Origin of the sequence: Streptomyces sp. NPDC058459 (genome assembly GCF_042721685.1) — a bacterium.
GTDB lineage: Bacteria > Actinomycetota > Actinomycetes > Streptomycetales > Streptomycetaceae > Streptomyces.
Genome location: NZ_JBHXLV010000028.1, coordinates 1 through 44,914, shown reverse-complemented (window position 1 = coordinate 44,914; position 44,914 = coordinate 1). Strand labels below are relative to the sequence as shown.

The 44,914-nt window shown below is 70.2% G+C and carries 39 protein-coding genes; 15 read left to right on the top strand and 24 right to left on the bottom strand.

Annotated elements, in window-relative coordinates; genetic code table 11:
- Nucleotides 1-129 precede the first annotated feature (129 nt).
- From ACFWN1_RS08495 to ACFWN1_RS08465, 7 genes are all read right to left on the bottom strand, one after another.
- On the bottom strand, nt 130-1,152 hold the full coding sequence (locus ACFWN1_RS08495) for a glycoside hydrolase family 3 N-terminal domain-containing protein (protein WP_384359358.1): 1,023 nt from the start codon (nt 1,150-1,152) through the stop codon (nt 130-132).
- 645 nt (nt 1,153-1,797) lie between these two features.
- Entirely contained in the window at nt 1,798-2,667 is an 870-nt protein-coding gene (locus ACFWN1_RS08490) for a MurR/RpiR family transcriptional regulator (RefSeq protein ID WP_384359357.1), read from the bottom strand.
- A 59-nt stretch (nt 2,668-2,726) separates the two neighbouring features.
- On the bottom strand, nt 2,727-4,052 hold the full coding sequence (locus ACFWN1_RS08485) for a cyanophycinase (RefSeq protein WP_384359356.1): 1,326 nt from the start codon (nt 4,050-4,052) through the stop codon (nt 2,727-2,729).
- A 151-nt stretch (nt 4,053-4,203) separates the two neighbouring features.
- Nucleotides 4,204-5,430: a M20/M25/M40 family metallo-hydrolase gene (locus tag ACFWN1_RS08480; protein WP_384359355.1), complete on the bottom strand. Its 1,227-nt coding sequence runs from the start codon at nt 5,428-5,430 to the stop codon at nt 4,204-4,206.
- On the bottom strand, nt 5,427-6,179 hold the full coding sequence (locus tag ACFWN1_RS08475) for an amino acid ABC transporter ATP-binding protein (protein WP_384359359.1): 753 nt from the start codon (nt 6,177-6,179) through the stop codon (nt 5,427-5,429). Before ACFWN1_RS08475 ends, ACFWN1_RS08480 begins: the two co-directional genes overlap by 4 nt.
- Before the next feature lie 50 nt (nt 6,180-6,229).
- The gene (locus ACFWN1_RS08470) at nt 6,230-7,213 is read right to left on the bottom strand and encodes an amino acid ABC transporter permease (RefSeq protein WP_384359354.1); all 984 of its coding nucleotides are present in this window, start codon (nt 7,211-7,213) and stop codon (nt 6,230-6,232) included.
- A 2-nt stretch (nt 7,214-7,215) separates the two neighbouring features.
- Nucleotides 7,216-8,160 (bottom strand): ABC transporter substrate-binding protein, encoded by a 945-nt coding sequence (locus ACFWN1_RS08465; RefSeq protein WP_384359353.1) that lies wholly within the window; start codon nt 8,158-8,160, stop codon nt 7,216-7,218.
- Between the two features lie 301 nt (nt 8,161-8,461).
- Between ACFWN1_RS08465 and ACFWN1_RS08460 the strand changes: the two genes are divergently transcribed.
- Both ACFWN1_RS08460 and ACFWN1_RS08455 read left to right on the top strand, forming a co-directional pair.
- Nucleotides 8,462-9,520, top strand: coding sequence for a hypothetical protein (locus ACFWN1_RS08460; protein ID WP_384359352.1), 1,059 nt, complete (start codon nt 8,462-8,464; stop codon nt 9,518-9,520).
- Nucleotides 9,521-9,815: 295 nt separating this feature from the next.
- Nucleotides 9,816-10,856 carry an LLM class flavin-dependent oxidoreductase gene (locus ACFWN1_RS08455; protein WP_384359351.1) on the top strand — a complete coding sequence of 347 codons (1,041 nt, stop codon included), beginning with the start codon at nt 9,816-9,818 and terminating at the stop codon, nt 10,854-10,856.
- Nucleotides 10,857-11,365: 509 nt separating this feature from the next.
- On the opposite strand, the gene ACFWN1_RS08450 is transcribed toward ACFWN1_RS08455, so the two are convergent.
- The 5 genes from ACFWN1_RS08450 to ACFWN1_RS08430 form a co-directional block, all read right to left on the bottom strand.
- Nucleotides 11,366-12,181 carry an ABC transporter ATP-binding protein gene (locus ACFWN1_RS08450; RefSeq protein WP_384359350.1) on the bottom strand — a complete coding sequence of 272 codons (816 nt, stop codon included), beginning with the start codon at nt 12,179-12,181 and terminating at the stop codon, nt 11,366-11,368.
- Between the two features lie 10 nt (nt 12,182-12,191).
- The gene (locus tag ACFWN1_RS08445; protein ID WP_384359349.1) at nt 12,192-13,271 is read right to left on the bottom strand and encodes a FecCD family ABC transporter permease; all 1,080 of its coding nucleotides are present in this window, start codon (nt 13,269-13,271) and stop codon (nt 12,192-12,194) included.
- 1 nt (nt 13,272) lies between these two features.
- Nucleotides 13,273-14,265, bottom strand: coding sequence for an ABC transporter substrate-binding protein (locus ACFWN1_RS08440; protein WP_384359348.1), 993 nt, complete (start codon nt 14,263-14,265; stop codon nt 13,273-13,275).
- Between the two features lie 263 nt (nt 14,266-14,528).
- Entirely contained in the window at nt 14,529-14,930 is a 402-nt protein-coding gene (locus tag ACFWN1_RS08435) for an ester cyclase (RefSeq protein ID WP_384359347.1), read from the bottom strand.
- Nucleotides 14,931-15,090: 160 nt separating this feature from the next.
- Entirely contained in the window at nt 15,091-16,038 is a 948-nt protein-coding gene (locus ACFWN1_RS08430) for a helix-turn-helix domain-containing protein (RefSeq protein ID WP_384359346.1), read from the bottom strand.
- Nucleotides 16,039-16,167: 129 nt separating this feature from the next.
- Between ACFWN1_RS08430 and ACFWN1_RS08425 the strand changes: the two genes are divergently transcribed.
- The 3 genes from ACFWN1_RS08425 (at nt 16,168) to ACFWN1_RS08415 (ending at nt 20,079) form a co-directional block, all read left to right on the top strand.
- The gene (locus ACFWN1_RS08425) at nt 16,168-17,622 is read left to right on the top strand and encodes an MFS transporter (protein ID WP_384359345.1); all 1,455 of its coding nucleotides are present in this window, start codon (nt 16,168-16,170) and stop codon (nt 17,620-17,622) included.
- A gap of 624 nt (nt 17,623-18,246) precedes the next feature.
- Nucleotides 18,247-18,624 carry a hypothetical protein gene (locus ACFWN1_RS08420; RefSeq protein ID WP_384359344.1) on the top strand — a complete coding sequence of 126 codons (378 nt, stop codon included), beginning with the start codon at nt 18,247-18,249 and terminating at the stop codon, nt 18,622-18,624.
- A gap of 144 nt (nt 18,625-18,768) precedes the next feature.
- Nucleotides 18,769-20,079, top strand: a complete 1,311-nt coding sequence (locus ACFWN1_RS08415) for an MFS transporter (RefSeq protein ID WP_384359343.1) — start codon at nt 18,769-18,771, stop codon at nt 20,077-20,079.
- A 482-nt stretch (nt 20,080-20,561) separates the two neighbouring features.
- Here ACFWN1_RS08415 and ACFWN1_RS08410 read toward each other — a convergent pair whose 3' ends face one another.
- From ACFWN1_RS08410 to ACFWN1_RS08390, 5 genes are all read right to left on the bottom strand, one after another.
- Nucleotides 20,562-21,053: a MarR family winged helix-turn-helix transcriptional regulator gene (locus tag ACFWN1_RS08410; RefSeq protein ID WP_384359342.1), complete on the bottom strand. Its 492-nt coding sequence runs from the start codon at nt 21,051-21,053 to the stop codon at nt 20,562-20,564.
- A gap of 371 nt (nt 21,054-21,424) precedes the next feature.
- Nucleotides 21,425-21,964: a copper chaperone PCu(A)C gene (locus tag ACFWN1_RS08405; protein ID WP_384359341.1), complete on the bottom strand. Its 540-nt coding sequence runs from the start codon at nt 21,962-21,964 to the stop codon at nt 21,425-21,427.
- Nucleotides 21,961-24,240, bottom strand: a complete 2,280-nt coding sequence (locus tag ACFWN1_RS08400) for a heavy metal translocating P-type ATPase (RefSeq protein ID WP_384359340.1) — start codon at nt 24,238-24,240, stop codon at nt 21,961-21,963. The genes ACFWN1_RS08405 and ACFWN1_RS08400 overlap by 4 nt, the downstream gene beginning before the upstream one ends.
- Nucleotides 24,241-25,196: 956 nt before the next feature.
- Entirely contained in the window at nt 25,197-25,796 is a 600-nt protein-coding gene (locus ACFWN1_RS08395) for a sigma-70 family RNA polymerase sigma factor (protein WP_384359339.1), read from the bottom strand.
- Nucleotides 25,797-25,975: 179 nt separating this feature from the next.
- Nucleotides 25,976-26,713 (bottom strand): hypothetical protein, encoded by a 738-nt coding sequence (locus tag ACFWN1_RS08390; RefSeq protein ID WP_384359338.1) that lies wholly within the window; start codon nt 26,711-26,713, stop codon nt 25,976-25,978.
- Between the two features lie 725 nt (nt 26,714-27,438).
- Here ACFWN1_RS08390 and ACFWN1_RS08385 point away from each other — a divergent pair.
- Both ACFWN1_RS08385 and ACFWN1_RS08380 read left to right on the top strand, forming a co-directional pair.
- On the top strand, nt 27,439-28,143 hold the full coding sequence (locus tag ACFWN1_RS08385; RefSeq protein WP_384359337.1) for a DJ-1/PfpI family protein: 705 nt from the start codon (nt 27,439-27,441) through the stop codon (nt 28,141-28,143).
- Between the two features lie 485 nt (nt 28,144-28,628).
- Nucleotides 28,629-29,168, top strand: a complete 540-nt coding sequence (locus ACFWN1_RS08380) for an SDR family NAD(P)-dependent oxidoreductase (protein WP_384359336.1) — start codon at nt 28,629-28,631, stop codon at nt 29,166-29,168.
- 56 nt (nt 29,169-29,224) lie between these two features.
- Here ACFWN1_RS08380 and ACFWN1_RS08375 read toward each other — a convergent pair whose 3' ends face one another.
- From ACFWN1_RS08375 to ACFWN1_RS08345, 7 genes are all read right to left on the bottom strand, one after another.
- Nucleotides 29,225-29,374 (bottom strand): hypothetical protein, encoded by a 150-nt coding sequence (locus ACFWN1_RS08375; protein ID WP_384359335.1) that lies wholly within the window; start codon nt 29,372-29,374, stop codon nt 29,225-29,227.
- Nucleotides 29,375-29,464: 90 nt separating this feature from the next.
- Nucleotides 29,465-30,319 carry a glycosyltransferase family 2 protein gene (locus ACFWN1_RS08370; RefSeq protein WP_384359334.1) on the bottom strand — a complete coding sequence of 285 codons (855 nt, stop codon included), beginning with the start codon at nt 30,317-30,319 and terminating at the stop codon, nt 29,465-29,467.
- Nucleotides 30,304-31,416 (bottom strand): glycosyltransferase, encoded by a 1,113-nt coding sequence (locus ACFWN1_RS08365; RefSeq protein ID WP_384359333.1) that lies wholly within the window; start codon nt 31,414-31,416, stop codon nt 30,304-30,306. The genes ACFWN1_RS08370 and ACFWN1_RS08365 overlap by 16 nt, the downstream gene beginning before the upstream one ends.
- Nucleotides 31,413-32,483, bottom strand: coding sequence for a glycosyltransferase (locus ACFWN1_RS08360; protein ID WP_384359332.1), 1,071 nt, complete (start codon nt 32,481-32,483; stop codon nt 31,413-31,415). Before ACFWN1_RS08360 ends, ACFWN1_RS08365 begins: the two co-directional genes overlap by 4 nt.
- Nucleotides 32,480-33,598, bottom strand: coding sequence for a glycosyltransferase family 1 protein (locus ACFWN1_RS08355; protein WP_384359331.1), 1,119 nt, complete (start codon nt 33,596-33,598; stop codon nt 32,480-32,482). Before ACFWN1_RS08355 ends, ACFWN1_RS08360 begins: the two co-directional genes overlap by 4 nt.
- A 453-nt stretch (nt 33,599-34,051) precedes the next feature.
- The gene (locus ACFWN1_RS08350; RefSeq protein WP_384359330.1) at nt 34,052-35,362 is read right to left on the bottom strand and encodes an MFS transporter; all 1,311 of its coding nucleotides are present in this window, start codon (nt 35,360-35,362) and stop codon (nt 34,052-34,054) included.
- A gap of 86 nt (nt 35,363-35,448) precedes the next feature.
- The gene (locus tag ACFWN1_RS08345; RefSeq protein ID WP_384359329.1) at nt 35,449-36,753 is read right to left on the bottom strand and encodes an ATP-grasp domain-containing protein; all 1,305 of its coding nucleotides are present in this window, start codon (nt 36,751-36,753) and stop codon (nt 35,449-35,451) included.
- 438 nt (nt 36,754-37,191) lie between these two features.
- Between ACFWN1_RS08345 and ACFWN1_RS08340 the strand changes: the two genes are divergently transcribed.
- From ACFWN1_RS08340 to ACFWN1_RS08305, 8 genes are all read left to right on the top strand, one after another.
- Nucleotides 37,192-37,956 (top strand): thioesterase domain-containing protein, encoded by a 765-nt coding sequence (locus ACFWN1_RS08340; protein ID WP_384359328.1) that lies wholly within the window; start codon nt 37,192-37,194, stop codon nt 37,954-37,956.
- A 236-nt stretch (nt 37,957-38,192) separates the two neighbouring features.
- Entirely contained in the window at nt 38,193-38,474 is a 282-nt protein-coding gene (locus tag ACFWN1_RS08335) for an acyl carrier protein (protein WP_384359327.1), read from the top strand.
- On the top strand, nt 38,471-39,901 hold the full coding sequence (locus tag ACFWN1_RS08330) for a TrpB-like pyridoxal phosphate-dependent enzyme (RefSeq protein ID WP_384359326.1): 1,431 nt from the start codon (nt 38,471-38,473) through the stop codon (nt 39,899-39,901). Before ACFWN1_RS08335 ends, ACFWN1_RS08330 begins: the two co-directional genes overlap by 4 nt.
- On the top strand, nt 39,898-41,088 hold the full coding sequence (locus tag ACFWN1_RS08325; protein ID WP_384359325.1) for an acyl carrier protein: 1,191 nt from the start codon (nt 39,898-39,900) through the stop codon (nt 41,086-41,088). Before ACFWN1_RS08330 ends, ACFWN1_RS08325 begins: the two co-directional genes overlap by 4 nt.
- A complete protein-coding gene (locus tag ACFWN1_RS08320) occupies nt 41,085-42,587 on the top strand; it encodes a class I adenylate-forming enzyme family protein (RefSeq protein WP_384359324.1) in 1,503 nt (500 codons plus the stop codon). The genes ACFWN1_RS08325 and ACFWN1_RS08320 overlap by 4 nt, the downstream gene beginning before the upstream one ends.
- On the top strand, nt 42,580-43,866 hold the full coding sequence (locus ACFWN1_RS08315) for a type III PLP-dependent enzyme (protein ID WP_384359323.1): 1,287 nt from the start codon (nt 42,580-42,582) through the stop codon (nt 43,864-43,866). Before ACFWN1_RS08320 ends, ACFWN1_RS08315 begins: the two co-directional genes overlap by 8 nt.
- Before the next feature lie 6 nt (nt 43,867-43,872).
- The gene (locus ACFWN1_RS08310) at nt 43,873-44,121 is read left to right on the top strand and encodes a phosphopantetheine-binding protein (protein ID WP_384359322.1); all 249 of its coding nucleotides are present in this window, start codon (nt 43,873-43,875) and stop codon (nt 44,119-44,121) included.
- On the top strand, nt 44,118-44,914 hold a 797-nt coding region (locus tag ACFWN1_RS08305; protein ID WP_384359321.1), incomplete at its 3' end, for an acyl-CoA dehydrogenase family protein. The genes ACFWN1_RS08310 and ACFWN1_RS08305, both read left to right, overlap by 4 nt.

Here is a 44,914-nt window from a genome sequence, read left to right as displayed (position 1 = left end):
CCCCCACACGACAACAGGCGGTGCCCCGAACCAGGGCACCGCCTGCTGTCGTTCTCCGACAGAAGATCCGTCACCGGAGAGAATCCGAGGCCCGCTTCCAGGCCATCCGCTCCGGAGTGACGCCGAGGGTCAGCCGCAGGTCAGCAGGCCCGCCTTCTCCTTGGCGTTCAGCACGCGGTGGACACCAGCGTCGACCTGCTTGCTGACTGTGGGGCTCTGCCGCGCGCGACTCTGCACCGCCTTGACCATCGCCGGGATCAGGTTCGGTTCGACCGTGAGGACGACGTCGCCACCGGCCGACAGGAACCTCACGGCGCGGTCGCCGGGGGACACCGACTTCACCGCCACCGCGTTGCCGAGATCATCGGATATGACCACGCCCCTGAAGCCCGAGGTCTTCCGGAGCAGATCCTGGATCACCTTCGAGGAGAACGCCGCCCGGTTCTTCGGGTCGATCTTGCTGTAGGTGGCCGAGGAGATCATGACGAACGGTGCCCCGGCCTTGATGCCGGACTGGAACGCTTTGACGCTCGCGCTCCTGCTGGTCGTCACGGTGTCCACGACATTGGCCGTGGTGTCGGTGTTACCGCGTACGTATCCGAGCCCCGGGAAGTGCTTGAGCGTGGCCAGTACTCCGGACCGCGCGGAGCCCGCCAGGAACGCATCACTGTGAGGGGCGACGACCCCGGCGGTGTGCCCGAACTCGCGGTCGTACCTGCCGATGGGAGCGTTGCCCCGGCCCAGACTCGCCGGCACGACATCGGCGACGGGGGCGAGGTTGAGGTTCACGCCGGCCGCCTTCAGCTCCTCGGCCCAGACGGCGGCCTGCCCGGACAGCTTCGACGTCGTCCAGCTTCCCTGCTTCAGTGCGCTCGGGATGGTCGAGAAACCGGGGCCGGACAGCACCTGTACCTGGCCGCCCTCCTGGTCGGTCGACACCAGGAGACCCACGCGGTGCCCGGCCACGGTGTCCGCCTTGGCCTGCAGGCCGCTGACAAGGCTCTTGGTGGCCTTGGTCCCCGCCTTGCTCCGACCGGCGAGGAACACCGATCCGACGTGGTACTGACGCATGATCTGGATGCGCCTGCTGTCAGGGGCGGACGGCTTGACCGAGCCCATGAAGAGCTGACCTGTTCGCTGGGAAGCCGTCATGGTCCTGAAGGTCCTGTCGGCGCACGTGTTCGACGCGGACCTGGCTGAGGTCCCGGGCGGATCGACAACGGCGGCCCGTGACACCGCCACGCTTCCCACCCCCGCCACCGCGAGCGACAACGCGAGGGATGAGGCGAGCCGGACAGGACGCCTGATGCTGGAGCGACGAGCGCGCGATCGGCGTGTTGCCATGAGATACTCCGACTGTGCCTGCTGGCGGCCGTGTACGGACGCCGGGCGGATGACTCGATTGCCATGTCCATGGTATCAACACACGGGCACGCCGTCGGATTCGCAGCTGGCAGAGCCGCGAGGAACCCACGCTGAAGGCGTCGCCGCAATGCTGCCGGCGGCCTGTGCCGGCGCTGGGGGACCACCGCGCCGGGAGGCCGCTGAGGCCGGAGATCAGCCCGGAGTGGAGCGCCGCGCTCGTCCAGCATCCGCTGCTGGTGACGGTGGCCGATCCCCTCGTCCCGATCACGATGGCAAGGGGCGAGCATGACCACGATCAGGCACACCGCGAAGGTCAGTCCCGCCGCCGCAGCCGGCGACGATGACGGCGACGGCGTCGCCTGTCCAGCGCGTGCCGTCCGGGCCCCCGAGATGGGCGCCGGACGAGGCAGCAGTACCGACCTGGGTGTCGCTCTAGGACAGCAGACCCGTGGCTCGCGCGAGCCGTTCGCCTTCTTTGAGGCGGGTGTGGGCCTCCTCGCCGAGGGCGCGCACCAGGCCGGCCACGACCGTCTCGATCACGGCCATGGTCGGCACCAGGCTGTCGTACGGGGAGGGGGTGGTCACCTGGGCGGCAAGCACCACCTCGGAATGGGCGGCGGCGGGCGACAGCCAGGGGTCGGTGAAGAGGACGACCCGGCCGCCCCGCTCGTGGAGCAGCTCGACGAGCGCCGCCTTGTCCGGCTCGTAGCGCCGGTAGTCGAAGACGACCAGGACATCACGGCGTCCCCAGCTCGTCATGGCCGCGGTCCGTTCCACGGTGCGCTCGGACAGCACCGAGACACCGTCGCGCAACTGCATCAGATGAAGCGCCAGATACCCGGCCAGGTGGGCGGTGAAGCGGCCGCCGGTGAGCGTGATCCGTCGCTTAGGGTCGCTCAGCAGCTCGACGGCGCGCTCCAGGTCATGCGGGGACAGTTCGTCGTAGGTCTGCGCGAGCGCCGCCGTGAAGACCCGACGGCCCTGGTTCAGCAGGCTCTCGTCGCCTTCCTGCTCGCTCGCTCCCCGGCCCGCCGCCTCGTACAGGGACAGGGGAGAGGCGCTGCGCTCCTCCAGCTCCGCGCGCAGACCGGACTGGAAGTCGGGAAAGCCCCGGAATCCGAAGCGCCCCACGAACCGCAGCACCGTCGGGGCACTGACCCGGGCCCGTTCGGCCACGACGGCCACCGTCTCGAAACCGGCGGCGGGGTAGTCGGCGAGGAGCACCCTGCCGACCCTGCGCTCCGCGGGGCTGAGTTCCCCCAGCTGCTGGCGGATCTGGTCGGCGAGGGTGCCCTTGGCCATGGAACGTTCCTTTGCGGGGTGAGCGGTGCGTCGAGACTAACGCTGCGGGCGTCGCCGGGTCAGTCGGTGCCGGCGTCGGAGTCGAGGTCCAGGCGCAGGTCCAGCAGCGTCTGCGGCGTGGTTCCGTCCGCGCTGAGCGGTCGGAAGCCGCGGGGTTCGGTCAGGGTGACGGTGAACCGGGGCCCGCTCTCGTACGTCGTCGCGGTGGCGGAGCGACGCGCGGAAGCAGCCAGTGCGCGGGCCGTGGTGCGCAGGCTGTACGGCGTGCCCGCGACGTTGTCGGGGGAGTAGAAGACGTCCGTGTTGGGCGGCACCGGTCCGTACGGGGCCGGGGCCAGCCGGCGCTTGCCCGGCGCGGCCACCTTTCCCGTGCGGGGGTCGTAGCTGTCGCCCGATGTCAGGTAGCTGTAGCGGGCGTTGTGCAGGTGCCAGCCCGCTGGCCCTTCTCCCTCGCGGGCGGCGGACAGGTTCAGGACGCTGACGCCCTGGCTGCCGATGACACCCACCCGCTCGTGCCCGCTGCCCGGACGGTCGACGACGAGGGCCGTGTCCTCGTCGAGGGCGTAGACGATGTCGTGGCCGGTGTCGGCGGCCAGGCGCAGCGCGCGCCCCTCGCGTCCCGTGGTCCCGGTGTGGGTGTCGAGCAGCCCCGAGCGCAGGAAGCCGAAACCGCCCCGGGGCAGATAGCCGAGGACGGTCGGGTCGTCGAAGTACCCGGGTCTGCTGCCGTCCCGCAGCGCCGGGTAGGAATCGCCGCCGGTGACCATGTCGGGGCCGGACGCGATCTGGGCGCCGGCGCTGGAGCCGGAGACCACGGCGCCGCCGGTCAGCTTGGCGCGGATCGCGGCGAGCACCTTGGAGTCGGTGTGCCGTGCGCCGTGCAGCAGCGTGGTGACGTACCGGTACTGATCGCCGCCGCCGAAGAAGAACCCGGTCATCGAGTTGATCTGCGTGACCACCGCGTCGGAGTCGGCGTTGGCGATGTGGTCCAGGTCCACCGGGACCCACTGGGCGTCCGCAGCCCCGTGGCGTCGGAAGAGATCCGCGTAATAGGCGCCGTTGCACTCGGAGTTGCTGCACTTGGCGGGATCGCCGGCGTCCGGGTCCTGACCGGGGGGCACGGACGCGGCGGTCAGAATGCCGATGCGGGCTCGTCCGGGGCCGCCCGCGCGGCGGACGATCTCCCCGTACACCCGGGCGTTGTCGTCCTTGAGGCCGCCGCCCACCAGGACGAGCGAGCCGGGACCGTGGTGCGAGGGCGCCGCACCGTACGGGACGGCGGGGGCCGGGCTCGCGCCGATCAAGCCGAGGCAGACGGCGAGACCGGCCGCGCCGACGGTGCGGCGGACGCCACGCGGCGGACGGTGCTTCGAAGGTGTGCTCATCGCGGAATGCTCCTGGGAAGAGAGGTGGGCCGCGCGCGCCGTACACGCGGGTCGCGCGGGGGCGATGGTGCGGGGGACGGTGCTTTCCCGGGCTGCCGCGCGTCGGCCGGGACGCGGGAGGGTCACGGACACGGGCCGCCGCGCGGGCAGGTCACAGGCGTGGGCCGCCGTGTGTGTCGCCGAACTCGGTGATCAGCGCGGCCAGGAGAGCGACGCGCCCGGGGACCGAAGACACGTCCAACCACTCGTCGGGTCCGTGGTCCCCGCCGCCCACGGGCCCGAGTCCGTCAAGGACCGGGGTACCGGTCCCGGCGATGATGTTCGCGTCCCCGACGCCGCCGGTCGCGGCCGTGCCGACCCGCAGCCCGAGCGCGGCTCCGACCCGGAGGGCCGTCTCGGCGAGCCGGCGGACCGGCGCCGTGTCCTCCATCGGCGGGCACACGTCCGTGACCTCCACCACCGTGCGGGTGCCGGGAACAGACGGTGTCCGGGCCAGGTCCTCGACCGCCCGGCGGCAGTCGTCGAGGCCGTGTGCGCTCGACGACCGGATCTCGACGTGCAGCTCCGCCTCGGCGGGCACGATGTTGGGCCGCGAACCGGCCCGTACCACACCGACGTTGACGCTCACGTCCGGGAACCGGCCGTTCAGGGCCTGGAGCGCGACCACGAGGTGGGCCGCGGCCAGGGCGGCGTGGGCGCCCCGCTCCGGTTCGATCCCGGCGTGCGCGGCGCGGCCGGTGACCGTGACGCGGAGATCGGCCACCCCCTTGCGGGCGATGACCAGGTCACCGTTCTCCCGCGCGCACTCCAGTGCCAGCGCGCAGTCGGCCGCGGCCGCGGCGGCCTCGGTCACCGGCCGGCTCACCGGTGACCCGATCTCCTCGTCGGGCGTCGCCAGCAGGACGAGTTCGGCGTACTGGTCCCAGCCGAGCGCGTCGAGCGCGTCGACGGCATGGATACCGGCGAGGAGGCCGCCCTTGTCGTCGCTCACGCCGGGGCCGTACGCGTGATCGCCCCCCAGGGTGAAGGGACGCGCCGCTGCGGTCCCGTCGTCGAACACGGTGTCCATGTGGCCGGCCAGGAGGATACGGCGCGCGCCGTCCACGTGGGCGAGCGCGCCCGCCCGGCGTGCCACGAGAACGTCTCCGGCGGCCTGCCCCGTGGGCAGCGTTCCCCCGGACAGCCGCTCCACGGTGAAGCCGAGCCCGTGCATGCGGCCCTCGACCCAGTCGGCGACGCGGTTGACGCCGTCGGCGCTGTACGAGCCGGAGTCCACCGCGACCAGCTGCGCCAGTTCGTCGAGATAGCGGGGGAGGGAGGTGCGGGTGTGCGCCAGCAGGCTGTCCGTGGTGGGACGGCCGGCGACCGGGGCGCTCACAGGACCTTCGACAGGAAGGCACGGGTGCGCTCCTGCCGCGGCCGGGTCAGTACGATCCGCGGATCGCCCGCTTCCACCACGACTCCGTCGTCCATGAAGACGGCGGTGTCGGCCACCTCGCGGGCGAAGCCGATCTCGTGGGTGACCACCATCATGGTCATGCCGTCCTCGGCCAGGGACCGCATGACGTCCAGGACATCACCCACCAGCTCCGGATCGAGGGCGGAGGTCGGCTCGTCGAACAGCATGAGCCGCGGCTTCATGGCCAGCGCTCGGGCGATCGCGACGCGCTGTTGCTGGCCGCCGGACAACTGGGCGGGGTGATGCCGCGCCCGGTCGGCGAGGCCGACACGGTCCAGGAGTTCCATCGCCTCCTCGCGGACCTGTGCCCGCTGCCGACGTGCCACCCGCAGGGGCGCCTCGGTCACGTTCTCCAGAGCGGTCAGATGCGGGAAGAGGTTGAAACGCTGGAACACCATGCCGATGGAGCGCCGGTGCTCCGCCACCTCGCGTTCGCGCAACTCGTACAGGCTGCCGCCGCGTTCGCGGTAGCCGACGGGCACTCCGGACACGGTCAGACGGCCGCCGTCGATCTTTTCGAGGTGGTTGACGCAGCGCAGGAAGGTCGACTTGCCTGACCCGGAGGGCCCGAGCAGGCAGCACACCTGACCGGGTTCCACGGTCAGGTCGATGCCCTTGAGCACCTCCAGGCGGCCGAAGCTCTTGCGCACGCCCTCGGCGCGCACCATCGGCTCGGCCCCGGTCGGTGTGGCGCCGTGCGCGGTCGGTGAGGCGGTGGTCATGCCGGACCCTTCGCTGTCTCGTTCGTGTCGGTCTGGGCGGTCGCGGGTCTGCGAGCGAGGACACCGCCGGAGAACAGGCGGGTCAGCGGTGACACACGGCCGGCGGACCGGCCGCGGCCGTAGCGGCGTTCCAGCCACGCCTGCGGCAGGCTCAGCAGAGTGACCAGTGCCAGGTACCAGAGGCTGGCGACCATGAGCATCGGGATGACCTGATAGTTCTGCGCGTACACGTCCTGGATGTTCGACATCAGGTCATGAGCGGCGATCACCGACACCAGCGCGGTCATCTTCAGCATGTTGATGGTCTCGTTGCCCATCGGCGGGATGATCACGCGCATCGCCTGCGGCAGAACGATCCGGCGCATGGTGAGGGCCGGCCGCATGCCGAGTGAGTGGGCGGCCTCGGTCTGTCCCGGATCGACGGACTGGATACCGGCGCGCACGATCTCGCTCGCGTAGGCGGCCTCGTTGAGACCGAGTGCCAGCAGCGCGGCGACCGACGGGGTGAGAAGGGCGTTGGTGTCCCCGCTGAAGAAGGTGATGTCGGTGAACGGGACACCGATCAGCACCTTCTTGTAGAGGGCGGCGGCGTACCCCCAGAAGATGATCTGGACGAGCAGCGGCGTGCCCCGGAAGACCCAGACGAACAGCGTCGACAGGCCGTACAGCACCGGATTCCGCGACAGGCGCAGTACGGCGAGCAACGTGCCCAGGACCAGGCCGAGCGCCATCGCGGCCGCGGTCAGCCACAGTGTGGTGGCCAGGCCGTCGAAGATCAGCCCCTTGAAGAGGTAGTCCCCGACGAGGTCCCAGTGCAGGTTGGCATTGCGTGCGAGTGAGCCGATGAGGCCGCCGACGGCCCACAGCGCGGCGAGCGCCGCGATCCAGCGGCCCCAGTGCCGGACCGGCACGATCCGAGGCTCGCCGGGCGGCGGGGCATCGGTGCGGGATGTGCCCGCGGTGACGGAAGCGGTGGTCATGATCAGTCCACCGCCGCGTTCTTCGTGGCGCTCTTCAGGGCGATCGAGGCGACCCCGTACTTGGCGTAGATCCTCTTCACGGTGCCGTCGTCGATGAGTGACTGCAGCGCCTTCTGTACGGCGCCGGTCAGCCCCGGCAGCTTCTTGGATATCGCGATGCCGTTGGGGGAGGCGTTGTAGCCGCCGGGCGCCCCGGGGTCCTCCACCAGGTCGAAGGCGTGGCCCGCGTCGGCGGTCTTCGCGGTCCAGCCGGCGGCGGGCTTCGTCAGGACCTCGGCGTCCACCTTGCCGGAGCGCAGCGCCAGTTGGGCGTCGGAGTCCTTCGGGTACGTCTGGATCTCCAGCTCCCTGCCACCGCATTCCTTCTGGTGGGCCTTGAGCAGCTTCAGCTGGTTCGTCGCGGCCTGCACGGCGACCTTGCGGCCGCACAGGTCGTCCAGCGTCGCGATCTTCTTCGGGTTGCCCTCGGCGACGAGAATCCCGGAACCCGACTGCGAGTAGTCGACGAAGTCGACGACCTGCTGACGTTCCTTGTTGTCGGTGATCGCCGACATCGCCGCGTCGAACTTGCCGGCCTGGATCGCCGGGACGATGCCGTCGAACTTCTGCGGGGTGAACTTGAGGGTCACGCCGAGCCGGGCTCCCAGCGCCTGCCCCAAGTCGTAGTCCAGACCGGTCAGTTCGCTGCCGCCCTCCTTCACGAACATCTCGAAGGGTGCGTAGGGCACGTCGGTGGCGACGCGCACGGTACCCGCCTTCCTGACGGGGTCCGGCAGCGAGGCGTGCAGCCGGGCGTCCTTCTTGACCGTGACCCCGGCGATCTTCAGTGAGGCGGGGGCTTCGCCGCCCGTGCCGCCGGAGTCGTTGCCGCATGCTCCGAGGAGACAGACGAGCGCTGTGGTGGCAGCGGCCGGAACGAGATGGCGCGATGCGGATCTGGAAGTCACGGAGGTCTCTCTTCGCTTGCGGCGGAGCCGGCGGGCTGTACGAGCACGGAAATTACATCCCGCATGCAGGTCTGCCTAGATGTAACGCTCGTTACGTTCGGATAACGCGCGGCAGCGACCGGCATGAAGCTCCATATGGCAGTCAGAACAAGGGCAACGCGCCGCTTCATCGCGCTGAGGCAAGAGATTTCCTCGATTACATATGGCGTCGACGAAGCCCGACTTGTATGTTCCGAGTTCGCCTCTGGACGTGATCGGCGTACCGACGCCGCGCCAAGAGGTGCGAGCGGAAGGAGACTCCGTGAAATCCCTCTCCGACGGCCGCGGTGCCCTGCGCACGGCGCTGCTGGCCTCCATACTCGCCCTGACCTGCGCGGGACTCGCGGCGCCGCCCGCCCAGGCGCGGGCCGACCGGGTCCGCCTGGGCAGCGCTGCCGACGCGAGCCGCGCCTCCTGGTCCGGCCCCGCCTTCACGATGAACGGCGACGGTGGTGTCGTCGCCGCGTCCATGGGCCGCGCGATCGACGCGGTCCGCGGCGGGAGCGGCAGCCTCGACGTCGTGGTCCTGGCGGGTTCGGCCCCCTCGTCCGGCAGCGCCACCCCCGAGTGCGACACCGTGATGGGTCTCCAGGGCGTCAACTCCTGTACGACCTGGACCCTCACCGCCACGTCGGACGGCAACAACGCACAGGTGAACCAGGACATCCGCAACGCGGAGTTCGTCTACTTCGCCGGCGGCGACCAGTGCCGCTACACGGCGTGGAAGGGCACCGGCCTCCAGGCGTCGGTCAGGTCCGTCGTCGCCAAGGGCGGCGGAGCCGGGGGCGGCAGCGCCGGCACCCACATCAACAGCCCAATCGTGTACGACGCCTGCAGGGGCAGCATCACCAGCAGTGAGGCGCTCGCCGACCCCTACGACTCGTACGCCACCTTCACCACCGGCATGTTCTCCTGGCCCCACTACGCGGACACCATCAACGACTCCCACTTCGTCGCCCGCGACCGGATGGGCCGTCTGATGTCCTTCACCGCGAGAGCGGTCAAGGACCGCCTGACGGCAGGGGGCAAGGCGTGGGGCGTGGGCGTGAACGAAGGCGGTGGCTCGCTCTACCTCGACGCGCAGGGCAGAGCGACGCTCTACGGCGCCGACGCCTACGTCGTCCTCGCCGACCACCAGCCCGAGAGGGCCGTCTCAGGCCAGTCTCTGACGTACAGGAACTTCAAGATCTGGCACCTGGAGCCGGGCGCCACGTTCGACTTCGCCCAGCGCCCCACCTGCGGCTACTACCTGCGCAGCGTCACCAACGGCCGTGCCGACTCCGGGCTGTACGACGGAACACCGCCGGGCTCATGCGGCTGAACGGCTGAGCACGTCGCCACGCCGCGGACCGCGCCTGCCGGCGGGGCACCGGCAGGCCGCGCTCCTCCCGGTGACCCGGAAGCGGGATACTCACCTACGAGTGCGCCGTCGACACCGAGTTCGCGCGGGCGCCGCAGAGCGCGCAGAGTCAGCTCAACCTCGCCCCGGAGCCGTGTTCGACGGCTGCGCCGTCATTCCGATCACGCGGTTGTCACATCCGGCTGCGATAATCGACCTTGTTCCGGCCGAGTGCGGCCGGAGCGCTTCGAGTACCGTCCGAGTGGGGGAGGAGGCCGTGGCGTCCATGTCGCGTCCACTGCGCAAGCTGGGGTTTCTGACGATCGGGCTGTTCGATCCGGCGGAGCCCGCCCGGGGTCACGCCGACACGCTGGAGATCATCGAGCTGGGGGAGCGGCTGGGTTTCGACAGCGCCTGGCTGCGGCACCGGCACCTCCAGTACGGCATCTCGTCGCCTGTCGCCGTGCTCGCGGCCGCCTCGCAGCGCACCCGGCGCATCGAGCTGGGCACGGCGGTGATCCCGCTGGGCTGGGAGAACCCGCTGCGCCTCGCCGAGGACCTGGCCACGGTGGACGTGCTTTCCGGCGGCCGCCTCAATCCCGGGGTCAGCGCCGGACCGCCGATCCACTACGACCAGGTCAAGGAGGCGCTCTACCCGGCCTCCGCCGAGGCGGAGGACTTCGGGTACGGGCGAGTGCGCCGGCTCCTCGACCTCGTCGCGGGTGAGCCGGCCACCAACTTCAAGGGCGCCGAAGGCTTCGAGGAGTACTCCGACACCGTCCAGCCGCATTCTCCCGGCCTCTCCCGACGCATGTGGTACGGCGGTGGCAGCCTGGCCTCGGCGCGCTGGGCCGGTGAGCAGGGCATGAACCTGCTCACCAGCAGTGTGGTCAAGGCCGAGGACCCCGACGCCCCGCTGGACTTCGCGGCGATCCAGGCGGCCCAGATCCGGGAGTTCCGCGCGCGGCACCCCGAGGGGGCGGCGGCCCGGGTCTCCCAGGGTCTGGTGGTGATCCCGACCGACTCCGCGACGGCCGGACAGCGGGCGCGGTACGCCGAGTTCGCCGCCGCCCGGCTGCCCCGCACGGCCTCACCGCAGGGTCCGGCGCGGCTGCTGTTCGCGCCGGATCTGGTGGGCACCAGCGAGGAGATCGCCGAGCGGCTGCACGCGCACGCGGGGTTCCGCGAGGTGGACGAGGTGGCGTTCGCGCTGCCGTTCACCTTCCGGCACGAGGACTACGTACAGATCCTCACCGACATCGCGACGAAGCTCGGCCCCGCGCTGGGGCGCCCTGACGGCGGACACCCCGGCGGCTGATCACCAGCGGCCGGGTCCGCTACCCGTCAGCGCATCGGACGACCTGCCGTCCACCCCGAGCCGGGGCGGTCCCGCAGAGACCTTGCCAGTGCTGTGACCGCCAAGGTTCGCCGGGTCAAGGACTTCCGCCGGTGCTGACGGTCTCGGGGTATCGAGGCGCAGGGTATCGAGGAGTTCCGTCCGAAGCATTTCGGTCTCGACGCGGAGGTCTGGTTCCTGGACGGGCACGAGCCCGTGGTGACGACGCTGGTCGCCCCGGTCGCATGGGACGGCGTGAGGGCCGGGGGAGTATGGCTGGACGAGTCGTACGTCGACACGCGGACCTTGATCATCCGGCGTTCGGTGCGGTCCGGGGGCGGGGTGGGCCTGTTCGAGACGCCTCAGCCGCGACCTGCCTCACCCGTCCACAACCTTCCTGGACATGACACCGGCACCTCCGTGCGCGCAGCCGTCATCGGTGTCGTCCTCGCTCAGGCGGACAAACGTCCCCCAGAGCGGATGAGCGGCTCTCATGAGGACGGCCTCTGGGAAGGCGGGTGCACCGCCGAAGGGGTCGTCATGCCGCGGTGATCGTAGGCGATGAGCGGGGCGCCGGTCAGCGGGTGCTCGATGACGGCGGTCCGCACGTGGAACACCTCGGCGAGAAGCTCGGGGGTGAGTACGGCGTGGGGTGTTCCGGAAGCGACGACGTGGCCCGCATGCAGGACGTGGAGCCGGTCGCAGACGGCAGCGGCCATGTTGAGGTCGTGGAGTGACACGAGGGTGGTCGAGGCGCGGGCTCGCAGGAGGGCGAGCAGTTCGCTCTGGTGGTGGACATCCAGATGGTTGGTGGGTTCGTCGAGAACCAGGACGTCGGGCTGCTGGGCGAAGGCGCGGGCGAGAAGCACGCGCTGGCGCTCGCCTCCGGACAGCTCGGTGAAGCGGCGTGCGGCGTGTTCCTTCATGCCGGTGTCCGCGAGGGCACGGTCGACGATGTCGTTGTCGGCGGCGTTGTCGCCTTCGAAGGCACGCTTGTAGGGCGTACGGCCCATGGCGGTCACTTCGCGTACGGTCAGTTCGGAGTCGTCGCCGCGTTCCTGGGGCAGGGCGGCGATGTGCCGGGCGGCACGGCTGGCGGTAAAGGTGGTCAGGTCGGCGCCGTCCAGCAGGACACGTCCGGCCCGGGGTTGCAGGTGCCGGTACACGCTGCGCAGGAGAGTGGACTTGCCGCTGCCGTTGGGGCCGACAATTCCGGTGATCTCGCCGTCGGCGGCGATCAACTGAGCGCCTGCTACGACGGTACGTCCGGCGTAGGCGACGTGCAGGTTCTGGATGTCGATCCTCACGTGGTGTCCTTCAGCTTTCCTTGGCCAGTCGGCGGTTGAGCAGGTAGAGCAGGGTCGGAGCGCCGATGAGTGAGGTGACGACGCCGACCGGAAGTTCCTGGGTGTCCAGTACGACGCGACAGACCAGGTCCACGGCGACGAGAAGGACAGCCCCGAAAAGGGCGGAGATCGGCAGCAGACGCCGGTGTTCCCCGCCGACGACGAGGCGGCACACATGGGGCACCATCAGTGCGACGAAGCCGATGGCGCCGGACACGGCAACGAGCACGCCGGTCAGCAAACTGGTGAGGGTGAACAGTTCCCGGCGCAGCCGGACGACATCGACCCCGAGGCCGGCGGCGCTCTCATCGCCCATCAGCAGGGCGTTGAGGGCGCGTGCACGGGCCTGAAGCAGCAGGAACACGACGGGAACAGCGACTGCTGGGGCTGCGAGGAGGGGCCAGGAAGCGCCACTGAAGGATCCCATGAGCCAGAACAGGACACTGTGAGTCTGCTGCTCGTCCTCACTCTGCAGGACGAGGTAGCTGGTGATTCCAGACAGGAACTGTCCGATGGCCACACCAGCCAGGACCAAGCGCAGGGGCGCGAAACGTCCGCCGCGCCGCGCGATGGCCCAGACCAGTGCGAAGGTGACGAGGGCTCCGGCGAAGGCGGCACCGGACAGGCCCAGGCCCAGGAATCCTCCGGTTCCCAGACCGAGGACAATGGAGGTGACGGCGGCCAGTGAAGCACCGCTGGACACGCCTAGGAAGTACGGGTCGGCCAGTGGGTTGCGCACCAGGGCCTGCATGGCGGTTCCCACGAGTCCGAGTCCGGCTCCGACGAGGGCAGCCATCAGGGCGCGCGGCAGCCGCAGCTGCCACACGATCAGGTCGTCGGTGCCAGGCCGGGCCGCCTCCCCGGAGAGATGGCGCCAGACGACGGCCCACACTTCGCCGGCCGGGATCGACGTGGAGCCCTGGGCGACGGCGGAGGTAAGAATCGCTATCAACGCCATCGCCAGGAACACCGCGAGCGGCCCCGCCGGCATCCGGCGGAGGGATCGCCACCCCTCAGCGCGGTCTTTCGTCGCACTCCGCTGGTCGAGCACGTCAGCGAACCTTGTCCGGATACAGGGCCTTGGCGATCTCCTCGACCGTGTCGGCGTTTGCCACGCCGGCGATCGTGGAGCGTTCCAGGCCGATGCGCAGCAGGTGTCCCTCCCGCACGGCCTTGAGCTCCTTAGTGGCGGCGTTGGTACGCAACCACGTGTGCGCGTCGTCGAACGCCCTCTTGTTCGCGGACGCGCTGCCGTGGTTGTGCACCGCGATCTGGATCCAGTCAGGGTTCTTGGCAACCACGTCTTCCCAGCCGACCTGACGACGGTCGTCGTCGCAGTCAGCGAAGATGTCGCGGGCTCCGGCCAGCGTGATGACGGCGTGGGCAATCTGCCGATTGCACACGACGGTGGGCTGTTTGGTCCCGGCATCGAAGTCGAACAGGAAGTACGTGGGCCGCCTGCTCATCGGCACGGTGCCGACCGCTTTCCGTACGGCATCGACCTTTGCGCGCATGCCGTCGACCAGGGCGCGGGCACGGTCAGCGGTTGCCGTGACGGCTCCCAGCGATGTGATGTCCTCTTCCACGGCCGCCAGGTCGGTCACGGGCCTGTCCGCTTTTGCGGCGCACGCCGTGGTCTTGAGCTGCAACTGCTTGATGCCTGCTGCGGCGAACTCCTTCTCGCTGGGGACGTCGCCCATCCCGCCGCCACCCATTTTCATGGCACCGAAGGTGTTGATGTAGAGGTCGGCCCCGGAGCCCAGCAGCTTCTCCTTGGGTATGACCGTGCGGCTGAGTACCTTCACCTTCTGCGCCTGTGCGTCCAGAGCGGCAGGCATCGTGCCTCGGCCGGGTGGCCATCCCGTGCCGCTCACTCTCGACCCCGCCCCCAGCCTCAGCAGCAGCTCAAGACTGGAGGCATTGCTTGTGACGATCTTGGCGGGCGCCTTGGCGAACGTCGTCGTGCTGCCGGAGCAGTCGCTGACCGTGACCGGAAAGCCCTCGGCGGCCTGCGTGCTGCCGGCAGTGCCGCTGTCACCGTCCATGCTGCCGGAGCATCCAGTCACAAGTAGGGGACAAAGCAGGGACATACCCGCCATCAGCGGCGCCCTCATACGCATCGGCTCTCCTCAGTGCTCCATGGCAAGCGAACGAACCGTCGCCGTACCTCACGAGTAGTCGCTCCACCGAGGCGGCTGGTTCCCGTCATCGCGGGAGTCCTGCTGCGAGAACCTGCGATACGCCGAATCGGTCGTTTCGAATGTTCCGAGACCCGTGCCGGCCGGGCAGGGGTCTCGGAGAAGGGAGATCAGGCGGCGTCTGTGCCGAGTTGCCGGGCAGCGTCGGCGGCATCGTGCAGCCAGTTCATTTCGACAAATCTGCCGTCGGTGACCCGGTACATCGTGTGCTCGACGATGCGAAACGAACGCCCGGTCGGCTTCACCCCCATCCACTCCTTCTCGGGGGTGCCGGTGTTGGTGACACGTGCTGCGATGCGTTCACCGTCGACGAGGAACTCGTCGAGCTCCCACCGAAAGTCCGGAACCGCCGCAACCGTGGCCTTCACGTTGGCGATCATCTCCTCCCGAGTGCTGACCCGGCCGTTCAGTACGACCTTGTCAGCCACGAACTTCTCGACATCGTCGTAGCGACGCTCATTCAGTGCGTTCCCGTAGCCGATGTAGAACTCGCGAAGATCGAAATCCGTCATGTTATCTGCCCTTTCGTGGTGCTGCGGTATGGAGTTCTGCTGGCGAGGGCGAAGACTTCTAGTCGTCCATGGGGCGTCCATGTGCACCGCGTTATCATCGGACCGCCTTTGCGGTTCTAGGAGTTAGGACCCTCAATGGCTTGCCTGCGCGAGGAGAAATTCACGGGCGAGCGGCACTCGGGCGATGCACGAAGTATTTGCCTCTCCCAGGCGACGACACAAAGGCGTCATGGGGAATACCGTTGAATGATGTGGCGAGAATCGCGAGAGCATCGCTTGACGGCGAATCCGAGTCCGCCCGATACATCATTATTCGGTGGTCGGCGCCCGGCAACCGCAGCGCCTCGTAGTGCAACTCCATCCTTCCGACCAAGGGATGACGGAAATTTTCCACGCCAAATCCACAGTCGGTCACCGGATACTGCGCCCACAAACACGCGAAGTCTTCGCTTCTCTGTATCAATTCTCCGACGAGAGCGCTCAGTTGGGCATCGCCAGAATGAAGACTCGACGAGTACTGCAGGAAGCCGACCATCGACCTTGCCATCGCGGGCGGATCGGCGTACAGGTTCCTCGCACCCGGTTGCAAGAAGAACCGCCGTGACATGTTGATCCGTGGTCCGGCCTGCTCGGGGCGTTCGTACTCCAGGTCGTGCGCGAGGAGGAGATGGCCGAGCGGGTTCCATGCCAGTACGTCGTTGCGGTGATCGAGGATCACGGCGGGACCAGGTGCGTCTTTGACGAGCGCAACGGCTGTCCCGCGGGCGCCGTCGGCGGCTCGGTCGACATTGCGGGTCAGCGAGGGGCGAGCCAGGCGTTGCAGGTGAGCGTGCTCTGCGGCGGAGAGCTGCAGGGCGTGCGCGAGTGCGCCGATGACCTGCTCCGAGACGCTCTCGGCGCTTTCCGACTGCTCCAGCCGCGTGTAGTAGGCCACGCTCACACCGGCAAGCCGGGCCAGTTCCTCCCGGCGCAAGCCCGGCACGCGCCGGAGGCCGTACGACTGCACCCCGGCAACGGAAGGACTGAGTGCGGCTCGGCGGCTGCGCAAGAAGCTCCCGAAGCGCGCGGTGATCGCTGAACTTGCGGTGTCGTCTGAGTCCGGTGCCATAGGCCCACTGTCCCTCACTCACAGGCAGACTGAAAGTAGAGTGGGTGACCCTGCTGGTAGTACGCGCCGCTAGTGGTACGCAAGTCGGGGGCCTGGCCGTTCCACCTGGGCAGATCGACGCTGGCCGGCATGAACAATTCCGCCGAAGCCGCTGAGGCTTCTCCATCCGACGTGCCCGCCGAAGGGCGCTACCCGGCCGTTGCCTCGTCGCGGCAGCGGCTGGTGCTGGTGCTGCTCCTGGCATCGCAGTTCATGCTGTCCGTGGACTTCTCGATCCTGAACGTCGCGCTTCCGGACGTCGGGACCAGCCTCGGCTTCGCATCCTCGAACGTTCAGTGGATTGCCACGTCATTTGCCGTCTGCGCGGCGGGTTTCATGCTGCTGTTCGGGCGACTCGCCGACTATGTCGGTCGGCGTCGTATGTTCCTCATCGGGATGACCGTCCTTGCGGCAGCATCCTTGCTCGGCGGGTTCGCACAGTCCCCGGCCGTGCTCATCGTCGCCCGTGTCCTGCAAGGGCTTGCGACCGCGGCCGTCACTCCTGCCGCCCTCTCTCTTCTCACGGTCGCGTTTCCGGACGGCCCACTACGCCGTCGCGCCCTGGGGCTCAGTAGCGTCATGCTGATGTTCGGCTTTACCGCCGGCGCGATCCTCGGAGGGGTCCTCACGGATGTGCTCTCCTGGCGATGGGCCTTCCTGATCAATGTTCCCGTCGCGATCTTCGTTGTCGCGGTCGGGCCCTTCGTCCTCCGCGAGCCGGCGGAACGAGCGCTGGGGAAGCTTGACGCCAGAGGCGCCGTGCTGATCACCGCTGGCCTGATCGCGCTCGTATACGCAGCCACGCGTTTCGGTGCGGAGGGCGTCGGCGATGTCGTCGGACTCGTGCTTCTCCTGGTCTCGATCGTCCTCATCGGCGTGTTCGTCCGGGCGGAGGGACATCATCCGGCCCCGCTGGTCCCGATGTCGTTGCTTCGCCATCGCCTCGTGCTGTTCGGCCATGTCGCCGGCCTGGCCACCTTCCTCCTGGAAACCGGACTGGTGTTCCTCTCGACGATGTACCTGCAGAACATCATGGGTCTGAATCCTCTACAGACAGGACTTACATTCGGCGCTCAGGGTGTCGGCGCGATCATCGGCGGCACGTTGGCCCCGCGAATCATCGGAGCGAGCAGCGTTCGCTTCACAGCGGCCGCCGGGCTGACCGTGCAAGGAGGTTTCATCGCCACGCTTGTCCTCATCGGCCGGGGCGATGCGTCTCTGTGGCTCTTCGGGGCGGCAGCGTTCCTGCAGGCGATGGGTCACGTCTGTGCGGTCGTGGCGTTCATGGTGGCGGCGACGTCAGGGCTTGCGGATCGTGAACAAGGACTCGCCACCGGCATGGCCACAATGACTCAGCAGGTGGCCATCGCGCTCGGTGCGCCGGTCCTGTCCGCCATCGCGACCGCGGCGGGAGGATTCCACTCGTTGACCGCGCTGAGGACCGCTCTCGGTGTCGACGCCGCGCTTCTCGTCCTCGCCGCAGTCACTGTGGCAAGCAAAATGAAGGCCGACCATCGCGACCCAGCGGGCCCCCCAACGGCGTAGGTGTGTCCGTGCACGGCTATGCCACGTCGGCCGAATGCGGAGCCTGCCCGCCGACCGGCATCCGGTCCGCGCAACGCCGGCGAGTACGCCGTGGGGGAGAGGAGCAGCGACGGGAAGGTTCGCGAAGGTGTAGCAGGGCAGCGGCGGACGGCTTCTCGTGTCGGGAGGGGAGGCTGCGCAACCGCCCAGCCGGAAGCACCTCCGCCGTAAAGGGGGCGCGCGAGATGGGCCCCGGCGCTGTGGCGGCTTCCGGACCCCACCTCCGTTTCCGCCGCGCCTGCGCCATGCACTCGGAGCCACGCGCCGGCGGGACCAGGTGGGCAGTGGCCTCGGTCAAGGAGGCGCGCAGGCCGGCGCTCAAGGCGACGATCGCCTCGGGGAAGCAGTAAGTGATCGTCGCCGCGACCAGCTGACGAGTCCGCCGAGTCAGCGCATCGTGGCGAGCGGGGGAGAGACCGGGAGAGACAGGCGTCGGGGAGGCCATGGTCACCAGCAGCCCTGAGCTTGTCCCGCTTTGACGGACACCATCGGTGTGGTGGTCAGGCTGAGAGTGGGGTCTCGTGTCCGGCGGGACCGCGGTGGTCGAGGCTGCTGAGGAGCAGGTTCAGGTTGTGCCGGACCTCGATGAAACCGAAGTTCGCGGTGCGGGCGGCGGCCCTGCTGGGCCAGGAGTTCGTGGTGAGCAACTCCCTCTTTGCGGTGGCGAAGAACGAGGAGGGCCTCGGCGACGAGTTCGGTCCGCGGGTGGTCGGCTGTCACCCAGCCGACCACGCGACGGGAGGTGATGACGCGGCCGGCCTGTTCTTCGCGATGCCGGCGATCGGCTTCGCTGTCGTCACAGTCCTGCTGGTCGCTTCCACCTCGCCCGTCGACGACTTCATGCGCCGAGGGCCCTGCGACCCGCACGTTCATCCAGCATTGTGTCCGACGCGTCCGACGGTGCGTCCAACAGCCGTCAGCGACCAGGGGCGCACCCGCCTACAATCTTCTACCTTCAGGTAGCCTGAAAGATATGTGTTCACGACAGCGACCCATCGTGTGGTTGTGCCCATCGCCCCTACGAGGTACAACGCAAAGGTCACCCGCCAAAATGCGGCAACTCGGCACGGAACAACGTGGACGAGTGTGCTCACCGAGGTGCGAGCGATGACGTCGCGTCGACTGCCGGCTCCCGCCGCCTTCGTCGCCGCAGTCGTCTCGTTCTTCACGATGATGGCTGCCGCCGGCGCCCCGAGCCCACTGCTCGTGCTGTATCAGCAGCAATGGGGCTTCCCGGCCTGGCAGCTCACCGTGGCCTTCTCCATCTACGCGCTCACGCTGCTCCTGACGCTGCTGACCGTCGGGGCGCTGTCCGACTTCGTGGGGCGCAAGCCGATGATGCTCAGCGCACTCGTCGTACAGGTGGTGGCGATGGCGCTGTTCCTGGCTTCGACCGACATCGGCATGATCATTTCCGCGCGAGCGGTACAGGGTGTCGCGACAGGCATCGCGACGAGCACATTCAGCGCGTACATCAGCGAGATCGCCCCGCCGCGCCTCAAGAGCACCGGAGCTTTGCTGGTCAGCATTGCCCCGCTTGGCGGGCTCGGTATCGGTGCCATTCTCACCGGTGTCGCGGTGCAACTGACCTCCGCGCCGGCCCCGCTGGTGTTCACGGTCGCTCTGGCCGTCTTCTCGACCGCCCTGGTCGCGCTGATCTTCGCCCCCGAGACCGTGAGCAGAGAACCCGGAGCCGTCGCGGCGATGGTTCCGCGTCTGCGGGTTCCTGCCGCTGCCCGTCGATCGTTCATGGCGGTCACACCTGGCCTCATCGGGATCTGGATGGCCGCCGGGCTCATGCTCGGCCTCTCAGCATCCATCGCACATGACGAGTTCCACCTCCGCGGCGGCCTCATCAACGGACTGCTGGTCGCCCTCCAGCCACTGACGGCGACGCTCGCAACAGTGGTGATCGGCCCCCTCCTTTCATCGCGCAAGCTCGTCCCGCTGGGTTATATGTGCGTGTTGGTGGGGGTCACGCTGGAGGCAGGATCATTGTGGCTGGCGAGCTTCCCCCTCATTCTGATCGGGGCGGCTATCGCGGGCATCGGATTCGGGTGCGCCTTCTCCGGTGCGCTTGGAACGCTGACGCCGATCGCTGCCGCGCATGAGCGCGCAGAGCTTTTCTCTGCGATCTATCTCGTGGGATACCTTGCATACGGCATCCCGACCATTCTGATCGGCGTGCTCATCGGCAAGGTCGGTCTGTCTGCGGGAACACTGACGTATTCAGCGGCCATTCTCATTGCCACCCTTTACGCACTGATCGCGTTTCTCGTGGACGGCAGACGTCGTGTTCAGACGCGAATACGTCCGCTGCCCGAAAGCCAGTCCCAGACTTCCGCCGGAAAGCAAGGCGCTTCGGCGGGAACTGAGGCCGCAGGTAGGCGCATGAGCACCGGAGAGGCACATGAATGACGCAGCCGCACATCACGGCCCGCGCGCCTTGTCCGGTCGTACGAGTCGTACGAGTGGTGCTTCCTCCCGGCGGCCGTCGCATCACCTCGCCCGAGTCTCCGAGCTCTTCTCCTGACGCTTGGCGACGGTGGCGCGGGCAGTTCCCCCGGTACTGCTGTCCCGCGCCATCACCTCTGCCCGCGCCGCAGCCGGGATGCACCGGGCGCTGCGACACGAGGACCGCGTTACAGCGAAGCGACTCCGACTTCAGAAGCGGAGCGCTCCCGGACGCCGTTCGGGCTCCTACCTGCGCAGACGTGGGATTGAGGCCACCATCCCCGTACCGGCGGACGGGGTCGGGAACCGCCTCGGGTGTGGATCGCGTGGCGCCGGCAGCCGAGGCTCGGCAAGACGACTGTAAGCAGCGGTACGCGGCCGAATGCGGGATCAACAGGCTCATGCGCCACCGGGCGGACAGGGTGCCGCGAACCCGGGGCCAGCCGCTACACCGTGGTTTCGTGTGACGCCACGAGTCGAGCCCACTCGCTCTCGCCAACCCGTACCAGAGCGGCGCGCAGATCCCGCCAGTCGTCATCGACGAAGACCTCGGCGTCGAGCTCCGCCACAAGAGTGCCCGCTTTCCGCAACGCCGCATGACCATCATTCGTCAGCTTCATGACCGCCGCGCGGCCCTGCCCGACGCCGCCGACGGCCTGCACGAGGCCAGCCGTAATCATGCTCTCCACAATGGGGTGCAGACTCTGCACCCGAATACCTGCCCGGCGAGCCAGCGAACTGAAAGAGATTCCGGGCTCGGACGCCAAATGGCCCAGCAGCCCGAGCTTACGCATCGAGAGTCCGCGTTCCTGCAAGGCAGTTTCCAGGCGCGACTCCAAGGACCGGGCCTGCAGGATCATGGTCATCACCGGGTTCACCGGTATGCGTGTCGCCGCAGCGCCATCGACCCGCTTCGTCAAGGCGTCCCCTTCAGTCATCAGCCGCGTCCTTACGCGTAAGTGTACGGACGCGGACCTCACAGGCGACCGACGCGCGCACAGCAGCACGCGGAAGGGACTTTCAGGGCATGAAGGCGAGCCTGTCACGCACGGAGGCCGACACATCCGCGGCTCCGGCCGTCCGCCCAGGGGCACGGCGCGCACGATACGGGCCCCGCCGCCCGCCGGAAGTCCTCGTGCGGCAGGAGACACCGCGGATGACGGCGCGCACGCAGGTCCGCATGGACGACGGGATCGAGGATCGGGACGTGATCCGGCCGCGGAACGCGTCAGGACACGCATGGCAGATTTGTGAGAGCCCACCAGGGCCGGCGTCGTGGTCGCACCCCGTGCGCGAGCGGACGAAACCTTCACTTGGGATTCTGCGGCCGTACGACTTCTGCCTTCACGCGCAGGGTGTCACTGTGCTCGAAGCGCAGATCGAACCAGATGTCATCGCCCACCCGCCAATCGCGGTCCGCGGGCACTGTGACATCGCTCGACGACGGCGTCATGTCCAAGGAGCGAAGAGCGGGCACCCGGATCTGGTCGGCTGGTTCCCTGAAGGCCGCACCGTGCGGTGTCATACGGTGCCGGCTCAGGGCGATGGCCCCCCGCACGGAAGGCGAGGTCACCTCGGTCAACGCGTCCGCTCCGTCGCCCTTGTTGGTGATGCGGAAGAACGCGGCCGTGACCGGTGTGGCGCCAGTCGGCTGGAACACCCACGCGCGGGTGACCTCAAGGTCGGGCGGAGTGCCGGCATGGCCGAGCGAGGTCCAGGCCGTCAGCCCTCCCAGTGCCACCAGGCACGCGCCTATCGGAGCAACCGCGGTCAGCGCCTGCCGCTTGAACCGGTGCATGGCCGAGGAAGCGGCATTGCAGACGGCGCTTCCCGCATTGGTCTCGGTCACAGACTGCTCCTCACCCTCTGGCGAGCCTGGCGTGCGCGCGCAGGGACTGGTTGCCAGGTCCGCAGACGCAGGCTATTGGCGACGACCAGGACGGAGCTGACCGACATGGCGGCGGCAGCCAGCATGGGGTTGAGCAAGCCGACCATCGCCAGCGGAACGGTGACGACGTTGTAGCCGAACGCCCAGGCCAGGTTCGTGCGGATTATGGTCAGCGTGGTACGGGATAGGCCTACGGCATCGGCCAGCGCGTCGATATCCCCGCGCACCAGCGTCACGTCCGCAGCACCGATCGCCACGTCCGTGCCGGTCCCCATGGCGATTCCCAGGTCCGCCGAGGCGAGCGCGGCAGCGTCGTTGACGCCATCGCCGACTACCGCAACCCTGCGTCCCTCCTCCCGCAGAGCGGCAACCAGAGCGACTTTGTCCTCGGGAGAGCATCTGGCGTGAACAGTGTCGATGGCCAGCTGCGCGGCCACCGCTCGAGCCGGTGCCTCCCGGTCACCGGTCGCCAGGACCGGCTCCACACCAAGGCGCCGCAGCCGGTCCACGGCGCGATAGCTGCCGGCACGCACGATGTCGCCCACCGCGATCACCGCCTGCACCGTACCCTCCACGCGCACCTGCACGGCCGTGTGCGCTGCGCCCTCGGCGTCCCGAAGCGCGTCGGTAAGGACGCCGGGCAGCTCTCCGGAAATGGCCAGAACCTCGACCAGCCGACCCTCCACACGACCCCGCACCCCGCGTCCGGGTGTCGCGGCGAAACCCTCGACAGCGGGCAGGGATTCGACCGTGCGGCGGACGTACGCGGTGATCGCCCTGCCCACGGGGTGCTCGGAGGCATCCTCGACAGCGGCTGCCAGTCGCAGCACCTCCGGCTCTCCCAGACCGTCTGGAACGGCCGTGACGCGAACGATGCTCATGTGTCCCGAAGTCAGCGTCCCGGTCTTGTCCAGGACGATCGTGTCGATGTGCCGCAGTCCCTCCAGCGCCTGCGCCCCGGTGACCAGCACACCCAGTTGCGCACCGCGGCCTGTCGCCGCCATCAGCGCCGTCGGCGTGGCAAGACCCAGCGCGCAGGGGCACGCCACGACCAGGACCGCGACGCACGCCGTGATCGCTGGCTGTGTGTCGGCGTCTGCCCCCAGCCAGAACCCCAGCGTCATCACCGCCAGCACCAGAATCACCGGGACGAACACCCCGGCCACCGCATCGGCCAGGCGCTGTGCACGCGCCTTGCCGGCCTGCGCGTCGGTCACCATCCGGGTGATGCGCGCCAGCTGCGTGTCGGCTCCCACCGCTGTGGCACGCACGACCAGCAGTCCGCCGGCGTTGACCCCGCCCCCGATCACCGTATCGCCCGGCCCCACTTCGACGGGCTCGCTCTCACCCGACACCAGCGCGTGATCCACAGCCGAGTTCCCCTCGACCACTGCGCCGTCGGTCGCCACGCGTTCGCCCGGACGCACCAGAAATTCAGCACCGACCGCCAACTCCTCGATCGGCACCAGCCGCTCACCCCGTCGCGGATCACGCACCGCGACATCCTTGACACTCAGGCCGGCCAGCGACCGCAGTGCCGCACCCGTACCGCGCCGGGCCCGATCCTCCAGAAACCGGCCGGTCAGCACAAACAGCGGCACCGCGACCGCCGCCTCCAGGTACAGCTGCGCCACTCCTTCCGTCTCCGTCGGCACCAGCGAGAACGACATCTCCATGCCGGGCTGCCCCGCACCGCCGAAGAACAAGGCGTACACCGACCACGCGAACGACGCCACCACACCCAGCGACACCAGTGAATCCATCGTCGCCGCGCCATGCCGAACACCGCGCAACGCCCGTTCGTGGAACGGCCAGGCACCCCAGACCGCTACGGGCGCGGCCAGCACGAAGCACAGCCACTGCCAATCACGGAACTGCAACCCCGGAACCATCGACAAGGCGATCACCGGCACCGACAGCAAGGCCACGACCAGCAGCCGGGACTCCTCCGTACGCTCCGCCGCCTGTTCCCTGCCACCCGCGGCCTTCCCGTTCCGCCGGTCCGCCTCCGTCAGCCGCGAGGTGTAGCCCGCCTGTTCCACCGCTGTGAGAAGCACCTGCGGAGCGACACTCTCGGGATGGCTCACCCGCGCGATGCCCGTCGCCAGGTTCACACTCGCCACGACGCCGTCCAGCTTCGACAGCTTCTTCTCCACCCGCCGTACACACGCCGCGCAGGTCATCCCGCCGACCGAAATGTCAGTCACCGTCAGGGCAGGCATCGTCCCGGACGTCATCAGCCACCACTCCCATGACCCGGGCCCATATCGTCCATGTCGCTCGTGTCACCGAAGTCGGATCCACCGCCCCCAGAGCCTCCGCTCCCGGTTCCGTGCATCCCCGGCGCCACGGGACCCGCCGCATGACCGACTGCGTAAGAAGTCCCGAACACCACGGCCAGCAGCAGAACGAAGCCGAACAGCGCAAGTGGCGGAAGCCATCCGCGCCGAACCGCTTCAGCACCCCGCCTCAGGTCCTCATCGCCTACTACGGTCTCTCTCACTGTCCCTCCCGGAAGCACGAGGCACGCCGCACTCACTCCGAACAACCGTGGTCCACGGCCTGGAATCGCGGCGTCTCCAGAGCAGTCGGGCACAAGATCGGTCGAGTTCCCCGCCGAGCACGTGGCGCACGCCACATGGACCGCACCCGGCGCGATTTCAACGCGGATACACGCCCACCACCGCCCCGCTGCCCCGGGGCAGGTCCTGCTCCGGAGGTCGTCAAGTCCTCGGCCATCACGGGCAATGTCCGGTCCGCATGGGCCGGCCCTGCACGCTGCGGTGCCTCCGCCGGTCCTGCACGGCAGACGGCCCCGATCCGTCACCGACCATGGGCGAGGCGGGCCCCTCCCCGGCCGTCCGGCCGACCGAGATCGGGCCCTTCACCCCCGGTCGGCCACCTGGTACGGCACGAACGTGCTCGCTCCGGCCGCCGTGGCGGCGGTTGTCGACATCACCTCGCCAACCTGTCGTCGCAACCTGCGCGTTCGCCCACTACGTGAGCCGGTTGTCCGTCACAGCGGGCCCTTCCTCCCGAAGGGTGGTTCACCGCCTCCGGCGGTCCGGTGCGGTGGTCGGCCGTCCGACCGGACGAGTTTTCTCCGCTCGGCGGTGAGAACAGCCACGTCTCAGCAGATGACAACGGTGCCGCCCCGACGTCGGGGCGGCGGCACCGTTCTGACTGACGAGGGTCAGGCCGCGAGGAGGCCGCCGGTTTCCTGCGGTGCGGGGGCTACGTAGCCGAGGCCGGCGGCCAGCGTTCCGCGTGCTCGGGCGACGCGGGAGCGGACCGTGCCCACCGGGCAGTGACCCAGCCGGGCGGCTTCGGCGTAGGACAGGCCGAGCAACTGGGTGAGTACGAACGCCTCCCTCCGTTCGCGGGGCAGAGCGTCGATGAGGTCCATGACGGCGACGCCCTCGTCGAAGCCGGGCACCCCCTTGACCTGGCGGCGCTCGGCGGCGTCCTGCCAGTCGGCGGTGTCGGCTATGCGGGGGCGGGCCGCGGCGTGGCGCAGGCTGTCGGCCACTACCCGGCGGGCTATGGACAGCAGCCACGTCCGTGCCGAGGAGCGCCCCTCGAAGCGGTGCAGGCTCGACAGGGCGCGCAGGAAGGTGTCCTGCGTCAGGTCGTCGGCCGCTTGCGCGTCGCTGGCCAGATAGGTCACGAACCGGCGTACGTCGAGCTGGAGTGCCTCAACGAAGCGTTCGACGGCTACGGCGTCTCCGCCGGCGGCGGCAAGGGCGATGGCGGTGACCGTGTCGTCGGTCACCACGGGCAGGGCAGGAGTCATTGCCCGAGGTCCTTTCTCGGATCTCCCTCACAGCACATCTCGGCCCGGCCTCTGCACTCGGGCGTGTCTGGGGCCGTGTCAGGCGGTGTGACGGGAAAGCGGGAGGAGCCGTCCCGCATATGCGGGTACGGCAAGCTCGCCCGGCGGCAGGCAGCCGCATCAGGGCGAGAAACCGGCTGTCATGCGACAGCGGGCACTCCCGGTGGGCCTCGGATGGCCAGAGCGTGGACGAGCAGCCAGGATCGCAGCCGCCGCACCGTGGTGGCGGGGCGGCAGGGCCGCAGACAAGCGGCCGGTAGGGGTGGGACGGCGAGGACCAGGCGCAGCGGGACGAAGGCCCGTTCGGCGAAAAGGCGCAGGAGCCGGAAAGCGACCCGCTCACCTTGCGCCAGCCAGAGGCCGCACAGCAACGCCGCCACCACATGGGCGGCGAGCATGCCCCAAGACACCGTCCCGGTCATGCCGTCCATGTGATGCATGCCGCCCGTCCCGGACGGCGTGGTCATCCCGCCGTGCGCGGCGGGCCTGTGCGTGCTGTGGGTCATCCCGCTTTCGACCGCGAGGTCGTATGCGCGCTGCGCCTGTTGGGGTGTCGCGTTACCGCACAGGAACAGGTGCCCCCGATGCTGCGGACTCATCGCGGAGGACGCAGGCCGGGAGGACTGGGCCACGGTGAAGCTCACGTGCAGGCACGCCTGCACGGCCAGCGTCAGCGAAATCACGGCGAAGTGCCCGCGCTCGCGTCCCGCGACGAGCCATCCGGTCAGCGTCACCCCTGCCGCGGCCAGGATCAGAACGGGCCAGGACAAGCCGGTGCCCGACGTAGCGACGTGGCCTACGACGGCGAGTGAGACGCACACGGCCGCGAACATCGCAGCGCGCACGGCGCGTGACACCCGGCTCACAGGCACGGTCATATCTTGGCACCCCGTCCTGGATCTCTGCGGAGCGGGCCCGCCCTCCTGCGTCTGCCGCGAGCGGTCTGCTTTGAGCTGGGTTCGTCCGTGGTCGGCGAGCAGCCGGTAACCATCAGTCTGTTCTGCCTCGGCGGGAACTATCTCACCGCCGGATGCGGGGGCGGACCCCATCTACTTTCAGTAAGACTGTAAGATGGCGTAGGCCGGGCTGAAGCACACCGGATTCGTGTGGCCGTCGGCAGTGGCGAGAGGAAGAGGACGGTATGCCGGACTCGAAGAGACCTGACGCCCCCTCACGGCAGGCGTCAGGTAGGGATCTTCGATGCGACGCCGTCGCATGCGCGCTTCCCGGCGTTCGACGCGACATGGACGCCTCAGGCCGCCTCGCGATCCCGGAGAACGCCCTCATCCGCCTCGTAGCCCCGCGCCGTTCTCAAGTCCTGTCAGGCGGACCCGCGCACCAGCTTCATCCCGGTGCGGCAGCGCCTCGCAGCGTCGGACGCGGTGACCGAGTATGCCGCCGCAAGCGCGATGTTCGCGATCCTCCCCGGCGTCACGAGCGAGAGCGACCGGTACGGACGTGTACACGGTCATCTCACCGGGCCAGCGAAACGCCACGCCTGATGCGGCCGAATGGTTCGCCACTCGCCCCTCTTCCACACAGCGATAGCAAGGCTCACTCAGATGGCTACCAGCGGCGTCGGTAGCGTAGGGAAAGGACTGCCATGTCGGCACAGATGAAATTCGTCTGCCTTCTCATGCCCAACATCACCCAGCTGGATCTGACGGGACCGGCGCAGGTGTTCTCGCTCATGCCCGGCGCTACCGTCGACCTGGCCTGGCACCGTATCGAACCGGTACCGACAGATGCGAAGTTCTCGATCATGCCCACCGTCACATTCGAGGACGCGCCGCAGGCGGATGTGCTGATGATTCCGGGCGGGGGTGGCGCATTCGATGTTCTCGGCGATGCGCCACTGCTCGCATTCGTCCGGCGACAGGCCGCCGCCGCCCGGTTCGTCACCAGCGTCTGCACCGGCGCTTTCGTGCTCGGCGCCGCCGGACTTCTGCGGGGCCGGCGGGCGACGTCCCACTGGGCGTCCCACGAGATGCTCGGCTGGCTGGGCGCGACGCCCGTGCGTGAGCGCGTCGTGCGGGACGGCAACATCTTCACCGGTGGCGGCGTTACGAGCGGCATCGACTTCGGCTTGACCGTAGCTGCTGAAGTCTACGGCGACGCGACCGCGAAGACGGCGCAGTTGCTGATGGAGTACGACCCGCGTCCACCCTTCGACGCCGGGACCCCTGAGCGACCCGACACCGATCCGGAACTTGTCGCGAACATTCTCGCGAATCGGCGTCGAACTCGTGGCCCGGCGGTCATCGAAGCGGCGCACCGGCTGGGGCTGAACCCGGCACGGATGCGGTGATCGAGCACTCCCGACGGCGTTCTGCGGCGATGAGTTGGGGTGCGGGAACACGCGACAACGACAGACGCCACTCTGCGCCCGCACCGCGGGCCCAGAGAATGCACCAGATTCACGCCCTCGTACTCGAAAGCCACGAGGTGGCCCGGTGCACTGTCGAGCGAGTCATCGGGCAGGCCCAACTACGCGGCGCCGTAAGTGGGAAGAGCCCGCGCACCACCCGACCCGCACCTCAGACCGACACGGCGAGGCCGGCGTGCGCCTGAACGACGGCCGCGGGTACACCTCCTGCTCTGACGCTCGGAGGGGGACTTGTCGGTGTACTGGGCGGCGGCTGAACTGGTCTGCTGACGGCCGACCGTGCCGAGGGCCGATTTGGCCTCTCAGCCTCCGGTCTTCGGCCCGCCGGCTCGCAGACCGTCGAGAAGAACGGTCAGCACGGATTGGTGACTGTGTGCGGGACCAGGCCCGAGTCCCAGTACGCAGACATGAACGAGCACCACACCACCGCTCCCCTCGCCGTCGTCACCGGCGGCAGCGAGGGCATCGGCCTCGCCATCGCCGACGCCCTCGCCGCCGACGGAGCCAGCCTGATCGTCGTCGCCCGCGCCCGCGACAAGCTCCGGGCCGCCGCAGGAGAACTGGAACGGCACGGCACCACCGTGCACACCGTGTCCGCCGACCTCTCCGGGCTCGACGCCCCGGCCCGGATCGCCGCACAGGCCGCGAGCCTTACCGACCGGGTCGACACGCTCGTCAACGCCGTCGGCACCGCCCACCTCGCCTCCCCGGCCGACACCACCCTCGACGCGATGAACACCCCTGGTGCGGTCCGTACCCCCACCTGCGAACGTTCCTACCTTGCCCCCATGACCGCAGAGCAGCGCAGCGCACACGACCGGCAGGTCGAGCGCTCCTACCCCGTGGGGCACCTGGGCACCGCCCACGACATCGCCATGGCCGCGCCACCTACTTGGCCTCGGCCCGGTGGACCACCGGCACCATCCTCGCCGTCGACGGCGGCCTGACCATCCGCTGACCCCCCTCGGAAGGCGAATCCCAACGGCCCGATCACCGGTCGCCGTCAGGCAAGCGCTTCCATAGACCGCCCCGGGCCACGGCTGTCACACGCGTCCTCGCCGACACCGACCAGCTCGTGCAACTGGTCGTCCTCGGCGACGGCCACCAGACGATCCCCCCGCACCTGCCCGCCGACCGGCTCGGCATCACCCACCGCGTCACCTGGCTCGGCATGCCCCGGCGCTCGTGGGCCGGCCGGTTCCGGGCAGCCGGCACGCCCCGGCGGGCTGGGGCGAGGACCGCCTCACCCCTGCGAGCCGGGTCGGCCAGTTTCGGTGGGTTCCCGTTTGTGCCAGGAGCCGGTCCGGGCGTCGTGGGAGACCAGCCCGAGGCCGGCGAATTCGCGGAGCCACCCCTCCATGGGCCATTCGCCCCAACGGTCGTGGAACAGAGCACCGTTGCGGAGGATGTCGTCCAGGTGCTCGACGGGAGGGCGGCTGACGGGGTGGTACTGGTGGTGGGCGGGGGCGCCGCCGATCCACCACATGTCCACGCCGCGGGCGGCGGCGGTCCTGGCGAAGTCCGTGTCCTCGCCGCCGTAGCCGGTGTAGTCCTCGCAGAAGCCGCCGATGTGCCGCCAGGTGCGGGCGGTCAGTGCGAAGGACAGCGACCAGAACAGGCGGTGCTCGCCGCCGTGCAGTACCTCGCCGTCCTCGGGGGAGGGGCGCCCCACGTGCGGGGCGGCGAGGCCGGGCAGGGCGTCGAGGCGGTAGCCGCCGGCGGGCGGGGGCGGAAGATAGGCGACAGTGCCGCACAGCAGGGCGCCGTCCTCGGCGACGTCGGCGTAGCGGGCGAGCAGGTCCGGGCCGGGTACGCAGTCCACGTCGAGGAAGACCAGCAGGTCCGCGTCGGCCTCCAGGGCGCTCCGGGCGCCGGCGTTACGGGCGGCGGCCAGCGGCAGGGCCCCTCCGTCGGCGCGGGGCACGGCCACGACCTCGGCCTCGGGCAGGTGGTCCCGCACCACGTCCGCGGCGCCCGGGTCGGCCATGGCGACGACGACGTAGTGGTCGGGCCGGCGGGTGCCGCGGGCGAGACCGCGCTGCTGCAGAGCAAGATGACTATGGCGTCCCGCGACGAGGGTGATCACCGCGATACGCATGGGCCGCTCTTTCCCCCACAGGAGGGCGAGGCCGTGCCCGTTCGCCCGTCCGGACCGGGCTCCGGGGCAGCCAGGTCGTCCAGCAGCCGAGCGGCCCGTTCGGCTCCGTCGCCCGGGGCCCACAGACCCCACCGGTCGCCACCGTTTCGTACGGCTTCGTCCAGAAGCCGGGGCCAGTCCTGGGGCGCGGGCCAGCGGTCTCGTACGGTGGCCAGCCCGCCCGCCCGCAGGGCGCGGGCGGTGGCGTGCTGTTCGCCGTGCGGTCGGGACTGCGGAACGATCACGGCGGGCGAACGGGCGGCAGCGCACTCGGCCACCGCGTTCTGCCCGGCATGGGTGACCACCACGTCCGCTCGGCACAGCGCCGGCCAGGGGTCGTCGCTCCAGCGGTCCGGGACGCCGAGCACGTTCCACTTCCAGTCGGGGGCGGCCTCCTCCGCCGCGCGCAGGTCGGCCGCGGTCAGTTCGGTGCCACCGGTACCCAGCATCAGCAGAACCTCCCGGTCAGCCGCGGGCCGCTCACGGCCGCGTTCCGTACCGGCGCGGGGGCGGGACCGTCCGTCGTGGCGGGAGAAAGCACCGGTGTGCTCGGTCTTGGCACGCCACTCCTGCGGCCAGCCGGGTTCCGGCAGCGCCGCCGGCCAGGGTGCCAGCAGGGCGTCGGCCAGGTCGTACGCGAGGCGATGGGCGGCGTCGGATCGGTCGCCGCGCATCGCGGCGACGACGACAGGCACGCCCATGAGCCGGGCCAGGGTGGCGACTTCGACGGAGACGTCGCTGACGAGCAGCGCTGGGGCGGCGCGCTCGATCCAGTCGGCGAGGGCCGCCATCCGCGAGCGCAGCCCGGCATGGTGGCGGGGCACCCAGTGCAACCGTCCACGCGCCGTGGGATCGGCCGCGGCGCTGCCGGCTTCGACGCCGGTCGGGCCGGCGTCCACTGTTCCGGTGTCGGCCGGCAGGTGGAGCCAGTCACCGTTCCACTCCGCCGGGCGGGGCAGCGATGACAGGCCGGTGACCGGGGTGCGGGCGTGGCGGGCGATGCACTGCGCGCGGTGCAGGTGGCCCTTGCCGTGGTGGTGGATGTAGTAGCCGATCACGCGACCAGCTCCTCGTACAGCCAGGTGTACTGGTCGGCCATGGTGTCCAGCGAGCAGAAGCGCTCGGCGCGCTCCCGTGCGGCGCGGCGGTCCAGCCGTACGACTTCGGGAATGAGGGCGGCGAGAGCGGCGGCGTCGTCGGCCGGGGCGAGTCGGCCGCAGTCGGGAGTGAGGATCTCGCCCAGTGCTCCCCGGTCGAAGCCGCACACGGGGGTGCCGCACGCCAGCGCCTCGGCGACGACCAGACCGTAGGGCTCGTCCCAGCACGGTGTGACGAGCGCCGCGGCCGCCCCGCCCACCAGCCGTGCCAGCGCGTGGCGGTCCAGATGGCCTTCGTAGCTGATGTCGTCGCCGAGCAGGGGTGCGAGGTGCTCGGCGAAGTATCGCCGGTCACCGATCGGGCCCGCGAGGCGCAGCGGCATTCCGGCCTGGCGGGCCGCCTCGGCCGCCAGGTGGGCCCCCTTTTCCCGTACCAGTCGGCCCGACCAGACGAGGTAGGGGCCGCCCGGTCCGGGGGCCCACATGCGGGTGTCGACACCGTTGCGGACCACCCGGGCCGCAGGGGCGGTCGCATGCCAGGCCGCCGCTGTGTGGGCACTGACAGCGGCGAACGTCACCGGACAGTCGTCCTGAGCCTGGACGGCCGACTCCAGCCAGGGCGTCGGCGGGGTGTGCAGGGTGGTGACGACAGGCTGCCGCAGCGTCGACGCCATCGCCACCGGCAGGTGGTGAAGGCTGTTGTTGTGGACCACGTGGAAACGCTCTCTGCCATCCCGAGCCAGGTACAGCATGAGCTGGAGGTAGGCGTGGTGCTCGGCCATCCACCAGGCGTCGGGCATGCTGATGTCCGCGCGGGCGGCGGTGCTCAGCACCGGCCGGTGAACGGGAAGCTCGCGCACTCCGAGGGCCGGGTCGGAACCGGGGGCGGCGAACAACTCCACGTGGTGCCCCCGGTCGGACAGCGTCTTCGCGAGCGTCCAGGTGTGCGCCTCAAGACCGCCGGCGAACGGCTCGCGGACGGGGAATCGGGCGGAGGCGATCAGGGCGATCCGCAGGGGGACGCTCATCGGGTGAGTTCCCGGTACAGGGTCAGGTGGGCGGCGGCGATCCGAGCTCGCTCGGCCGCCCGTCCGCCGGCCTCGGCCCGCCACCGCGGTCGTGTGCGGTACGCCCGCAGCGCCGCGTCGCGCAGGGATGGTGCGTCCAGGCCGTCCTGCTGGGAATGGCCGTAGGTCAGACAGGGGCGCTGCTGGGCGTAGAAACCGCAGTCCGGGGCGGCCACGGCGGTGCCCAGGTCGTGGCAGGCCTCCAGCCAGCCGGAGTGGGTGCCGAAGGTGTACGGCAGGACGGACAGGTCCAAGCCGCTCAGGTACTCCCACAGCTGGTCGTCGGCGAAGTAGTCGTGCACCCGCAGAGTCAGCAGTCCGCGTCCGGCGAGCGCCTCCAGGTCCGTCAGCACATCGGGCGCATAGGCGTGCGCTGCCGGGTCGCCCACCTCGCGGTGGATGTTCACCAGCAGTTCCGCGCCGGGGAGATCGGCCAGCGTCTCGGCGAGCACCCGCACCACCGGCAGCACGGCCATGTTCGGCCGCAGGCTCTTGGCGTGGACGCCGACGGTGAAGCTCTCCCGGCCCCTGGGCGGCCGTGCCCTGGCGATGAGGGGCGGCCGCACCACATGCGGGTGCGGCAGCACCGTCGCCGTACGGTTCCAGCGCCGGGCGATCTCGGCGGCGGCGGCGGGCGTGAGCGTGATCAGCCGGTCGGCTCCCGGGACGAGCACGTCCAGCGCGTCCCCGTGCGGTCCGGGATCGGCCTGGTGGGGGTTGCGCAGATCGTGGACGGTGTAGACCAGTGGCTTGCCGTGCCTGCGCAACGCGCCGACGAGGTCGGTGAGCGCGGCAGGGCTCTGCGCGTCGAAGCCGAAATGGAGGTGGAAGACATCGAAGTCCTCGTGGTGCGCGTCCACCCAGGCGGGGTCGAGCATGACCGGCGGCCACCACCGCTGGGAAGTACTGGGCGCGCCATTGGGCCGGGGGTCGGCAAGCCGTACGACATCGCCCGCGGTCCTCTCGTCGCCGCAGTGCCGGACGTACACATGGCCGGACGGGACGGAAGCGACACGCAGCGAACTGCCGGTTCGTCCGGGAGATCGCGGGGCGGGCGAGGCGGGCTGGGCGATCATCAGTGTGCAGGCTCCCGACGTAGGTGTTCCGATGCCCCGCGCTGCCCATGCCTACTGAGCGCGCCGGCGTACTTCTGCCCCTTCTCGTGACCCGCTCGGACCAGGAAAACGACGGGCTCGGGGCGACAGCGGGAAGCACCGCTCAGGGCGCACAACAGCAAACCACCCACCATGGTCACGGGACAGGGCCAGGATCGGCCTCGTCACACTCGTCAGCGGCCACCGGTCCTGAATCAGTGGGTAGCGTCATGGACGAGACCGTGCGGCTGGTCCCGGTCCGCGCCGAGGCCCCGGTCTGGTCCGGGAGCCGCACACACCGACCGAGCGGTTCGGTCACTTCGAGGCCCTGGAGCATGCGCCCTCGTTTTATGAAGTATGCACCCCCGAGCCGGACGAAGCCGCGCCGGGCGCCGAAGAAGGAGCAGCACAGGCTGCTGGCCTCCCCGGGTCCCGTCATGGCGTCGGCGATGAGGGGTCCTCGGCAGCTGCGGTGGACGATCGGCGGGTGAGACGGAGGTCGGTCAGGGCGATGGAGACGGCTGAGGCGACCACGAGGGCGTTGAGGAACAGGGCGAGGCGCGGGCCGCTGCCGACCAGGGTGCCCGCCAGTGCGGTGCCGGCCGAACCGGCGGCCATCTTCAGCCCGGCCATCGTCACGAACACCTGCGCTCGGGCGTTGGGCGGGGAGTACACCGAGCGTACGGCCAGGGACGCGGTGAACAGGACCGCGCTGGTGGCTCCCGCCAGGGCGAAGGTCGCCAGGGCGAGGACGTAACCGGGTGCCAGGGCGCAGAGGCCGACGGCCACGGCGTTCGCGGCGATCAGCCGCAGCACCCAGCGCTCCGGTTCCCCGGTGAGCGGGAACACGCCGGTCAGCAGCGCTCCGCAGAGGTTGCCGACGCCATAGGCGGCGCCGAGGGCGGCGCCCGCGCCCGCGGAGCCCTGAAGGTTGTGGCCGAAAACCACCGCGATCACCATCACGCCGCCGGTGCTGATCGAGGTGATCATCGTGGCGATCATGACGCGCCGCAGCGGACCTCGTCGGACGATCACCCCGAGGGCGTCCCGTACGGGCATCGAGCGCTGCCTCGCGTCGGCGGTCCGGTGCTCCTTCGGCAGCATGAACATCAGCAGGCCGGCCACCACACCGGCCGCGCCCAGCGCGACAACCGCGGCCAGGGCCCCGGACAGGGCGGTGATCGCAGCGACCGCGGCCGGTCCGAGGATGTTGCTGCTTCCGTAGGTCGCCGAGTCCCAGCCCTCGGCCCGGCGCTGGGCGCGGGTGTCCTCACCGACGATCAGTGCGAGCCGGCTGCTGAGCCCTCCCGTCATCAGCGGGTCGCAGAGACCGCCGACGACGACGAGCAGACCCACCAGGACGACGGGCAGGCGGTCCAGCGTCAGACCGGTGGCGGCGAGCATCAGCCCGAAGACGACGAACGCGGCCGCCAGCCGGAATCTGGGGTCGCGGGCCTCCTCCAGCCAGCGCGCCATCCACGGTCCGGCGATGTTCGGCAGGGTGAGCAGGGCCGCCAGGATGCCGCCGAGCGCTGCTCCGCCGTGGCCGGGCCTGGCCAGCGTCAGCGCGACGAGCGCGACGGGAGCGCCGCCGCTCGCGGAGCGTACGAGCGTGGCCGCGGTGAGATAGACGGCGAGCGAGATCCCCCGGCGCTGCCGTAACTTTCCCTCGACTCCGGGCGCGTCCGGTGTCCGCAGGGCGCCGGATGTCGTGTTGCCGTCGGCGGGCTTGCGGCGGTCGGGCACGTCTTCTCCGTTCGGTGAGGTCCGGCCGCGGTGACCGGACGCGTTGTCGCTCCTCGTGTCCGCGGGGGTCCGCCGACCGCCGCGCCTCATGCGACCGGAGCCGGGGTACGAGTCCGCTCGGCCAGCAGCGCGAAGCCGAAGAGAGCCTCGATGTCGGTCTTGACCGCCGAGCACGCCGCTTCGGCCTCGGCCGGCGTGGAGGCGAGGGCGCGCAGCATGCCGAACGAATCGAAGTTGGTGCGCATGGGCGGCACCACGTCACCGGCCTTCACCCGCACATAGCCGGAGTGGAGTCGGGCGAGGAAGGGGGCGAACCAGTCGCCGGGAAGGCGGGCGGGCACAGTGGACTTCTCGTGGGCGGCGAGAAAGGAGTGCGAAGCCGACCCCCGCAGCGGCAGCGGGCCGCCGGGCAGAGGTGCGCCGAGGAACAGGTCGGCCAGGAGGGCGAAGACGTCCACCCCGGCCACACTGCTGATGGTGTCGGGCAGGGAACCGCCCGTCAGGCGCGGGTTGACCTCGATGAGCCGGAAACCGGACGGGGTGTGCATCACCTCCACGTGGAAGATGCCCAGGTCGAGCCCGAGCGCGCGGCACACCCCGACGGCGTAGCGGCCGAGCGCGGCCTCGTCGGCGGCCGGCAGCCCGGACGGGACGGTGCATCCCAGTTCCAGCACCGGGTTCTCCACGCTCACCTTCCGGCTCGCGCACACGAGCGGGACCAGATGTCCTTCGGACGCGGCGACCTCCACGGAGTACAGGTCCCCGGACACCAGTTCCTCCACCAGGTACCGCTCGTCGAGCTGCCGGGCCATGCCCTCGGCGAGCTGGTCGCGGTCCGCCGCCGCGGCGGCGAAGTGGGCACGCACCGCGGAGGGGTCGCGGGCGATGGAGGTCACGGCCTTCCCTATCCCGAGAACGGGCTTCACGATCACCGGGTAGCCGATCGTCTCGGCGGCTTCCAGTGCCTGGGCGGCATCCGTGACCACCTGGAAGCCGACGCTCGGCACCCCGCGCTCGCGCAGGATGCGGCGGCACTCGCCCTTGTCCCGGGCCGCGAGGGTGCCGCCCGGGGAAGTGCCACGCGCACCGATGCGGGCGGCGAGATCGGCGGCGGCCTGCGCCCCGTAGCTCAGCGTGGAGAGCACCGCGTCGACGCTCCCGGGGTCCGCGCCGGAGGCGAGCAGCGCTCCGTACACCGCTTCGCCGTCCAGGGGATCGGTGAACGAGGCCGTGTGGTCGGCGAGTTGGATGGCCTGGCTGCGCTGCGCCGGAGGGGCGGTGAAGTCGTAGAGAGGGCAGTGCAGATAGGTCACGGTGTGACCGCGTCGCTTTGCGTGGGCGAGTGCCTGAACGCCCAGACCCGTGGTCTCCACGAAGAGGAGGTGAGACATTGCGGCCCTTCCTCGCCGCGCGGCGGCGGGGGATCGATCCGAACGGATGCGGGATGGCGCGGGACAAGGTAGGTGTTCCCGCTGAGCGGGATTCATGCCCGGCAGGTCAGGGCGTCACTGGGAACCGCCGGCTGCCGGGCGGAGGTGCCTTATCGGGGTCGTGCCGCATGACGTGGGCCTATGCGCGGACACACAGAGGTGCCAGGTGTTCACTCCCGGTCAAGAAGTGAGATGTAGGTCACATTTACCTGTGGAGGGCGTGTGATTCACACGGTGCCGGTTAACCGGATCAGCGGAACGACAGGCTCATCCTGAGGGCGGCGTGCCGTCCGGTGGGTCTCACGGCGTTTCTGCGCTCCATGAACCATAGGGTCGAGACCAACCGGTCCCGACCGTGCTTTCGAGCCGGGGGAACTTGTGAGCTACAGCGCGAAGACGATGCCCGTCTTAGACAGGCCGCTGCTGTTACCGCTGGGAAGGCGGGCCGGTGACATCAGCACGGTCCTCTTCCCTCCCTTGGGAGGCGGCCTCCTTCCCTATCTGGGTCTCGTCGCCCACCTCTCTCGCCAAGGTCCCGTGTACGGCATAAGGGCGCTCGGCCTGGAGGAAGGCGAGGAGCCGGACACTCGCATACCGGACATGGCCGACCGTTACGCCGAGGCGGTAGCCGCCCTCCCCAGCTGTCCCAGCCTGTTCGTCGGCTGGTCGCTCGGCGGACTGCTCGCCTTCGAGACGGCGCGGCGGCTGTCCGGCGGCCACGTGCCCGATCTGGTGCTCGTCGACAGCAGTCCGACACCGATCCACGAAGAACCCGGGGCCTATGTCACGGTGCGCCGCCAGGTGCTGAGCCAGGCCGCGGCGCACCTGGACGCGGATGCTCTCGCCCGCACGGAACGCACCGTCGACGCCCAGATCGAGGCCCGCACCCGCTACCGGGCGGAAGGCCGGCATCCCGGCCGCGCTCTGCTGATCACCTGCACCGGCAGTGAGGACCCGCAGCAGGTCCAGCGCTGGTCGCCACACCTCGCGGACATCTCCGTCCACCACCTGGACACCGACCACTTCGGCGTCCTGCGCGCACCACACCTGCGCCAACTTTCCTCACACATCCAGCAGTTCGCCAAAAACCTCGGCAACGGCCGGACGCACCGCCGCGTGCCTGGCGCGGAACGGCGCAGAGTCGTCGCGGTCCCCGGCCGCTGACCGAGTCCGCTTCGCGGACGCACTCACAGCTTCCCGCCCCGCGCCACGGCCTGACGGCCAGCGCTGTCAGCCCCGGTCCTTCCCCTTTCTCTCTTTCCTCAGTCTCGCGGGGTGCACGACTGTCTCCGCCGCAGACGGTCCACACGACTGCCCGTCAACAGTCACTCTCCGTCGTCGGCCATGCGCTCCGCGTCCACGAATGCCTCACACCTCTCTCGTTTCGGCAAAGGAATGGCATGCAGCACGCACAGACCACGCCGCACCACTTCACGAGCGTCGTCAAGAAGGTCGTCGCAGCGGCTTCCGAACCCCCCGTCGATCCAAGCGTCCTGAAAGACGACGAACCGCTCAACGGCGATCGTCTCCGCATCAACTCCCTGTCTCTCATCGGCCTCCTGGTCCAGGTCGAGGAGGAGACCGGCGTCGTGCTCTCCGACGAACTGTTCGTCGGCAGGTCCTTCGCCACCGTCGCCGACATCACCGCGATCGTCGAGCAGAGCAGCGAGGCCGCCGCATGACCGACGTCCCCCGCCGGTGGCGCAGCGTCCTGCCTCACCTCGGACAGCCGCTGCCGGCCGACCGCACCCAGCACTCCGCCGGCAACGGCGGCAGCGTGCAGGCGAACCTACCGATGGAGCTCGTCCGTCAGAGCGTGCAGTCACGCGAGTACTGGGACATTCCCGAGGAGGTGGCGGACGCTTACCGGCGTTTCCGTCCCACTCCGTTGTGGCGGGCCCGCGCCTTCGAGGAGGCGGTGGGCGCCAGGGTGCCGATCTGGGTGAAGTACGAGGGCGGCAACATCTCCGGCAGCCACAAACTCAACACCGCGCTCGCCCAGGCCTATTACTACCACCGGGCCGGGGTGCGGGAATTGGTCACCGGCACCGGAGCCGGCCAGTGGGGCACCGCGCTGGCCGCTGCCTGCGCCCGCTTCGGAATGCGCTGCACCGTCTTCATGGTCGGCGGCAGTCTGGAACGCAAGCCCTACCGGGGTGTGCTGATGCGGATGCTCGGCGCGCGCGTCATCTCCAGCCCCAGCACCCTCACCGAGGTCGCCCGCTCCGGCCGGTCGGCGGGCAACAGCCTCTCCCTCGCGATCGGCGAGGCCGTCGAGTACGCCGCCCGCACGGACGGAGCGGCGTTCTGCATCGGCAGCGGCGAGACCTACAGCATCCTGCACCAGTCCGTGATCGGCCTGGAGGCCATCGACCAGCTCGCCGAACAGGGGGGCGAGGTCGACGCCGTGGTCGGCTGCGTCGGCGCGGGGTCCAACTTCGGCGGCATCGCCCTGCCCTTCCACGCCCTGGCCGCCACCGAAGGCGGCGAACCGCCGGCCCTGATCGCGGCGGAGTCGAGCACGACCCCGAAGCTCACCCGCGGCGTGTACGCCTACGACCGCACGGACGCCACCGACTCGTCCCCACTGGAGGCCATGTACACCGTCGGCAGTGAGTACGCCATTCCCGACTCCCATTCGGCGGGTCTGCGGTACCACGGTGCCGCCAAACTCATCTCCGCGATGCGGCACGCCGGACAGATCTCCGCCACCGCCGTCGACCAGGTCGCCGCCCTCGCCGCCGGCCGGGCCTTCACCACGGCGGAGATGACCCTGCCCGCACCGGAGTCCGGACACGCCCTGGCCGCCGCCGCCCGCGTGGCGGGCGACGGCGACGCGGACGGCGACGCGCCCCGCGCCCGCACCGGAGTCCTGGTCTGTGTCAGCGGTCACGGTTATCTGGACCTCGGCGCCTACCAGCAGTTCCTCGAGGGCGAGCTGACCGACCGCGCCCCGGACCCGGCGGCGCTCACCGACGCCGTCGCGGGCCTCACCCGCATCGACGCGACCGTGGACACCGCCGTGCCGCCCGAGCGGATCACGGTTCCGCCCGCCGTGGGGACGGGACTGCCGGTGGGCAGGACCGCGGGTCTCGAGGAGGTGCGATGACCGCCCCCGTCATCCCTCAGACCGCCCCGCCGGCGGAGCTGCGCGCCGAGCTGATGGACTGCCTCCAGGTCAACCTGGCCTGGCTGGCCCGTGCCGAACACGGCGTGTCGCCGCTCGTCCTCGGTGCGCGCCTGGAGTTCGAGCCCCGTGACCGCGGTCCCGGTCGCCTGCCGACAGTCGAGGCGGGCACGGACACTCACGTGGAGCGCACCGCCGAGGCCCTCGGTCTGTCCATCACGGACCGCCACACCCTCGGGTCCCGCGCCGAGTTCCCGCCGACCGGCCTCGGCACCGTGTACGTGATCGCCGACGCCTATCACCTGCCCTGGGTGCCATATCGCGGCCACGCCCACATGGACCACAGCTTCCTGCTCGGCAGGGACGCCTCCGGGCGAGCCGAGGTGCGCGACGGATACCACAACGACACCCCGTACGGACCGGCCCGGCCGGGCACCTGGACCCTCACCGGGCAGGAGCTCACCGAGGCACTGCCCGACGGCGCGCGCGTCTACCGCACGACCCGCGCCGGGATGCCGCAGGCCGTCACCGAAGCCGTACCGGCCGCTGCGGCGGCTGTCGAGTCGTACGTGCGCGCCTACCGGGAGCACCCCGACCGGGAAGAAGCCCTCGCCCGACTCACCCTGGAGACCTGGCTGCTGGCTCGGGCCCGGCGGCTGCACGCCGCGCACCGGGCCGCTGCCGGCGGTACGGCGACGGCGGTCGAGGAGCACCTGACGGCCTGGGGCAAGCTGACGGAACAGACCTTCCTCGCCCACCGGCGTGTCCAGCGCGGCCGGCCGGAGCCCACCGGCCCGCTGGAACGGCTCGCCGAACTCCTGCACGCCGACGCACAGGTGTTCACCGCGCCGTCACCGGCCCGGGAGACCACCCCGGCCACGGCCGGAGCCGGGACGGCGGAAACCGGCTCTCCGGACATCGACGCGCTGCGCACGACCGTCGCCGAAGAGGCCGCCGCCGTGCTCCGTGTCCCGGCCGCCGAGCTGTTGGCGGGCCGTGCGCTGACCGAGGTACCGGGCTTCGGCTCGTTCCGCATGGTCGACATCGTCGAGCGGATCGAGCGACGGCTGGACATCGAGTTCGACGCCGACGACCTCGTCCCGGAGAACCTGCACGACCTCAGCGGCCTGTGCCGCATCACAGCCCGCGCTCACCGGGAGACGCCGTGATCCTGCTGCACGATCTCATCGACACCGCGGCGGACCGCGCGCCCGACACGCTCGCCGTCGCCACCTCGCGGGACTCCCTCACCCATGGCGAACTCGCCGTCGCCAGCCGTACGGCCGCCCATTGGCTGCGGACTCTCGGCGTCCGCCGCGGGGAGCGCGTCGTGGTGCTGGCTCCCTCGCTCGTCGAGGTCGCCGTCGTCGTCTACGCCGCCTCCCGGATCGGCGCCCCCTTCGCGCTGCTGCACGAACAGACCCGAGGGCGAGCCCTGGCCCACGTCCTGGATGACGCCGAACCCGCCCTCGTGCTCGCCGACGACGAGGACGCCCGGCGCCTGGCCGCCGAACGCGGCATCACCTCCGTCCCCCTCTCCGACGTCCCGCGAGGCCCGGACCCGTCCCCCGGCAGGCCCGCACCGACCGCCGAAGAAAACAGCGTCGACACTCCGCTCCCGGTCGACCCGGTCTGCCTGATCTACACCTCCGGCACCACAGCGGCCCCGAAAGCCGTGGTGAGCACGCACCAGCAGGCGCTGTTCGCCATCCACGCCATCCAGGGTGAATTGAAGTACCGCCCCGACGACGTGGTCTACAGCCCGCTTCCCCTCTCCTTCGACTATGGCCTCTACCAGTTGTTCCTCGGTGCGCTGAGCGGGGCGGCCGTACGGCTCGGGCTGCCCGCCGAAGTCGGGGCCACCCTGCTGCGCAACATCGAGGCCGCGAACGCCACCGTCCTGGCGTCCGTGCCCGCCATCGCCGAAACGCTGGCCAAACTGGTGCGCCGCTCACCCGACCACGGCCTGCGGCTGCGGCTGCTCACCAACACCGGTGCCGCGATGCCCCCGCAGCCCCTCGTTGTACTGCGGGCCGCCGTCCCCGGGCTGCGTGTCCAGCTCATGTTCGGGCTCACCGAATGCAAACGGGCCGCCATCAACCCGCCGGACGCGGACCTGGAGCACCCCGGGAGCTGCGGCCGGGCCCTGCCCGGAACCGAGATCTACGCGGCCGGCCCGGACGGGGAGCGGCTGCCCCCGGGCGAGACCGGCGAACTGGTGGTACGCGGACCGCACGTCATGGCGGGCTACTGGCGCCGCCCCGAGCTGACCGCCCAGCGGTTCCCGCGCCGCGCCGGACTCTTCCCCGAGCTGAGGACCGGCGACCACGGATGGCTCGACGAACACGGCTTCGTCCACTTCGCCGGCCGCCGCGACGACATCTACAAGGAGCGCGGTTTCCGGGTCAGCGCCACCGAGGTGGAGGCCGCCGCCCGCCGAGTGGAGGGCGTCGGACAGGCCGCCGTCCTGCCGCCGGCCGAAGGTTCGCCGGCGATCCTCGTGGTGGTCTCCGACCGTGCGCCCGCGGACGTCCTGGACGCCATGTGCGAGGAGATCGAGGAGTTCAAGGTGCCGGGCCGCTGTGTGCCGCTGCCCGCCCTGCCCCTGACCCGCAACGGCAAGGTCGACCGCAAGGCCCTCGCCCAGGAGGTGGCCAGCCTTGTCTGACACCGCCATCGCCCGGCCCGATGCCGGGGCCGTCTCCGACGCCCTGCCCGCGGCGGTCTCCGCCGCCCTGGACGCGGGCGTAGAGACGCCCGCCTACGTGTACGACCTGGCCCGCGTCCGGGACAACGCCGCCCGGCTGCGCGGGGCCCTGCCCGAACCGGCCGACGTCTACTACTCCCTCAAGGCCAACTCCCACCCCGGCGTTCTGCGCACCCTCAGGGAGGCCGGGACCCTGCCCGAGGTGTGTTCCCCCGGCGAACTGGACGCCGCGCTCGCCGCCGGGTGGGACCCCGCGCAGGTCCTCTACACCGGGCCCGGCAAACGCGACCAGGACATCGAACGGGCTCTGGAGAAGGGGGTCCGTGAATTCTGCGCCGACTCTCCGACCGGCCTCGACCAACTCGACCGGCTCGCCGGCCGGGCGGGGATGCGGGTACGGACGCTGCTGCGTGTCAACGACGACCGCCCCGCTGCCGGACAGGGCCTCGCCATGACCGGGGTCGCCTCCCAGTTCGGCGCCGACGCGCGGTGGATCACCGACGAGCCGGAGCGCTTCGGGGACCGCACCCACGTCGAGGTCACCGGCCTGCACCTCTACATGGGCACCAACCTGACCCGCCTGTCCGACCTGCTGGCGCAGTTCCGGCAGTCGCTCACCACGGCGGCCCAGATCCGCACCGTCCTGGCCCGGCACACCGCCGGGCTGGACACCACCCTCGACCTGGGTGGCGGCTTCGGCGCCCCCTTCGCCAAGGAGGGCGAGACAGCCGACCTGACCGGCCTGCGCGAAGGACTCGCCGGACTGCTCGACGCCTCCGCACCCGGCTGGCGCGACGGTACACCCCGCCCCGCGTACGAGTCCGGCCGTTATCTGGTGGGCACCGCCGGGACCCTGCTCACCCGGGTGCTCGACGTGAAGCGCTCACACGGCCGGGACATCGCCGTCCTGGAGTCCGGTATCAACCACCTCGGCGGCCTGGCCGGCCTGCGCCGCCTGCCACCGCTCAACCCGACCCTGCTCACCGGCGCGGCAGGACGTGGCGAACCACGGCCCACCATGGTCACCGGCCCCCTGTGCACCCCGCTCGACACCTGGGCACGCCAGGCGCCGCTGCCCGAGCTGTACCCCGGCGACCTGCTGGCCGTCCCCAACGTCGGCGCCTACGGGCTGTCCGCCAGCCTGCTCGCCTTCCTCGGCCACCCGGCCCCGCTCGAAGTCGCCGTCGACGGCGACGCCGCACCGCACACCAGCCGTCTCACGCTCACCCGGAAGGACTGAACCGCCATGGACGCCGTGTTCGAAAAAGTGCTCCGTGACCACCTGCCCCGCATCCAGGACCAGCCCCTCACCGACGACACCCGGCTGCACGACCTGGGGCTCGACTCCATGAAGTCGGTCGACCTGCTGTTCGCGATCGAGGACGAGATGGGCATCTCGCTGCCCGACGACGACCTCAACGAGGAGACCTTCGCGACCGCCGGTTCGCTGTGGCGGGCCGTGGACGCCGCGCGCACCTCCGAGGCGCTCGCGTGACCGCCACCTCCACCACGCCCACCCCGGTCACCGACGCGGCCGACCGGGGTGAGGGCCCGCTCCTGCTCGCCCCGCTGGTCGAGGAGGTCGCCGAGGTGACCGCGGTACACGCCCGCCGCACCGACAGCGAAGCCGCGTTCCCCGTCGAGGCGCTGGACGCGCTGCGCCGCACCCGGCTGCTCGGCCTGCTCGTGCCGACCGCCGACGGCGGCCTCGGCGGCGACCTGGGCGACGTGCTCACCGCCACCAGGCGACTGGGCCGCGAGGACATGTCACTCGCCATGATCTTCGCGATGCACTGCCAGCAGGTGGCCGCCCTGGTGCAGCACACCGACGGCGAACTGCGCGACGAACTCCTGCCCCGGATCGGAGCCGGCGAGGTGTACCTCGCCTCGGTCACCACGGAGGCCGGCAAGGGCGGCGCACTCCTCACCGCCACCGCGCCCCTCCGACAGCGCGAGGGCCACCTGCTCCTCGACCGCTTCGCGCCGATCGTCACCGGCGGTGCCCACGCGGACGGCTTCCTCGTCACCATGCGCAGCCCGGACTCCGACAACGATCACGACGTCTCGCTGGTGTACGCCGACCGGAGCCAGCTCGAGGTGGCCTCCGCGGGCGGCTGGGACCCGCACGGCATGCGTGCCAGCCACAGCGGCGCGCTCCACCTGCGCGGCACCGTTCCCGACCACCAGGTCGTCGGGGAGCACGGCCTTTTCCGCACCATCGTCACGCACACCTTCGGCCCTCTCGCCCACCTCGGTTGGAGCGCGGCCTGGCTGGGCACGGCCGAGGG

Excerpts from the sequence above, each read along its gene's own strand:
- ACFWN1_RS08355 (WP_384359331.1), bottom strand. The coding sequence starts at position 33,598 with ATGATCGCCCAGCCCGCCTCGCCCGCCCCGCGATCTCCCGGACGAACC.
- ACFWN1_RS08340 (WP_384359328.1), top strand. The coding sequence starts at position 37,192 with ATGCCCGTCTTAGACAGGCCGCTGCTGTTACCGCTGGGAAGGCGGGCC.
- ACFWN1_RS08490 (WP_384359357.1), bottom strand. The coding sequence starts at position 2,667 with ATGGCCAAGGGCACCCTCGCCGACCAGATCCGCCAGCAGCTGGGGGAA.
- ACFWN1_RS08395 (WP_384359339.1), bottom strand. The coding sequence starts at position 25,796 with ATGACTCCTGCCCTGCCCGTGGTGACCGACGACACGGTCACCGCCATC.
- ACFWN1_RS08495 (WP_384359358.1), bottom strand. The coding sequence starts at position 1,152 with ATGACGGCTTCCCAGCGAACAGGTCAGCTCTTCATGGGCTCGGTCAAG.
- ACFWN1_RS08310 (WP_384359322.1), top strand. The coding sequence starts at position 43,873 with ATGGACGCCGTGTTCGAAAAAGTGCTCCGTGACCACCTGCCCCGCATC.
- ACFWN1_RS08440 (WP_384359348.1), bottom strand. The coding sequence starts at position 14,265 with ATGGACGGTGACAGCGGCACTGCCGGCAGCACGCAGGCCGCCGAGGGC.
- ACFWN1_RS08425 (WP_384359345.1), top strand. The coding sequence starts at position 16,168 with ATGAACAATTCCGCCGAAGCCGCTGAGGCTTCTCCATCCGACGTGCCC.
- ACFWN1_RS08435 (WP_384359347.1), bottom strand. The coding sequence starts at position 14,930 with ATGACGGATTTCGATCTTCGCGAGTTCTACATCGGCTACGGGAACGCA.
- ACFWN1_RS08400 (WP_384359340.1), bottom strand. The coding sequence starts at position 24,240 with ATGACGTCCGGGACGATGCCTGCCCTGACGGTGACTGACATTTCGGTC.
- ACFWN1_RS08360 (WP_384359332.1), bottom strand. The coding sequence starts at position 32,483 with ATGAGCGTCCCCCTGCGGATCGCCCTGATCGCCTCCGCCCGATTCCCC.
- ACFWN1_RS08390 (WP_384359338.1), bottom strand. The coding sequence starts at position 26,713 with ATGACCGTGCCTGTGAGCCGGGTGTCACGCGCCGTGCGCGCTGCGATG.
- ACFWN1_RS08430 (WP_384359346.1), bottom strand. The coding sequence starts at position 16,038 with ATGGCACCGGACTCAGACGACACCGCAAGTTCAGCGATCACCGCGCGC.
- ACFWN1_RS08345 (WP_384359329.1), bottom strand. The coding sequence starts at position 36,753 with ATGTCTCACCTCCTCTTCGTGGAGACCACGGGTCTGGGCGTTCAGGCA.
- ACFWN1_RS08415 (WP_384359343.1), top strand. The coding sequence starts at position 18,769 with ATGACGTCGCGTCGACTGCCGGCTCCCGCCGCCTTCGTCGCCGCAGTC.
- ACFWN1_RS08325 (WP_384359325.1), top strand. The coding sequence starts at position 39,898 with ATGACCGCCCCCGTCATCCCTCAGACCGCCCCGCCGGCGGAGCTGCGC.
- ACFWN1_RS08410 (WP_384359342.1), bottom strand. The coding sequence starts at position 21,053 with ATGACTGAAGGGGACGCCTTGACGAAGCGGGTCGATGGCGCTGCGGCG.
- ACFWN1_RS08380 (WP_384359336.1), top strand. The coding sequence starts at position 28,629 with ATGAACGAGCACCACACCACCGCTCCCCTCGCCGTCGTCACCGGCGGC.
- ACFWN1_RS08330 (WP_384359326.1), top strand. The coding sequence starts at position 38,471 with ATGACCGACGTCCCCCGCCGGTGGCGCAGCGTCCTGCCTCACCTCGGA.
- ACFWN1_RS08420 (WP_384359344.1), top strand. The coding sequence starts at position 18,247 with ATGAAACCGAAGTTCGCGGTGCGGGCGGCGGCCCTGCTGGGCCAGGAG.
- ACFWN1_RS08385 (WP_384359337.1), top strand. The coding sequence starts at position 27,439 with ATGTCGGCACAGATGAAATTCGTCTGCCTTCTCATGCCCAACATCACC.
- ACFWN1_RS08475 (WP_384359359.1), bottom strand. The coding sequence starts at position 6,179 with ATGGTGCGCGCCGAGGGCGTGCGCAAGAGCTTCGGCCGCCTGGAGGTG.
- ACFWN1_RS08485 (WP_384359356.1), bottom strand. The coding sequence starts at position 4,052 with ATGAGCACACCTTCGAAGCACCGTCCGCCGCGTGGCGTCCGCCGCACC.
- ACFWN1_RS08335 (WP_384359327.1), top strand. The coding sequence starts at position 38,193 with ATGCAGCACGCACAGACCACGCCGCACCACTTCACGAGCGTCGTCAAG.
- ACFWN1_RS08470 (WP_384359354.1), bottom strand. The coding sequence starts at position 7,213 with ATGACCACCGCTTCCGTCACCGCGGGCACATCCCGCACCGATGCCCCG.
- ACFWN1_RS08370 (WP_384359334.1), bottom strand. The coding sequence starts at position 30,319 with ATGCGTATCGCGGTGATCACCCTCGTCGCGGGACGCCATAGTCATCTT.